This is a genomic window from Aerococcus viridans, from assembly GCF_002083135.2.
GTDB classification, from domain to species: domain Bacteria; phylum Bacillota; class Bacilli; order Lactobacillales; family Aerococcaceae; genus Aerococcus; species Aerococcus viridans_C.
This window is the reverse complement of sequence record NZ_NBTM02000001.1, coordinates 173,015-230,685: the sequence shown is the minus strand read 5'-3', so window position 1 is coordinate 230,685 and position 57,671 is coordinate 173,015. Positions and strand designations below refer to the sequence as shown.

Here is a 57,671-nt window from a genome sequence, read left to right as displayed (position 1 = left end):
CAAGCAGACCTTAACCAACGCTGAACGGTTTATTACACCTGAACTAAAAAAAGTGGAAGCAAAAATTCTTGAAGCGGAAGAACAGTCACAAGTCCTTGAACACCAACTTTTCCAAGCAGTACGTGAAGAAGTGAAGCGTCATCAAGTGACCTTGCAGGCGATTGCGAGTACAGTAGCTACTATTGATGTGCTTCAGTCCTTAGCGGAGATTTCAGAAGCCCACCAATACGTGAAACCACAATTCATGACCGACAAACGTGACTTGTACTTGAAAGAATCAAGACACCCGGTGGTTGAAGGGGTCATTGGCCAAGATCGATTTGTGCCTAATGATATCGTGATGGATCCTGAAACAAGCATTTTGATGATTACAGGGCCAAATATGTCAGGTAAATCAACGTACATGCGGCAATTAGGACTGATTGTCATTCTGGCCCAAATGGGGTCTTTTGTACCAGCTAAGGAAGCCCGTTTACCGATTTTTGATAAGATTTTCACCCGGATTGGGGCGGCAGATGATCTTTTAGCGGGTCAGTCGACTTTCATGGTGGAAATGATGGAAGCCAATCAAGCTTTGCAACACGCCACCGATAATTCCCTATTATTATTTGATGAATTGGGACGCGGAACGTCTACTTATGACGGGATTGCCTTGGCCCAAGCCATCTTGGTCTATATCCATGACCACTTCGATGCGAAAGTCCTTTTTTCAACGCATTACCACGAACTTACAGCCCTAGATGAAAGTTTACCACGCTTAGCCAATATTCATGTTGGGGCTAGTGAAGAGGACGGGGAATTGGTCTTCTTGCATAAGGTATTTAACGGTGCAACGGACAAGTCTTACGGGATTCATGTAGCCAAATTGGCCGGTATGCCGGGTGAATTGTTGCAGAATGCCCAAGTGGTCTTGAAGGAACTTGAAGCCAACAATTTAAATGAAGTCAATAAGGACCAACAGCTGTCGCTATTTGATTTAGTCCATGAAGTGACGCCAGTTCAACCGGTAGACAATAGGCCAGTGGAAGCAGGCAGTCAAGCAGTAATCGACCAATTGAAGGCTGAAGATATTTATAACTTAACACCGATTCAGGCCTTAAACTTCTTAGCAGAATTAAAGAGTCAATTATAAAGGATGATGTAAATGGCGATACAAGAATTACCTATTCAAGTAGCCAACCAGATTGCAGCGGGGGAAGTGGTTGAACGACCAGCCTCAGTTGTCAAGGAACTTGTGGAAAACGCGATAGATGCAGGCGCCAGTGAAATTGCGATTCACATAAAGGAAGCCGGATTACGGTCTATTCAAGTGATTGATAATGGAAGAGGGATTGCAGCGGACCAAGTTGGCCTAGCCTTTAAACGACATGCAACCTCAAAAATATATAGTTCAAGTGACTTGTTTAGAATACGGACACTGGGATTTAGGGGTGAGGCTTTGCCGTCAATCGCCTCAGTTTCAGAAGTGACCATGAATACATCGGACGGGGAATCTTCAAGTGAAATCTATATTAAAGATGGGGAAATCGTTGACCAGAAGACGTCTGCTTTAAGACGGGGGACGTCTGTATTGGTAGAGAACCTCTTCTACAATACGCCAGCCCGTTTGAAATACTTGAAGAGTTTGCAAACAGAATTAGCCCATATTACAGATATCATTAACCGTGAGGCCCTTGGACATCCAGACATTCGCTTTAACTATACCCATGACGGGAAAACCTTATTGTCAACAAATGGTAAGGGCCGGGTCAATGAAGTCTTAGCGGCCATTTACGGATTTAGACAGGCCAAAGATATGGTAGCTATTGAAGGCGAAAACTTAGACTTTCACATTTCAGGATACGTGTCCTTACCAGCTGTCACTAGAGCCAGCAAGTCTTATATGTCCCTGTTTGTTAATGGTCGTTTTATCAAAAACTATAAGTTAAACCAGGCCATTTTAAAGGGTTATGGATCTAAATTAATGGTCGGACGTTACCCAATTGCAGTCATTTATATTGAACTTGACCCGCAATTAATCGATGTGAATGTGCATCCAACCAAGCAAGAGGTCCGTATTTCTAAAGAAGACGACCTCTATGATATGATTAAAACCGGCATTATTGATGCCTTAGCCCCTGTACAACGGATTCCGGATGTATATGCAGACGGTGAAGGAGACGATGGCCAATCAGTCAATAACAGCGATTCATTTGCTTCAATAACTTCTGGGCAAAACAACTACCGTCCTCTAAGCCAGCCAACTACTTATCTTGGCGAACAAGCCAGTTTCGACTTCTCGGCCAGTCAAAGCAATCATGGCAGCAAGGCACAACAAGACGCCAATAGCCCTTTTTCAGGCAATGGTTTCAGTGGAAACTTCAATGAAGATTTCGGTGAAGATGTCAATCAATCTGTCCAAGTGCCGGCTTACTTGCGTGATGAAGCTCAGGTGGTTCAAGCAGAAGACCTTGAAAATGAGGCTGATTATTCAGATGAGGCGCCAGTAGCTTATTTGGATACGGAACAAGAAGTGAACTTGCCAAAACCTCACAACAAACCAGTCTGGCAAACGGTTAAACAAGTTCGGGCGCTTGACCAGGCTATCGTAGACCGGAATATGTCCTTTCCCGAGTTGACTTATGTGGGGCAAATGCAGGGGACTTATTTGGTGGCTGAAAATGAGACGGGCATGTATTTGGTGGACCAACATGCGGCCCAGGAGCGGATTAAGTACGAATACTACCGGGATACCATTGTGGAATTTGGAACGGCAATGCAGAGTTTATTATTACCGATTGTTTTCGATTTCTCAAATTCAGAGGCCCAAAAGATTGACCAAATCCGGCCAAAATTGTTGGAAATGGGGATTGATTTAGAACCCTTTGGTCCAAATGCCTTCCAGTTACAGCAGCACCCAATTTGGATGGGCAAGAAGAATGTCCAAAAAATTGTGGAAGATTTGATTGCCTTAGTTTTAGAAGATCCTAAAGCAACGGTAGGCAATTACCGGGAAGCAACGGCTATTATGATGTCATGTAAACGGTCGATTAAAGCCAACCATTATTTAGACGACATGCAGGCGAAACAGTTGCTGTATGACTTGGCTTATACCAAAAATCCTTATAACTGCCCGCACGGTCGACCAGTCCTGGTCCATTTTTCAAATTATGAAATTGAGCGAATGTTCAAGCGAATTCAAGATCCGCACGAGTCACCTCAATTTTAAGGTGTGTGAAAGTCGTAATCTAGATTTTCGTGTATAGAAGGATATTGTGCTAGAATATAAGTAACGAAAAGCGAGTTGTGACTCTTATGTCACAACCTCAACTGAACGAAAAAAAGGAGATTCATTATGACAAAAGACTACAATAAAGAAGAACGTTTGAAAGAACTATCTGAATTAGAATATGAAGTAACACAAAACGCGGGTACTGAACGCCCATTTACTGGTCAATATGACGACTTCTACGAGCAAGGTATTTACGTGGATATCGTGAGCGGTAAACCATTATTTGTATCTACTGATAAATTTGATGCCGGTTGTGGTTGGCCATCATTTTCAAAACCAATTCTGGAAGATGAAATCGAAGAGTTAGATGACTCTTCATATGGTATGAAACGTATTGAAGTCCGTTCAAAAGACGCAGATACCCACTTAGGTCACGTATTTAACGATGGCCCAGCTGAATTAGGTGGCTTGCGTTACTGCATCAACTCAGCTTCACTTCGTTTCGTATCGCTAGAAGATATGGACAAAGAAGGCTACGGCGACTTGAAAGAATTAGTGAAGTAAGACCATGTACGAATTTATGATAGGTCAGGTTGAAAGTGTCTATCCAGATGCTGTCATACTTGAAACGGGGGGGATTGGCTACTATATTTATATGGCCAATCCTTATCGTTTTACAGACAAAATCGGGCAAGACCAACCAGTGAAAATTTGGTTGTATCAATCTGTTTCAGAGAATGACATCCGTTTATATGGCTTTAAATCACAAGAAGAGAAGATTATCTTCCTGCAGTTGATTTCTGTTTCTGGTATCGGCCCTAAATCCGCCTTATCCATCCTATCATTAGACGATAACGCCGGTTTAGTCGCAGCCATCCAGGCAGAAGACAATGCCTTTTTAATGAAATTTCCAGGTGTTGGCAAAAAGACAGCCGGCCAGATTGTGCTGGATTTGAAAGAAAAACTGCCAAAAGTTTTAGCTGAGTCTCCGTCATCTGCACTATTCAAGCAAGAAGGCTTGGATATTCAAGGGGCAGACCAAGTCAACCTACCATTCATGCATGAACTTGAAGAGGCCATGGCTAGTCTTGGCTACAGCCAAAGAGAAATCAATCGCGTAGTGAAAAACGCTGACTTCACAGGTGTGACCGCTACATCAGAAGCCATTCGCATCGCCTTGAAATTTATCACAAAACGTTAATAAACGTTAATATAGAAAAAGAAAGGAGGCAGTCGCCGTGGATTTTGATCATCATGAAGATGTTGACCAGGAAGATTTAGATGTTGAAATCGTCCACAACGGCCAAATTCATTCACCCCATGCACAAGCAGATGAAACCCAGGAATTATCCTTACGACCTAAGTTTTTGCGGGAATATATTGGCCAAGCTGAATTAAAAGAAGAGTTAGCGATTTATATACAAGCCGCTGAAAATCGTGATGAAGCCCTTGACCATGTCCTCCTTTATGGACCACCAGGTTTAGGGAAAACCACCCTGGCTAATATTATCGCCAATGAAATGGGGGTTAATATTCAAACCACTTCTGGACCAGCCATTGAAAAAACAGGAGACCTACTAGTCTTGTTAAATGAGCTGTCAGCAGGAGATGTTTTGTTTATTGATGAAATTCATCGCTTACCCCGAGTGGTAGAAGAAATGTTGTATTCTGCTATGGAAGATTACCAAGTAGATATTATTGTTGGACAAGATGAAGGGGCGCACCCTGTGCATTTTCCGCTGCCACCTTTTACCCTAATTGGGGCTACTACGAGACCAGGAGCTTTGTCTTCACCGCTACGACATCGGTTTGGGATTGTTCAACATTTACGCTACTATACAGTGGATGAATTAGCGACCATTGTTGAACGGACAGCCCGTTTATTTGAGGTGCCAATTAAAGATCAAGCTGCGAAAGAAATTGGGATGCGGTCACGAGGGACACCTCGTATCGCCAATCGATTATTAAAGAGGGTTCGTGATTTTGCCCAAGTCTATCACGAAGATGGTCTAATTGACGATCCTATCACGGATAAGGCCTTATCTATTTTGAAAGTTGACCAGGCAGGTTTAGACGAAACGGACCGAAAGATTCTCGATGTGATTATTCGCTATTATGGTGGGGGACCGGTTGGTTTGTCGACTATAGCAGCGAATATTTCAGAGGAAACGACAACAATAGAAGATATGTATGAACCCTTCTTAATTCAAAATGGGTTCTTACAAAGAACGCCACGTGGTCGTCTAGCAACACCAAAGGCCTACGACCATTTAGGCATACCCTATGCGGAGGAATTTTAAGTGATATTAACGACAAATGATTTTGATTTTGACTTACCAGAAGAACTGATTGCCCAAGTACCCATTCAAGACCGGCTAGCTAGTAGACTGTTGAAACTTGACGCCCAAACTGGGGATTTCCAGGACGGCTATTTTCCAGATGTAGCTAGTGAACTTGAAGCGGGTGATGTCTTGGTATTGAATAATACCCGAGTATTACCAGCGCGTTTACACGGGATTCGCCCTGATACGGGTGGACATATTGAAGTCTTACTATTAAATAATACGGAAGGCGACAAATGGGAAACCTTGGTTAAACCAGCTCGTCGTATTCGTGTGGGGACTGAGATTGTCTTTGGGGACGGTCAATTAGTGGCGGTTGTTACTAAAGTGCTTGACCATGGCGGCCGAATTGTGGAATTCAAATATAATGGCATCTTTTTAGAAGTCCTTGAGGCTTTAGGTGAAATGCCATTACCGCCATATATCAAAGAGAAACTAGACAATCCTGACCGGTATCAAACCGTCTATGCCAAGGAAAACGGGTCAGCGGCAGCACCAACAGCGGGTCTTCATTTTACAGAGGAATTTATGGGTGACTTAAAAGACCGGGGCGTTGAAATTGCCTATCTAACCTTACATGTTGGGCTTGGGACCTTCCGGCCGGTTTCTGTGGATGATATCGATGCCCACAAAATGCATTCAGAATTCTATCGCTTAGACCAAGAAAATGCGATTAAAATTCGACGTGCCCAAGAAGGTGGACGCAAGGTGATTGCGGTTGGGACGACATCTATCCGCACCCTTGAAACGATTGGAACTAAATTCAAGGGGCAAGTCCAAGCTGATTCTGGTTGGACCGATATTTTTATAGCACCAGGCTATCAATTTAGCGTGGTTGAAGGTTTTATTACTAACTTCCACTTACCTAAATCAACTTTAATTATGTTGGTTTCAGCCTTTGCCGGACGCGACCATGTCCTTGCGGCTTACCAGCATGCAGTTGAAGAAAAATACCGGTTCTTTTCCTTTGGGGATGCCATGTTCTTACGGGGACCCCAATACGCTGATCTAGCGATTACTGCAGAAGATATTGAAGCGGCGAAACAACGAAATAGTCAATTTTTCACTGATGAAGACAAGTAAATAGTGATTTTAAACAAACCATATGAATGAGGAGGTGACCGGATGTTTGTGCCATTACATGTAAATTCAGCCTATTCCCTATTAACCAGTCCCATGTCTGTTGAGGCATACGTACAGGCAGGGGCGACTGCAGGTTATACCCATTTAGGCTTGGCCGATGTTAATGTCATGTCAGGCAGCTTGGCATTCGTCCGTGCCTGTGAGCAAAATGGCATCACCCCTTTAATCGGGCTAACCGTCCAGTTTAATATTGACAATGTCAAAGAAGAATTGATTGTTTACGCAAAAAACTACGAAGGCTATCAGCATCTGATGGCCCTTTCGTCGTCTTTAAAATTACAAGCAGAAGCCAACCGCCGGGCCATTTACCAAGAAATCACCATGCACGCGGATGATTACATTGTGATTTTTTCTGCTATGAGCGGCCCCCATATGCGGTACTTGAAACAAGGCGACGGTCAGGCAGACTACGACCAGTTAGAGAAAGAGTTACTTTGGTGGCGACGCCATTTTTCAGATGACCAATTATTCCTAGGTCTTTCAGCCTTGGAGAATGAACAATTCCACGCAAAAGCCATCATCGAATTGAGTGAGCAATCAGGGATTCCATTAGTCGCTATGCCGCACATTCAATATGCAAATCCGGATGACTTCTTCACCCAACAAGTCCTTGAAGCCATTGACAATAATAAGCCGATGACAGGGATTGATGAGTTGAAGCAAGTGAAAGGGTCCCATGCACTTAGAAGTCCAGACCAATGGGCCAATATGTACCAAGCCTCAGATGATCAAGATTTAGTTTATAAAGAATCCTTGGACCGATTAGAGGCAGCGGTAAAGGGTATTGATATTGTATTTCCTCAAGTTGAAACCTTACTGCCCAAATACCCGCTACCAAGTGAATACACGGATACACCAAAATACCTAAAAGACCTAGCAGAAGCAGGGTTAGTTAAACGGGTGGCGGAGATTACAGATGCCTATACCGACCGCTTGGCTTATGAATTGTCAGTCATCCATGATATGGGCTTTGACGATTATTTCTTAATCGTTTGGGACGTGATGAACTATGCCCACCAACACCATATTCAAACGGGACCAGGACGTGGGTCAGCTGCCGGGGCCTTAGTGGCTTACGTCTTAGAAATTACAGACGTTGACCCGATAGCAAACGATTTACTATTTGAGCGATTCTTGAATCCAGCACGGCAGAATATGCCGGACATTGACCTGGATTTCCCCGATAATAAACGGCAAGAAGTGCTCGACTATGTCTACCGGAAATACGGAGACAACCATGTAGCACAAATTGCAACCTTTGGGACATTTGGTGCTCGGCAAGCCTTGCGAAATGTCGGATCTGTCTTTGGGAAAGCGCAAGTGACCTTGTCAGAATGGGCTAATACGGTAGGCAATAATCCTAATTTACCAGCTGAAACACTAACATCAGTCCATGACCAGTCACAGAAATTGCGGGAATTAATTGAAAACGAAGTCCACGGGCAATTGTGGTTTGATACCGCCCGTAAACTAGAAGGGTTACCACGTCACGTCTCCACCCATGCGGCCGGTGTTGTGATTGCGGACCAACCTTTAACCTTGCATACACCGATTCAAGCCTCATCTACCCACATCCCAAATACCCAATATACAATGGGGGATGTTGAGGCAGTGGGCCTACTGAAGGTCGACTTCCTGAGTCTATCCAACCTGACTATTTTGCATGACGGGTTAGCGGCCGTTGGTAAATTAACCAGTCGACTAGTCAAAGCCTTGGATATTCCATTAGATGATCCAAAGACTTATGAAATCTTCCAACATGCAAATACCAATGGCGTATTCCAATTTGAATCGGACGGTATTAAGAATGTTTTGAAACAAGTAGCGCCTACATCCATTGAAGATGTGGTGGCTGTTAATGCTTTGTACCGACCAGGTCCAGTCCAACAAATTCCACATTTTGTGGCCAGAAAGCATGGACGTGAAGCTATTGCTTACCCACACCCTGATTTAGCACCAATTTTAGCCCCTACATATGGGATTATGGTCTACCAGGAACAGGTAATGCAGGTGACCCAAAAAATCGCAGGATTTAGCCTGGGTGAAGCGGATATCTTGCGTCGTGCCATCGGTAAAAAGAAACACGAAACCATTGAAAATGTCCGCAAACAATTTATCAGCGGGGCTATTGAAAATGGCTACCAGGAAAGTGTCGCTGTGCAAATTTACGACTATATTGAAGCCTTCGCCAACTACGGTTTCAATAAGTCGCATTCCTTTGCTTACTCATACTTGGCCTACCAGTTGGCTTGGATCAAGGCCAATTATCCAGTTGCTTTTTATTATGGCAACCTGAAACATACAAGGATATATGATAAAAAGGGGAAGAACCTGGTACTCGAAGCGAAAAACCACGGGGTTGAAGTGGTCATTCCAGATATCAACAAGTCATTTTATGGCTTGTCAGTTGTGGACGACCACCAATTACAACTCGGCTTAGGGGACATTCGAGGCATTCCTAAGCGTGCAGTAGAAGAAATGATTCAAGCTCGGGAAGCGGAAGGACCATTTAAGGACTTTACCAACTTTATCCACCGACTTGGAAAGCTCGCCCTCAAAGAAGACATCTTAGTCAAATTAGCCCAAGCAGGTGCATTGGATAGCTTTGGCTACAACCGACGTACCTTACAATTGGAAGCTATCCCTAAGATGATTACCCATGAGCAACTCTTTAAAACAGACAATCAACGCCAAACCTCGCTACTTGGGGACGATGACTTGTCAGCCATGTTCGCACCGAAGATTGTTGAAATCGATGAATTTGACCAACACCAATTAATTGAAAATGAAATAGAAACGCTGGGGCAAGCTTTATCGATTAACCTTTTTGAAGAATATGAAGGTTTTTATCAAACAGGGATTATTGATTACATTGAAAACCTCAAAGAAAATAGCAAAGCCTTTTTCCTAGGGGAGGTTATAGCGGTGAAACGAATTACTACTAAGAAAAATCAACCCATGGCCTTTGTGACAATAGAGGACCAAACGGGGCAGATTTCTGTGACGGCCTTCCCGGAAGCTTATATAACTTTCGCCAAACATTTAAACCAGGGCAATGCCTTGTTGGTTTACGGAAAGACGCAAAAGCGCAATGATGAATTGCAAGTCGTCTTGACTAAGGCTTGGATGTTGGATGAAGATACAAAAGTATATTTAAACAATTTGAGTCAAAAACAAGCAGACGGTTCTGGTCAAGCAGATCATGCTGGCGGACAAAAAAGCCAGCTTGCACAAAGCACCCAAGCCCCAGTCTGTTGGATTCGCGTTGAAGATAAGGCCAAGGCTAGTGAGCTGAAAGCTGGACTACTAGAAGTTGTTAGCAAATATCCGGGTCCAACCAGGCTTCACTTTACAATTGTGGCGAGTCAAGAAAACTACTGGTTGTCTGAAAAGTATGCGATTGAAGTGACGGATGAGTCGGTTACAGAATTGATTACTTTCTATGGCGAGGAAAATGTGGTTGTTAAATAGTATAGAATACTTGTATATCTTTGCACAAAATTAGAAAACGTAAGACATTGGTTAGTAAAAATGGTAGAATAACACTGTAAATAAATTAATTGAGGTGAAAAAATGGGAAAACGTATAGGAATTTTAACTAGTGGTGGAGACGCACCTGGTATGAACGCAGCTATCAGAGCAGTTGTCCGTAAGGCAATTCATGACGGAGATGAAGTTTTCGGTATTCGCTATGGTTATCGTGGCTTAGCTGAAGGCGATATTTTCCAAATGGCGGAACGCGATGTAAGTGATTTGACTTCTCGTGGAGGAACCATGCTATATACTGCTCGTTATCCAGAATTTCAGGATGAAGAAGGTCGTAGACCTGCTATTGAACAATTAAAAAAACATGGTATTGACTCTTTAGTAGTAATTGGTGGGGATGGTTCTTACCGTGGTGCTGCATCATTAGCGGCAGAAGGTATTCAAACTGTCGGCATTCCAGGAACAATTGATAATGATATTCCTGGCACCGAATATACAATCGGTTTTGATACGGCATGTAATACTGCCTTGGAAGCAATCGATAAAATTCGTGATACGGCTACTAGTCATCTTCGTACATTCGTAATCGAAGTGATGGGACGTAATGCGGGTGATATTGCTGTATGGACTGGTATCGGTTCAGGTGCTGAGCAGATTATTATTCCGGAAACGGAATTTAATATGGATGAAGTTGTTGCGAATATTGAAGAAGGTCGTCGTCGCGGTAAGAAACACTCTATTATTATTCTTGCTGAAGGTGTAATGGAAGGTCATGAATTTGCCGACAAACTTTATGAATATGACGATTATCATGCACGTGTTACTGTGTTGGGACACGTTCAACGTGGTGGATCGCCTACAGCTCGTGACCGTGTGTTAGCAGCATTATTCGGCTCTAAAGCTGTTGAATTGCTACATGAGGGGGCTAGCGGTGTTTGTGTGGGTATCAGTGGAGAAAATATTATCGCTACTGATATTAATGAAGCATTGAAAACAAAAGGGCACTCACGTTCATCACAAGTAAATCTATACAATATCAACTCAGAAATTTCATTTTAATTTTTTCTAAGAAAGGATGCATTAATCATTATGGAAAAAAACACCAAGATTGTATGTACCATTGGACCCGCATCGGAGTCTGTAGACACTTTAGTTCAACTGATTGAATCAGGTATGAACGTTGCTCGTTTGAACTTCTCTCATGGAGACCACGACGAGCATTTAGCACGTATCAACAACATCCGCGAGGCTTCAGAAAAAACTGGTCGCCGCGTTGCAATCTTATTAGACACTAAAGGTCCTGAAATTCGGACAAACAACATGAAAGACCACAAACCTGTAACATTGGTTAAAGGTTCTGAAGTTCGCGTATCAATGACAGAAGTTGAGGGTGACGAAACAAAATTCTCAATTACATACACTGAATTGATTAATGATGTAGAAAAAGGTTCTCATATCTTAATTGATGATGGTTTAGTAGACTTATTAGTAACTGATATTGACACTGCAAATAACGAAATCGTTACTGAAGTACAAAACACTGGTATCGTCAAAGATAAAAAAGGTGTTAACGTACCAGGCGTTTCTGTTCAATTGCCAGGTATTACTGAAAAAGATGCAAATGATATCCGTTTCGGTCTAGAAAATGATATTGACTATATTGCAGCGTCATTCGTACGTAAACCAAGTGATGTCTTAGAAATCCGTGAAATTCTAGAAGAAACTGGTAACGAATCAGTTCAAATCATCCCTAAAATCGAAAACCAGGAAGGTGTAGATAACTTAGACGATATCTTATCTGTATCTGACGGTTTAATGGTTGCTCGTGGTGACTTAGGGGTAGAAATCCCAGCTGAACAAGTACCAGTTGTACAAAAAGACATGATCCGTAAATGTAACTTAGCTGGTAAACCAGTTATTACAGCTACACAAATGTTAGATTCAATGCAGTCTAACCCACGTCCAACTCGTGCAGAAGCATCTGACGTTGCTAACGCAATCTTTGATGGTACTGACGCAATCATGCTTTCAGGTGAAACTGCTGCCGGTGACTATCCAGTAGAAGCAGTTCAAACAATGAACCGTATTGCATTAGTAAGTGAAGGACGTAAAGAAGCGAAAACTGACATTGGTTCATTAAAACCAAGTACAGAAGGTGACATGGCAGAAGCAATCAGCCAATCTGTTGCTTACACTGCTCGTAGTTTACGCGTTTCAACAATCGTTGCAGCCACTGAATCTGGTCACACAGCGAAAATGATTTCTAAATATCGTCCAAGTGCTAAAATTATCGCTTTAACTTTCTCTGAAAGCCAAGCACGTAAATTAGTTTTAGCATGGGGTGTAGAACCATTTGTTGTTGAAAAACCAGCTTCAACTGACGAAATGATGTCATTAGCAGGTACTGTAGCGAAAGAATCTGGCTACGCTCAGGATGGTGATACAATTATTATCTCTGCTGGTGTACCAGTTGGTGAAAAAGGTACTACTAACTTGATGAAAATCCAAGTTATTGGTGAAAAATTAGTATCAGGTTCAGGTATCGGAGAAAAATCTGTTGTTGGTCATGCAGTAGTTGTAGACAACGCCGCAGATGCAGTAGCTAACGTAAAACCTAACTCTGTATTAGTTGTGAAATCAACTGACAACGACTACAATGAAGCAATTAAAAATGCTGCAGCAGTAGTTGTTGAAAAAGGTGGATTAACAAGCCATGCAGCTGTATTAGGTGTAGAAAATGGTATTCCAGTTGTTGTAGGTGCAGAAAACGCAACTTCTTCAATTGAAAATGGCCAATTAGTAACAGTTGATGCTCGTCGTGGTATCGTTTATAACGGCGCAACTACAACTATCTAATCTTGCTTAACCTGAGTCACTAAAATCTATTATTCGGACATTTAAAAAGTGTTGACTGAGCTTTCTTAGCTTGGTCAGCACTTTTCTTTTTGCAAAAATGATACATTATATTAAATGATTCTATGAAATGTTCATTATTTTCTAATTTTTGTACAAATATAATTGCCCCTGTTGGAAATAAAGGCTAAAATGAATAAGAGAAATTGAAAAATTAGGAGGAAACAGTACATGCTACGTTTCATTACAGCTGGCGAATCACATGGTCCCTTAGAAACTGCGATCATTGAAGGCATTCCAGCAAACTTACCAATCGATATAGATAAAATCAACGAGAATCTTGCTCGCCGTCAAATGGGTTATGGTGCAGGTAATCGTATGAAAATTGAAAAAGACCAAGTGCGTATTACTTCAGGTGTTCGTCATGGATTAACTTTAGGTTCACCAATTACTTTGATTGTTGAAAATAGAGACTTTAAAAAATGGACTGAAATCATGAGTGCAGAAGATGTAGAAGACGGTATAAAAAAGCGTCGTACTGTGCATCATCCACGTCCGGGGCATGCTGACTTAGTTGGTGGGATCAAATACGGTTTTAAAGATTTACGTAACGTTTTAGAGCGTTCATCTGCTCGTGAAACAACAATGCGTGTAGCCGTTGGTTCTATTGCCCAACAAATCTTAGATGGCTTAGATATTGAAATCATCGCTTACGTTAAAGCTTTAGGTGGCGTTGAAGGTAAGGTTGATGCAACAAGTCTTTCTTATGAAGAAATCCGCCAAACAACGGATGAGTCAGAATTAAAAATGATTGACCCTTCAATTGATGAAGAAATCAAAGCGAAAATTGACCAAGCGAAAAAAGATGGCACTACTTTAGGTGGGGTTATCGAAGTGATCGCTAAAAATGTTCCTGCTGGTTTAGGTTCGTACACACAATGGGACAAAAAATTAGACGCTAAATTAGTAGGTGCTATGGTATCAATCAATGCCTTTAAAGCGGCTGAAATCGGTGACGGTGTTGAAGTGGCTAGCCGTTTTGGTAACGAGTTAATGGATGAAATTGCCTACGACGATACACAAGGTTTCTACCGTTTGACCAACCATATGGGTGGTTTTGAAGGTGGTATGACAACTGGTATGCCAATTATTGTCCGTGGTTACAAAAAACCAATCCCAACACAATACCATCCATTACAATCAGTGGATATCTACACCAAAGAACCGTACAAAGCCTCGATTGAACGTTCTGACATTACGGCGGTACCACGTGCAGCCATTATCGGTGAGACAGTAATCGCTACTGAATTAGCTCAAGCAATTTTAGAAAAATTCCCACATGATGACTACAACGAATTAGTCAAAGCAGTAAACAACTACCGCGAATACGCTAAAAACCCTGACATTTGGCAAAATGAAGGAGAGTAAGACATCCATGAAAGAATTAATGATCGATGCCAATGCATTAGAAGGGACAATCACGATTCCTGGGGATAAATCAATTTCTCATCGGGCGATCATGTTCGCTTCTATCGCTAAAGGCACCACAAAAATTGAAGGCTTTCTACATGCGGAAGACTGTATTTCAACTATGAATATATTCCGTGATTTAGGTGTTCAAATTGATGAAGAGGCAGATGGATCTGTCATCGTTCATGGTAAGGGTATTGAAGGCTTAACAGCACCAGATCATGCCTTAGATGCTGGAAACTCCGGTACGACTATGCGTTTACTGGCAGGACTTTTTTCAGGATTCCCATTTAAAATTAAAATGATTGGTGACGAATCCCTATCAAAGCGACCAATGAACCGTATTATGCTACCATTACGTCAAATGGGGGCATCGATTTCCGGCTCAGAAGGTAGCGAGTTTGCGCCTTTGTATATCCAGCCAGTTGACCACTTAAATGCGATTGAATATGATATGCCAGTGGCGTCTGCCCAAGTAAAATCATCGATTTTATTGGCAGGTTTAACTGCCGAAGGTACAACAATTATCCATGAAAAAGAGCGGTCACGTGACCACACTGAAAACATGTTAAAGAACTTTGGCGTTGAACTAAAAGTTGACGATAAAGACATCTATCTAGAAGGTGGCCAAAGCTTAACAGCTACGGATATTACTGTCCCAGCAGATATTTCCTCAGCAGCCTTCTTTATTGTTGCTGCACTATTAGTTAAGGGTTCTAAACTCCACATGCCAAATGTTGGTTTAAATCCAACCCGTGCAGGCATTATTGAAGTTTTGAACAATATGGGTGCCAACATCGAAACATGCTTGCATGAAGGTGGCTTGAGCGGTGACTTAACTGTTTCTGCCAGCGACTTAAAAGCAACAGAATTCGGTGGCGACATTATTCCAGCTTTAATTGATGAAATTCCAATTATCGCTTTAGCCGCAACCCAAGCGGAAGGTAGGACAGTGATTCGTAACGCTGAAGAATTAAAAGTAAAAGAAACTGACCGTATTCAGGTCACAGCCCAAGAGTTAAATAAAATGGGAGCAAACATCGAAGAAACTGAAGATGGCATGATTATTACTGGTCCAACACCATTGCACGCAGCGGATGTGGATAGTTACGGTGACCACCGTATTGGTATGATGCTACAAGTTGCTGCTTTATTGGTAAAAGAGGGAACTGTCAACTTGGCACATCCTGAAGCAGTCAACATTTCTTTCCCAAGCTTCTTCGATGACTTAGTCGCTTTAAGCGCGTAAGTCACCCAATTATTGGAAATGGAAGGTTGATCAAAGGATGCCAATCATATTAACAGGATTTATGGGTGTCGGAAAGTCAACGGTCGGGCGCATTTTGGCCAACAAGTTAGGGGTCCCATTTGTGGACATGGACTGCTATATCGAGGCCCGTAGAGGTCAGACGATTGCAGAAATCTTTGATCAAATTGGAGAATCGGGTTTTAGATTATTGGAGTTTCAAATCTTGACGGAATTACTAGAGGCTGAAGAAAATGACGCTCTAGTGATTTCAACCGGTGGTGGTATTGTGGAAACGGTTGAGTGTCGCCAACTGCTAGCCCAACAAGATAAGGTTTTCTACTTACAAGATAGCTTTGAAACTTCTTGGCAACGGATTAATCGTGGCGGCCCCGGTAACAATGGCCGCCCCTTAGTCAATGCCAATAGTAAAAGTCAAATGGCGGCCAAGTATCAACGACGAATTCCTTTATACGAGGAAGCGTCGAATTACCTACTAGATGTTCGTCAAACCGATGCACATGAAACCGCAGAATTAATTAGAAAAATGAGTTAAACTAGATAATTTAAATCTAGTTGTATAAGGAGGAGGTGTCAGCTTAAGTGTGGGCCTCCTTTTTTTCATGCAAAAAAAGGCGGAATAATGCCAACTTATACATTATTTGCATAATCTTCGTTTACCTTTAGTTCAGAATCGAGTATAATCAGGTGTTTGAAGATTGAAGCTGCGGCCAAGTAATTAATAAATATGATACAATGACATAAACATGCACAAGCACCGTTTTAAGGAGAAAATATATGAGCGCACAATTAGGGACGGTTACTACAGCGTTAGTAACGGATCAAAATGACAAATTTTATTCAGTACAAAAAGAGGGTATTACTTACCAACTTGATAAGAGCGAAGGGGATTACCAATTAGGTGATTCGGTCCAAGGATTCATTTATGAAAATATGAAACACACAAAAATGATGACCACGCAATTACCTGACGTTCGTCAAGGACGTTATGGTTGGTCGACTGTTACTGCAGTTCGTAAAGACTTGGGTGTCTTTGTGGATATAGGTTTAGCAGATAAGGAAATCGTGGTATCTTTAGATGACCTACCAAGTGAAAAACACTTATGGCCGAAAAAAGGCGACCGCCTATTTATCCGTTTAGAAGTGGATAAAAAAGACCGAGTTTGGGGTAAATTAGCTGAAGACCTAGTTTTCCAACAAATTACTAACAAGCTATCACCCCAATCAAAATCTTGGACCAATCAAGAAGTGAAAGGAACTGTCTACCACGCAAAATTAGTGGGGACCTATGTGATTACAGATGATTATTTCCTAGCCTTCATCCATGAAAGTGAACGCTTGGAAGAACCACATTTAGGACAAGAAGTCCAAGGGCGTGTCATCGGTATCGGACAAAATGGGAACTTGAATATGTCCTTGAAACCTTTGGCCCACACGGTAATTTCTGAGGATGCACAAATGATTTTGGCCTTGTTACAACGCCAACCGAATCATTTCTTGCCATACCACGATAAATCGAATCCCGATGATATCCGTGAATACTTTGGCATCTCTAAAGCACAATTCAAACGTGCCTTGGGCAACTTATTGAAGAACCGTCAAATTGAACAAGTCGAAGACGGCATCCGTCTTAAATAATTAGTCGTTAGGGGTTTATCAACTAAGATTTGATTGATTCATTTTTTGGAAAAGGGCATAACGAATCAAGTGGATAGGCCTTTGACTGTACATGTTTCGTTGAGTGAAGAAAGGGTAAGCATGAAGCTAACTGAAGTGATTGAAGATTTTTTAAATACCATGCGCGTAGAAGAAGGATTGGCAGAAAATTCCATCATCTCCTACAAGCAAGAATTAAACCGAATGATGACCTATTTAAATCGTCAAGGCATTGAAAAGGTCCAAGACATTAGTCAGGACACAGTGTTAGACCATTTAAAGTGGATGGACCAAGACCATTTGGCCACGTCAACCAGATCACATTATGTGTCAACCCTGCGTCATTTCTTCCGTTACCTAAAATTGGATGGGGTCATTGAAGACAATCCAATGGAAAAAATTTCTTTACCCAAGAAAAACCAACATTTACCAGCTGTTTTAACCTTAGACGAAGTTGATCGGATTTTAGCGACGCCAGATATCACTAAGCCACTGGGATTGCGGGATAGAACCTTGTTAGAAACCCTGTATTCAACTGGCATGCGGGTATCTGAAATCATCCATATCAAACTAGAAGACATCCATTTAGATATGGGCTTTATCCAAACCATTGGTAAAGGGGATAAAGAAAGACTAGTTCCAATCGGTGAGATGGCAGAAGACTGGATTAACAAGTATCTAACAGAAGGGCGCCCAAAACTAGTAAAAGATGAAGACGAGACCCAAGGCTATTTATTCGTGAATAATCGGGGTAAACCTTTGTCTAGACAGGGTGTTTGGAAGAACTTGAAGAAGATGGTGATCATGGCCCATATCACCAAAGACATCAGCCCTCATACCCTGCGCCATTCCTTTGCTACCCATTTACTTGAAAATGGGGCGGATTTAAGAGTGGTCCAGGAACTCCTTGGCCACTCTGATATTTCAACAACGCAAATATACACTCATATTCATGCCCAACATATGAAGGATATTTATAATCAAAATCATCCGCGGGCATAAAAATACAAGGAATGTTTGCATAACCACATACTTAACTAAAAAGGTAGGATTATCCTGCCTTTTTTTTGCATGTTTTCAGAAAAGGGTTATTTATTACTTGTTTTGAAGCCCTAAATTGCTTCATGTAATTTATAATGTATATATAGGTTCGATAAAGTTCGTTCAATTACCTGTATTTTTTGCCTTAAACGATTCATTTCGGCAGACCAAGTGAAAGAAACAGGGAAACCCTAAGAAAGCAGAAGGAGGAGAAAGTGTATGTTACAAGTAGAACATCTACGAAAAACCTTCGGCAGAGTTGTCGCAGTAGATGATGTGTCCTTTGAAATTCAACCGGGCACCATCCTTGGTATCGTTGGCCAGAATGGATCTGGTAAAACGACAATTTTTCGAATGATTCTAAATTTCCTAACACCGGAAAATGGGGGCCAAGTTAATTGGAATGGCCAACCCTTGCATATGAAGAAAGTGTATGACACGGTGGGGTACTTACCTGAGGATCGTGGTCTTTATGAGAGCATGTCCATCGAAAAACAAATCATGTATTTTGCCCGCTTGCGTGGCATGAAAAAGAAAGAAATCAATGCCAAAATTGATGAATGGCTCGAAAACTTCAATGTTAAAGGTGACCGTAAAGATAAGATTAAAACCTTATCCAAAGGGAACCAACAAAAGGTCCAATTGATTGCCACCTTAATCCACGAACCAAAATTGGTCATTTTAGATGAGCCATTTTCAGGTTTAGACCCAGTAAATGCTGGCTTTTTGATGGAAGGTATCTTACGCCTTCGCGATCAAGGCGCATGTATTATTTTTTCAAGTCATAATATGGCCAACGTCCAAGATGTTTGTGATTCAGTCGTTATGATTCATAACGGGGAGCAGAAACTCTACGGGCCAATTAATGATGTGCGTGATGCCTACGGTAAAACAAGACTGTTCGTCCAAGCTAAGGGCTGGGATCAAGAAGCCCTAGCAGCCTTAAAAGGGGTGGAATCGGTTAGCCAATTGACAACTGGGGAATATAAGTTAATCCTATCAGATGAAAATGTAGGGCCTGAATTATTCAAAACCATCTCAAAAGGCGAATACATCCAATCTTTTAGCCAACAACCGCCAACCTTAGATGAAATCTTTAAAATGGAAGCAGGTGGACGTCATGAGAAATAGTCGTTTGGGTATTATTATCGAAGAAGTCTACAAGAAAAATGTGTTTTCATGGTCATTTGTTATGCTATTACTAAGCCCCATCTTGATGGTCGCTATAGTAGCTATCATTTCAGGCGTCATCGGTATGGCAACAGCATCTGATTCAATCGGTACGGTATCTATCATTGGTGCCACTGACCAAACTGTAAGCGCAATTGAAACGGAAGACAACGGACAGAACAAATTAATTTTTGACCAAGATGTAGACCAAGCACAAGAGGCACTAGTTAACGAGGAAATTGATGGCTATTTAGTCATTGACGAAAGTGATCCGGAAGCCATCCAAGCTGAATTCTACAAAAGTAATACCGGGAAGAATATCTCAACTACTGGCTTCCAAACTGTATTAGAGAGTATCCAATTATCCAACCGGTCGCAAGCATTAGGCCTGACAGAAGAAGAATCCAGTCATCTAATCGATTCAAATGTGGCCATCCAAAGCCAAACTATTGATTTAGAATCCGGTACCAGTGAAAGTGACCAGGACATTCAATCTATGGTAAGAACTGGTGTCGCTTACGTTGTATCCTTTATCGTATTCATGTTTGTCATGAACTATATCTCCATCATTTCGCAAGAAATTGCCGTGGAAAAAGGGTCGCGCATCATGGAAATCATCCTATCTTCCATTTCATCAACCACCCATTTTATGGGTAAAATGTTGGGGATTTTCCTCGTATTGCTGACACAAGTTGCCTTCTACGCAATCTTACTGGGCATCATCTTTATCACAATCAGGAATACGCTAATGCTAGCAGAATTACAAGTCCTATTAGGGGACGAAACAATTCCATCCCTATTATCTAATTCAGCATCTATCATTGGTTGGTCCGGTTTATTAGCCTTCTTGGGGATCATCACCTATTCAGTATTAGGTGCCTTCCTTGGATCACTTGTTTCAAATGTACAAGATGTGAATAAAATGATCACACCGATTATTCTTTTAAGTATTACTGGTTTTTATATTGGGATGTTTGGACTAGGTTTCTCAAACAATATCTTAGTTCGAGTAGCCTCACAAATTCCGTTCTTCACACCATTTGTCATGCCATTCAGAATAGCTGCTGAAACCGTATCGACCACAGAAATAATCTTGTCGGTCATCATTTCACTACTATTCTCAATCCTCTGCTTATGGTTATCCGCCAACTTCTACAAGTCAAATGTCCTGACTTACTCAGACAAAGGCTTATTAGGCACACTGAAACAATCTTATACCTTAAGACAAAGTGAGAAAAAAGGCTAACAACCACTATCTAGTCAGGTCTCTTTAGACCTGGCTATTTTTATCGAAATCGATATGCGAAAGATTAACTAACGTAACAGACCACCACTTGTCATCGATCATTAATCAAACTGAAACGGTGCGTTTTTTGAAAGAACAGGTATACATTATCGTATGCTGACGATTTATAATCAGGAAATTTGTTAAACATACATATATTTTACAGTTTATCCAAAAGGTACATTATATTATCAGCTAGCAAAAACATGCAATAACAAGTATGTAAAGCGTGCTTTTCGTAGTCGGGTTTGTTCGACCAGCTCAAGTCCACTTCAAATTAATTTGCATCACACTGCGTATGATACGGCACTAATTTTCCAGTGTTATTGAGCTAAACGGTCTCTCTCGCAACTTTAAAAATTTTTAATAAAAATTGCCTTGATTGCTGATGTATGCTAATGTACTCTTACACATACTTTGTTATTATGCAAAAGTAAAAGGAGGGCAAAGATGTTAGTGCCTTATACAAGAAGATACGAGAAAATCGTAATGGGCCTATTATCCTACATCCCTGAGTTTAAAGAATTTTCTGAACTTACAGAAGAAATGGATAAAATTAATCATGAAGAACGTAAAATCTATTTATGGAAAGACGCTTATTCTGATAATATCATCGGTTTAGTAGGCTTCGACCAACATGATGATACAGATACTTTAGTCGTGCGTTATCTATCGATCAATCCTTCATTTAGAGAAGAAGGTCGTACATACGATTTATTAACGGCTTTAAAGAAAGAATTTCCAGTGTACACCCTGACTGGGGTAATTTCTCTTTCAACTATTTTGTCAAAATGGACAAAACGTCGTCAAGAAGAGTTTGACAACGAATTGGATAATAAACAAGAAAACACCCCCCAAGCCTAGGAGAAAAGTGTCAGGATGAACGAACATACAAGTGAATTAACATTGGATCTAGCGGCCTTTGAGGGGCCGCTTGATTTACTATTACACTTAATTAAAGATTTAAAGGTAGATATTTTTGATATTCCCATAAATTTGGTTACCGATCAATATTTAGCCTATATTCATACCTACGAAGCCTTATCTCTGGATATTGCTTCAGAATATTTGGTGATGGCGGCTACTTTATTGGAAATCAAAACCCAAATGATGCTACCAAAAACCCCTAAAGAAGCGGTTGAGGAAGAAGATGATCCACGTGACTCATTAGTGGAACAATTACTTGCTTTCCAGCAATACCAGGAAGTTTCCCATATCTTAGCGGATAAACAGGCTGAACGGTCGTTGGAATATACCAAGCAACCATCAGACTTATCGGCTTATCAAGAGAAAATCCCTATGACGGGTCGCCAATTAACGCCGGATGACTTGTATAGAGCCATTCAAAAGATGGCCTTCCGCTTGAAAAATCTACAACCTATCCAAACCACGATTGCAGGCGAATCTTACTCAGTAGGAACTGCAATGGCGGATATTCGACAAGCCTTCGTTGAGGCGGACCGGGATGTATTAATGTTTCAAGAAGCCGTTTTTATTGGAAAAATTCAATCGCGTAGTCAAATTGTGAGTATGTTTTTAGCGATTTTGGAATTAGTGAAGTCAAATGAATTATACTTATACCAGGAAGACTTAAGAGCAGATATTCAATTGATTAGACGGGAGGAAAGTGAATGAATGCAGTCGCTGCAATAGAAAGTTTACTTTTCGTAGCAGGTGAAGATGGGATCGCTGTCGATGAACTAGCCAACTTATTAGAGATACGACAGGAATGGGCTTTATACTACGTGATGGTTTTGAGAAATCGTCTCCAACACGACCCACAATCAGGATTAAGAATTACCGTTATTAACGAACGTGTTCAATTAGTGACCAAGGCAGCATACGGTGAAGTGGTGAAAAATTACGCGGTTTCTCCTTTTGCAACGAAATTGTCTCAAGCTGCATTAGAAACATTGGCGATTATTGCCTACCAACAGCCAGTCACGCGAATGACGATCGATGATATTCGAGGTGTTCAGTCATCTAATATGATCCATAAATTACTAGAGCGAGATTTGATTATGGAAACGGGCCGTCAGGACTCACCAGGTCGGCCGATTATTTATGGGGTAACCTCTTACTTCTACCAATATTTTGGTTTGGAGTCCTTAGAAGACTTGCCGGATATTCATAATCTAGTCTTAGATGGCTCGGTAGATGAAGAGACCCTTTTTAAAATTGATGATAACGGTGAACCTGAACAAAAAGACTTTAACCAAACAGACCTTAGCCAGACAGACCTTAGCCAGACAGACTTTAATGAAACAACAGCAGAATAAACGACTGAATAGGTCACCTATAGGAGTTATTTAAAGATGGAAAGATTACAAAAAGTGATGGCACACGCGGGTGTTGCCTCGAGACGAGAGTCTGAAAAATTGATTGCCGCAGGACGCGTGAAAGTCAACGGTGAGGTGGTGAGAGAGTTGGGCCATAAGGTATCCAACACTGACCGCATTGAAGTAGACCAAGTACCTATTTATAAAGAAGAACCAGTGTACTATGTATTCTACAAGCCAACTGGCGTGATTTCTGCAGTAAAAGATGATAAAGATCGGAAAGTGGTCACTGACTTTTTCCCAGGAATTGAACAACGGATTTATCCAGTAGGACGGTTAGACTACAATACCTCAGGATTATTGTTATTAACTAACGACGGTGAATTTGCCAATACCTTGATGCACCCACGCTATGAAATCAACAAGGTCTATGTGGCTAAAGTTGAAGGTGTCATTACCGGAGAAGAACGTAAGCAATTAGAGCGAGGCGTTGAAATTGACGGTGTGAAAACTGCCCCAGCACAAGCGAAAATTCTTTCTGTTGATAAGGACAAAAAGACCACTATTATCGAGTTGGTTATCCATGAAGGGCGTAACCGCCAAGTCCGTAAAATGTTAGAAGCAGTTGGACATCCAGTAGCCAAGTTGAAACGTGAACGTTATGGCTTTTTAGACCTTAAAGGTTTGAAACCAGGAGACAGCAGAATCTTACTAAAACACGAAATCGAAGAATTATTGGCGAATGCCAAGAAAAAGTAAGTATTCTACTTGAAAAAAGTAAGATACTTGCTATAATAGGTATTGTAATCAAATAAATTTGAAGCAATCTTCAGGGCAGGGTGAAATTCCCGATCGGCGGTAAAGTCCGCGACTCCCATTTGGGACTGATCTAGTGAAATTCTAGAACCGACTGTAAAGTCAGGATGGAAGAAGATGGGCGGACTATGTCTGTTTGCCTATACTCTTTTTACCTTGAAGGTGGAAAGAGTTTTTTTTATTTCCACTTTTGAGTGCCAACCCCATGAAGTAGAAAAGGAGAGAAATTCACATGGGAAAAAATCACACTAAAGAAATCGTATTGGTCGCAATTGTCGGGGCATTATCATTCATATTGATGTTTATTGGTTTTCCAATCATCCCGGCTTTACCTTACTTAAAGGTAGACTTTTCACTTGTACCAATCTTACTCGTTGCATTCATTTCTGGACCTAAAAAAGCAGTTGCTGCCAGCCTAATCGCCAATGGTTTACATTACATGTATACAGGTGGTGAAATGGGGATTCCAATCGGTGACGCAACAGCCTTTATCGCGACTATCGCTTATATCTTGCCAATTTACTACTTATTGAAAGACCAAATGGCGACAGTTTACGCAGGAAATAAGTCAGCGAAAGAAATGAATTTCGGCAAAACGATTGTTGCTTACCTAGCTGCAACTCTTTCTTTAGCATTAGTGATGACTATCTTAAACTACTTCGTGATCACACCGTTCTACATGCAAGTCATGAACTTCGATGTAGGCAACATGCAAACATATATCCTGGCGGGTATCATCCCTTTCAACTTGATCAAAGGGGTATTGGTTTCCCTTCTAGCACATTTCGTCCTAGTTCAAACCCTACCAACCCTAGTCAATCGATTCGGTACGCGCGAATATTCACACCATTAAAAAGTGAAGCCTGGACAATTTTCTGGTATGATAAGACCTAGAGTATCATGTCGGGTGAAGAAATAGTTGAAACTTTGGAGGGATAGGATTGGATACTTTATTAATGGCGATCGCTTTTAGAGTCCAAGCCTTACCCCCGAATTCCGTATATCAAGTGTTGATTGGCAAGCGAACAGCCACAACACTTTTTTTTGCATTTTCAAACAATTTAACTGCCTATTTCGGTCTATATCCAAAACTTGAAAAGGACGTATGGATGTCTTATACCCAAAATGTAGCTGATTATATCTCGGTGGGAGCTATTTTTCGCCAAGACAATCAAAATAATTACATGCATTTGCTTTTTGATGACATCCTTCAAAAACGAAACGGTCTGATTATCCCAAGTCACCACCACAAGCACCATTCAGCCTTCAATTTATTGCTGCAAGTCCTATCCAATATTCAAGCCGAAAACCCGCACTATAGCCCAATCGTCCAGGATTTAGAAGTCCAGCAGCTGATAAAAGATTTTATTTCAATGGCCAAAAGGGCAGACGCGTCCCAAGCTGGCTTACAAGCAATAACCAAAAGCCTTCACCAGCAACTCGCTAAGGAACTATCTGCCTTCCCAGACCAAGCAGCCCTCATTTTCTTAGAACAGTTTGAAGGCGCCAAATTACCGGCACAAACCCTTGAACAAGTAGCAGAAAGCCATCAGATTTCTGAGCGGGCAGTTGTCATTACCCAACAGGCCTTGATGGATCAAATCTATCAAAATTGGGTAAGTGGTCATACTTTAGGTGCAGAAACTCAATGGCTACAAGTCTTTGCCCAAGGGATTTTTAACCAATTCCCGATTTGGAATCAGACCACGCAAGATACTTTAAATTTAATCAACCAAGGTTGGTCACTTCAAAAAATCGCTGATAGAAGACGGTTAAAATTATCTACCATAACGGAACATATCATAGAAATTACCTTGAGTTTTCCTTGGATAATTGAACCAATAGTGGTTGAAGAACTTAATTTGAAAGACATTTCACCCCTAGTAAGCCAAGAACCGGATGAGAATTACGAAGCCTTTAAAGCACGATTCGGCGAGAAAGATTATTGGTTATATCGGTATTGGCATATCGTCTACCAGAAAGGAACCCATGATGACAGATTGGCATAAACGCCTGGAAGAAATGACAGGTTACAAAGCATTTAAACCCGGGCAATTGGCGAGTTTAGAGGCATTAGACCGACAGGAAAACGTAGTGGCCATTTTACCAACTGGTGGAGGGAAATCTTTAATATACCAAATCAACCAATACAATGAACCTGGGGTAACATTGATCATTTCACCCTTGATTTCCCTGATGCAAGACCAAGTCAGTCAATTACAAAGGATGGGGTTAGGGCGGGGCATTGCCTTAAATTCTACCTATGACCGCGGCGAACAAGCCTATATTTTAAGTCACCTATCTGACTATCAATTTCTATTTCTATCACCAGAAATGCTCCTGAAAGATCATGTAATTAGGGCCTTACAACGGATGGACATTCAATTATTAGTTGTCGATGAAGCCCATTGTATTTCTCAATGGGGTTATGACTTCAGACCGCAATATACTGAATTGAAAAAGGTCCGTCAACTCTTAAAGCAACCAAAAACATTAGCCTTATCTGCTACGGCCAACCAATCTACATTAGCAGATATTAAGGCTTACTTATTTGAAGAGGGTGAACCTATTCAACTGGTAAAAGAATCGGTTGACCGACCAAATATTTTCTACCTATTCGATGAAATTGACACTGGTGAGGTGAGGGTAAACAAATTGCAGGATTGGTTAGACCGGTTGCCTAAGCCGGGAATTGTTTATGTCCACCATAAAAGTGAACTCGAAGAACTCAACCAATGGATGAAAGATCATACAGATTTGCGAGTCGCTTCTTACCATGGGGATAGAAGTCTAGAAGATAGGCATATCATCCAAAGCCAGTTTCTTCAAAATGAATTGGATGTTGTTTTTGCAACGTCAGCTTTTGGTATGGGAATCAACCATGGTCATATACGCTTTGTCTTGCATTATCATCTCCCTAAGAATATGGCAGACTTCATTCAAGAAGTGGGGCGGGCAGGACGAGACCAGGAACAATCAGTATCAATTGTCTTATATGACAATCGCGAGGCAGCTAGACTGCAGCAAATGCGTCGGTTATTAGAAGACGAGGCTGACTTGTTGGATGATTTATTGGAGCGGCTGTTTAAACAGGCCTTAACCCAAAGTGAAGTTGACCAATACGCAGATAGCGTAAGTGCCATGTTGTACTTTTACCGCCATCATTTTACGGATTACCAAACAGCAAAAGTACATGCCCAAAAACTTCGTCAAGAACGGTTACGTCAAATCTATCAAATGTTAGATTTAATGGCTAATGACCAGTGTTACCGTACTTTCTTATTAGATCAAGCTGATGAACAGGTAGTGGATAGACCAGACTTATGTTGCAGTAATTGTCAACCTGACTATGCCAGTCGACCGATATGGCAAGATTTAATGGCCCTACCGAATCGAGTGAAAGTTGAAAAAGACGAGCATGATGGTGATTTCAAGGAAATGTGGACCCAACGTTTGCAGCACTTATTATCTTGAAACGGGTCCATAAAGTTTTGTTAAATTGCCTAAAGAAATACTGACATAAAAAGGGGTTCATGGTACAATTCTTAGTGTTAAGAAAGGGGTATATGGATGAAATTCTGGGACAAGTTGACGAAAAAAAATCAAGAAAATACAGAAGTAGAAACTGAACAGGCTTCAGAAAAAGACAGTTCAGCATCTTCTGACCAAACCCCCCCTACAAGTGATGACTTTCAGAATCAAGGGTTTGGCGAATTTGAGAATTTAAAAAATCAAAAGTACACGAGAACGGCCCGCAATAAGAAGAGCAACCCAGATACGATATCGACAACTTCAAAGGTAATTGCCTTCTTGCTATTTGTGATGATTGTTGTACCGTTTCTTTTGATTGCCTATATGAATAATGAAGACAAGGTGCCTGAACCGGAATCAACTGAGCAAGTCATGATTTCTAAAACGCAAAATGTTGAATCAATTTCAAAAGCCAGTGAGTCAGCATCTATTTCAGCTTCCGAATCTGTCTCTGAATCAATTGTTGCCTCAGAAAGCGCAGTAGCTGCCTCAGAATCAGAATCAGCTCGCCTAGCTTCTGAACAAGAATCTTCAAGTATTGCAGCAAGTGTAGCTGAGTCAAATGCAGCAGTAGCAGCGTCAGAAGCCGCAGCGCAAAGTGCCGCTGAATCAGCTTCAATTGCTGAATCACAAGCAGCCATAGCCGAAGAAGAATCAGCTTCTTCTGAAAGTGCGTCTGAATCAACAGGTACTTATACTGTTCAAGCAGGGGATAACCTATATCGGATTGCAGTGAACAACGGTATGACCCTAGATGAATTACTTGAATTAAACGGTTTAACACAAAGTTCTAGCATAGGACCGGGAACCGTATTACGTGTAAATTAATAGAATGAAAGAGTGGTGGACAGATTGTCTAAAGCGATTCAAATCGCAATCGATGGACCAGCATCGTCTGGCAAGAGTACAATTGCCAAGAAAATTGCTAAAAAATTAGCCTATGTGTATTTAGATACAGGTGCCATGTACCGGGCAATTACATTACTAGCCCTAGACGGACACATTCCAGCTGAAGACGCTGACGCTTTGAAAACCTTAGCTGAAGCGAGTGATATTATCTTTGAACCAGGGGAAAATGGCCAGCGCGTCTTAGTTAACGGACAGGACCAGTCAGAGGCCATTCGTACAGACCGTATCTCTAAAGCAGTTTCTGCTTACTCAGCAGTTTCTGAATTACGCCAAGTCCTAGTTGAAAAACAAAGAGCCTACACGCAAAATGGACAAGGCGTTGTAATGGACGGCCGTGATATTGGGACAGTGGTATTGCCGGATGCTGAAGTGAAAATCTTCCTAACGGCATCTGCTGAAGAACGAGGGCGTCGTCGCTTTTTAGAAAATCAAGCCAAAGGTTATTCAGAAATGAATCTTCAAGACTTGATTGAAGATATTAAGCGTCGGGACTTGTATGATTCGACCCGAGAAGATAGTCCATTAGTACCTGCAGACGATGCGGTTATGTTAGATTCATCTGATTTAACCCTAGAAGAAGTAGAAGAGTCTATATTAGCTGAAATCCACCGTGTGATTGTATAATTTATATTGCAAGAAATACCATCAAACACAAAAAGGGGTAAAATTCAAGCGAATTCTACCCCTTTTTATTATCTTTGAGGAATAAAAGTTGAATATAGTTTAAATAAATGATATAATAATAATTGATCATTGGCTTAGTGCGAATGAGGTAGTACATTTAGGAGAGGATTTAGAGTATGTCAAACGAATTTGAACAAAATCAAAATAACGAAGAAATTCCATCAATGGAAGAGATTCTTGCAGAATCAGTAGAAGTAAAAATTGGTGATACAGTAACAGGTGAAGTATTATCAATCGACGATAACCAAGTAATTGTTGGTATCGAAGGCGCAGGTGTTGAAGGGGTTATTCCTTTCAAAGAATTATCTGCTCAACCAATTGACTCAATCGAAGAAGTTGCTAAAGTTGGCGACACTTTAGAGTTAGTTGTTATTAAACAAATCAAAGAAAAAGAAAATGGTTCATTCTTACTTTCTCGCCGTCGTATCGAAGCGAAAAAAGTATGGGCTGAATTAGAAGTTAAAGCTGAAAACGGTGAAATTATCACTGTGCCAGTTAAGAGCGTAGTTAAAGGTGGATTAGTTGTTGATGCGGGTGTACGTGGTTTCATCCCAGCTTCAATGGTTGAAGACTTTTTCGTTGACGATTTCTCTCCATACAAAGGCCAAGAATTAGAAGTTAAAATTGTTGAAATTGAACCTAGCGAAAACCGTTTAATCTTATCTCACAAAGAAATCGCTGCTGAAAAACGCATCGCTGAACGTGCAGAAAAATTAAACTCATTCCAAGAAGGCGATAAAGTAACAGGTACAGTAGCTCGCTTGGCTAACTTCGGTGCATTTATTGATTTAGGTGGTATCGATGGTTTAGTACACATCTCTCAAATCGCTCAAGCACACGTTAACCATCCTTCAGATGTATTAAGCGAAGGACAAGAAGTTGAAGTATTAGTTCTTTCAGTTGATGAAGAACGTGGACGTATTTCATTATCTATTAAAGCTTTACAACCAGGACCATGGGAAAACATTGAAGAAAAAGCGCCTAAAGGTGCTGAATTAGAAGGTACTGTACGTCGTTTAGTTGACTTCGGTGCATTCGTTGAAGTGTTCCCAGGTGTTGAAGGTTTAGTACATATCTCTCAAATTTCTCACGATCACATTGCTACACCAGCTGAGAAATTAACAGAAGGTCAAGCTATCCAAGTTAAAGTTTTAGACGTTGATGCTGAAAACGAACGTTTATCATTATCAATCAAAGCTTTAGAAGAAGCACCAGAAGCTGATGCATCTGCACAATCTGCTGCTCCTCGCGAAGAAAAACGTCAAAACAAACCTCGTAAACAAAACAACAACCGTCGTAACAATGCTTCTCAAGCATCATCTGACGATGAATCAGGTTTCACTTTCGGTGACTTATTAGGTGATCAATTGAAAAACTTCGATTTCGGCGACGATAACGAATAATTTTATTAATAAACCATAAGTTTGGTTTGATGGTAGGTTGGGGAAACTCGCCTACCTTTTTTATTTCAATGTTTGCTATTGAAAGGAGGCAAAACGATGTCTAATTTAACAATTGCCATTGTCGGCCGTCCAAACGTAGGTAAATCTACCATTTTTAACCGCGTTGTTGGAGACCGAATTTCAATTGTCCAAGATGAACCTGGCGTTACCCGTGATAGAATTTATGCACAGGGTGAATGGTTAGGAAAACAATTAAATGTAATCGATACTGGTGGTATCGAATTTAACGACCAAGATTTCATGACACAAATTCGCTTGCAAGCTGAAATTGCCATGGAAGAAGCAGATGTTATCATCATGATGACTAATGTCCGTGAAGGTGTGACAAAGACAGACTCTCAAATCGCCAGCATGTTACGTAAGACAGATAAACCTGTCGTACTGGCTGTAAACAAGGTCGATAACCCTGAACAAAGAGCGGAAATTTATGATTTCTACTCATTAGGTTTAGGTGATCCATACCCAATTTCTGGCTCTCACGGTCTGGGTATCGGGGACATACTAGAAGAAGTATTCCATTTGGCACCAGACGATATTGAAAATGATGATGAGGATGATACTATTTCATTCGCCTTAATCGGCCGACCAAACGTAGGTAAATCTTCTTTGGTCAATGCGATTTTAGGTGAGAACCGTGTAATCGTATCGAATGTAGCGGGGACAACTCGCGACGCAATCGATACATCTTTCGAGGATGACGGACAAGTATATAAAATCATTGATACAGCAGGTATCCGTAAACGTGGTAAAGTATACGAAGCAACTGAGAAGTATTCAGTAATGCGTGCCATGCGTGCAATTGAAAGAGCTCAAGTGTGTCTAGTTGTTTTAAATGCTGAAGAAGGTATCCGTGATCAAGATAAAACGATCGCTGGTTATGCCCATGAAGCAGGACGTGGGATTATTATTGTGGTAAATAAATGGGATACTCTTGAAAAAGACAACCATACCATGAAGAAATTCACTGATGACATTCGTCGTGAGTTCCAGTTTATCGACTATGCACCAATCATTTTCGTATCTGCAGAAACCAAACAACGTTTAGTGCAACTACCAGAAATGATTGCTCACGTTCATGGTAACTTCAACCGTCGTGTTCAATCATCATTATTGAATGAGGTACTGGTTGATGCGATCCGTATTAACCCAGCACCATCTGACAAGGGTAGAAAATTACGTATTTACTACCTAACGCAGGTCAAATCTGCACCGCCAACTTTTGTGGCATTTGTCAATGACGAAGAGCTAATGCACTTCTCATATGAGCGCTTTCTTTCAAATCAAATCAGAAAATCTTTTGATTTTTTAGGTACGCCTATTCAAATCATTACAAGAAACAGAAAATAACAGAAAAAGGTTAAAAATACGCGTATTTTTAACCAAAAACGTTGTTATATAGCGGTTTGTATGGTATTCTATAAAAGGATTATCTGAGAGACAATTCGATTATCCCGTATATTTATCTTAGAATAAATATATCCGAAAGAATTTCGGAGGAGGTGAAATTAGAATGGCAAATAAAGCAGAATTAGTACAAAACGTTGCAAATGCAGTAGGTGATTCTAAAAAAAGTGTAGCACCAGTTGTAGATGCAGTTTTCGAACAAATCGAGGCATTTTTAGCTGACGGTGAAAAAGTTCAATTAATCGGTTTTGGTAGCTTTGAAGTTCGTGACCGCGCAGCGCGTAAAGGTCGCAACCCTCAAACTGGCGATGAAATCGAAATCCCTGCAAGCAAAGTACCAGCTTTCAAACCTGGTAAAGCATTGAAAGATGCAGTTAAATAAGATTTCAAAGAACGTCGTTGATGTCATAGACATCAGCGGCTTTTTTATTTGCAATTTTTTGCCAAATAGACCAAATAGTAACAGAAAAGAAGCAAAAATATGGGCTTCTATGATGGACGGTCTTAGTGGAAGCTATAATGGCTGGTCAGAATAGTTAACTATGGCGCTATCCATAATTAGCTTGGAAAATGCAAGATATGCACGAAAAAGGAGGCTAGACTATTGTCCAACCTCCTAATTTAATTTGCTATTGTCTAAACTATCTTACTTCGATTATAGCCGTTTTTTCATCAACTAAACCGTCAGCGACTACTTCAACATTGTCATATTGATCGGCGTTTGTGACAAGGACCATAACATCTGGATCATAACCTGCTTCTTTAATGACTGCTAAGTCAAAGCTTCCTAAAAGGTCGCCTTTGTTGACTTGATCACCTTGTTTGACTTCACTGGTAAAACCGTGACCGTTTAAATTCACAGTGTCGATACCAATATGGATTAAAACTTCTAGACCTGAGTCACTAACTAAACCATAAGCGTGGCCCGTTTCAGAGGCGATAGTTAAACTACCTGAAATAGGTGCGTATACATTGCCACTTGAATCAGGGACGATGGCTAATCCAGGGCCCATCATGCCTTGTGAGAATACGGGATCGTTAACATTTTCTAGGGCAGTGACCTTACCAGCGAGTGGTGCAACAATCGTCTTATCATTGCTTATTAGGCCAGTGCTTTCACCTGATAAGATGTTTGTTTCTGAGGTAGGTACTGTTTCTTCAGTTTCATGAGCAGCAACTACTTTTGCTTCTTTTTCTTTCTCAGCTTGGGCATCTTTTGCCTCTTTTTTTGAAAGAGATTTACCGTAAATGTATGTGGCTACGAATGCAATCACGATAGATACGACGATGGCAAGCATAAAGGTTGGTATAAAGCGTGGGATGATGGCAACGAAACCAATCACACCTGCAGGTCCTAACGACTGACTACGAACGTTAAAAATACCTAAAATGACTGAGGCAATACCTGAAGCGATTAACCCGATGAAGAATGGGTATTTCAATTTCAAGTTGACCCCGAACATGGCTGGTTCAGTAATCCCTAGCATGGCAGATAGAGATGATGATGTCGCCAAACCTTTAGTTTTTTCATTTTTAGTGATGAAGTATACGGCTAAGGTCGCTGCACCTTGAGCAACATTGGCTACTGATGCGATTGGGAAAATGAAGTTACCACCTGTCGTCGCAACATCTGCAATTAGGGCTGTTTCAATTGCCGGGAATGATTGGTGTAAACCTGTCAATACAATTGCTGAGTAGAATAGACCGAATACACCATAACCAAATGCGCCTAGGTAAGTAATCGCTTCTACAATACCGTTCAGTAATAAATCAGATAGGGTACGTAGGACTGGTCCTACAACTGTAAAGGTAATCATACCTGTTAAGATGATGGTTAACATTGGCGTAAAGGTAAAGTCGATGGCATCTTTCAAATATTTATGGAAGAAAGTTTCCAATTTAGCTAATATCCAAGCAACCCCGATAACAGGCAATACTTGACCTTGGTAACCTGCTTGCGCAATTTCTAAACCAAAAATATTCCATACGGGCATTTCACCTGCTGCCGTCACATTGGCCACGTCGTAACCATTGATTAATTGTGGCATCACCATGATTAGCCCCATAGTAGCCCCAAGATAAGGGTTACCACCAAATCGTTTGGTTGCTGAAAAGGCAATTAAAACAGGCAAAAAGGCGAAGGCAGCAGATGCGAACATGTTGATCATGTCAGCAAAATCAGCCCAGGCTGGATACATGGCCACTAGGGCTTCAGGTCCAAATAAGTTTTCACTTGTTAGGACGTTGTTGACTGCCATAATCAAACCACCGGCAGTTAGGGCTGGAATTAATGGAACGAAAATATCTGATAATACCTTAATGACTGCCATTACTGGGTTTTGTTTACCCTGATTTTTAGCCGTTTCTTTTACTTCCTCTTTGGATGCAGGCTTAATATCGGCGATTTTTGTATATTCCTCATATACCTTATTCACATCACCAGGTCCTACAATAATTTGATATTGACCGTTCGCTTGGAAAGTTCCTTTCAAGTCTGGGTCATTATCTAATGCTGATTGGTCAATCTTTTCTTCATCTTTCACCACTAAACGCAACCGTGTCGCACAGTGGGCTGCAGTCACAACATTGTCTTCCCCCAAGGCTTGGTGGATACGTTTGGCAACTTCTTTATGATTCATGATATTTACCTCTTTTCTTCATATGTGCTTTTGGATTTAAGCGTTTTCATTTACTTGCTTAAAATTTTAACAGGCGAAGGGTAATATGTCAAACGTTTGACAGAAAATATTTCATTTACATATAAATCCTTTGAAAAATAAGGATATCTAACATGGAAACGCTTGCTATTTTGCTAAGATATGCTTAAAATGATAGCATCATAAACACAAAAATGAGGATGCAAGTAATTCATCATTTATTAGGAGGATTCACATGTCTTTTAAATTACACAGCTTTGACCAAGCAGACCGATACCGAAACTACGCCGACTGGCCAGAGGACTATGTCACAGCACTCAATGAATTAGCGGACCAATCACCATGGCGCAATCACTTTCATATCGAACCGAAAACAGGCTTAATCAACGACCCTAATGGCTTTTCATATATAAATGGTGAGTGGCAAGTCTTCTACCAATACTACCCATTTGGCCCAGTCCACGGCTTGAAATCATGGTACCGATTAACCTCAAAAGACTTGATCCACTGGGAGGAAAAGGGGTTGGCACTGCTTCCTGACAACGCCTTAGATGCTCACGGTGCCTATTCAGGTTCAGCAACTGCTGATGGTGACAAGTTACGGTTATTTTATACAGGAAATGTGCGCGATGAAAATTGGGTTCGTCATCCAAAACAAAATACGGTTACCTTGGACCCTGAAACAGGCGCACTGGGTCAAAAAGAACTGATCATTGATGAAATTGACCAGGCGACTGACCACTTCCGTGACCCCATGTACTTTACAGCACATGGTAAATCATGGTTAGTGATAGGCGGTCAAAGAAAAGCTGACGAGCGGGGGACCTTGTATTTATACCAAGCAGCCCCGTCCAATCTGAATCAGTGGACTTACCACAGTGAATTAGCAATACCTCAAGCTGATTCTGCTTACATGTTTGAATGTCCAAATATCAACCAAGTGGACGGAAAAGTCTTTGTCACTTTCTGTCCCCAAGGAATCGACCAAGACCAGTTAACCTATCAAAATATCTATCCTAATGCTTACCTAGTTGCGGACGCTTTTACTGCAGAAGGGAAGTTGGAAAACCCTGGTCAATTACACAATTTAGACTACGGTTTTGATGTGTATGCCAGTCAATTGATTAATGCACCTGACGGGCGAGTGCTAGGCGTTTCCTGGTTAGGTCTACCGGAAATTGACTATCCAACGGACCAATATGGTTACCAAGGTGCCTTAAGCTTAGTCAAAGAATTTCGCATTCAAGATGGTCATTTATACCAATACCCAGTTGAAGAGACCTTGGCCTTAAGACAAGCGCCACAAGCCCTTTTTGACCATATTGAAATGGACCAAAACAACTACGAATATGCCTTTGAAGTAGCAGCGAATAAACAAGCGACCATTCAATTATATGCAGACGCAGACAAAAAACACTTTGTCACCTTATCCATTGATACAATTGATGGTAAAATAAAACTTGATAGAAGTGAGATGGGGACAATTTTTGCTGAAGACTTTGGCACAAGTCGAACGCTTGACCTAGCTGGCCAAGAAAAAGTGACAGTGAATGTCTTTGCGGATACATCTGTATTAGAGATTTTCGTGAACGATGGCGCTTATGTCATGTCTTCAAGAATTTTTACGCCATCTAACCAACACACACATATTTTTGCAGAAGGAACTGACAACAACCTAGTCTACTTCCTGCATAAATAATGAATAAGGGGGAAGAACCTTGCGGGCAAAGTTACAAGATGTAGCAGCTTTAGCTGGTGTTTCAGTAACAACAGTGAGTCGCGTCATTAATCAAAAGGGCTATTTATCACAACAAACCATTAATAAAGTTCATGCAGCCATGAAAGAATTGAATTACTATCCAAATTCATTGGCGCGCAGTTTACAAGGCAAGTCGACCAAGTTGGTGGGCTTGATTTTTCCGAATATCGACACCATTTTTTACGCAGAATTGGCCAACCACCTGGAGCAAATCCTATTTGCTAAGGGGTATAAAACCATTATTTGTAATAGTGAACGGGATGCGGATAAGGAAGCTGAATACTTGAATATGCTCCAATCCAACCAAGTGGAAGGGATTATTGCGGGTGCCCATAATTTAAATTATGCAGATTACGAGCGGGTGACTGCGCCTGTAATTTCTTTCGACCGGTATATCGGGGAAAATATTCCTATAGTGTCCTCTGACAACTATCTGGGCGGGAAGCTGGCGACAGAAACCTTACTTAAGGGGCAACCGACTAAGCCTTGGATGATTACTGGGGCCAATGATCCAAATTCGCCGACTTATTTGCGTTACCAGGCTTTTATGGATGTGACCAAGGCCCATGGCTTAGAAGGTCAAATCACGAAGATTCCAAAGGACTTTTCGCAAATTAGAAAGCAATTGAAAATCAAAGCTTTGTTACTAGAAGAGGCACCGGATGCCATTTTTTGTTCGGATGATTTGACGGCCATGTTGGTCATGAATACCGCCCGTGAATTGGGGATGACAATTCCGGAAGATTTAAAGTTAGTGGGCTATGACGGTACAGACTTTATCCAAACCTATGTCCCGCAATTAACGACCATTGCCCAACCCATTAAAGATTTGGCAGACTTGTTAGTAGATGTCCTCTTGCAACAAATTGACCACTCTCTTGAGGTCAAGAAGGATGCGGATAATCGGTATGTCCTGCCTATTAAATTAATTCCCGGTCAGACTGTCTAGCTATTGTCCATTGTAAGGCCGAGGTAGCCAGTCAAGATTTATTGGCCAAGCTGTCTGCGATTGCAGGAGTTGAGGCGGTTGTGATCACCAAAGCTGGACAAGTCTTGTTGACGGAAGGATTAAACACTTTTATACCCCGTGACCCAAGTGGCAAGTACCAATAGTGAATAGCATAGTCTTTAAGAAGAAGTCTGTTCAATAAGGCTTCTTTTTTTGTGCCCGCTTGTTAGCGTGGGGTCCGGTAACTCTTTTTCAAAACGGAAGGAATTATAGTCCTGGTGGAAGATTTTATCTAGTGAATTGTGCTAAAATAGGCTAGGTATAGGGGGTTGGATCTTTTGGACCAATTAATGAATGAATTTATTACGTATATACAGCAAAATGAGATTGAAAAGGCCAATGTGGTTTTTGAAAAAATCTTAGGACAGCTTGAAAAAGAAGATGCCCAAGTCATGGCGCAAACAGGATACAGCCTGGCACAATTAGGCTTTGTGGATTATGCCAATGAGATTTATAGATTGGGAGAAAACAGATTTCCTGAGGAAGATTCTTGGATTTTATTGAAGGGTGAGTTAGCCTTAGATAATGGACAAGTTGAAGAATCGATTGATGAATTATTGAAAGTTACGCCGGAATCACCATTATATGTGGATGCTTTATTACTGCAGGCGGATGCTTATCAAATGTACAACTTGCCGGAAGTGGCCTTGGTCAAATTGAGTGAAGCGCGGGAATTAGCGCCAAACCAACCGGTAATTTTATATGGCATTGCGGAATTGCGGTTCCAACAAGGTGAATTTCAACAGGCTTTACCATTATATGAGCGGTTATTGCAGTCTGAAGAGACACCGGAATCTTTATTTGAAACCATTGAAGCCCACTTTGCTTATGCGAAAGCAGCAACGGGTGACTTTGAAGAAGCTATTGAGTTGATTGAAGCGACGCCTGAAAATGACCGAACAGATGAACAACAAGAACAGCTAGCTTTCTACTATGTAGAAACGGAAAACTTTGAAAAAGCCAATACGATTTTAGAATCCTTGTATGAAGATGACAAGTTGTCAGATGGTTTACTGGCAGTCTTCGCCCAAGTGAAGAACGCCTTCCATGACCACGACGGGGCCTTAGAAATGATCGATAAGGCGATTTTGGTCAACCCATATGAAGCTCGTTTGTATTTCCAAAAGGCTGAATTTGCCCAACAAATTGGAAACCGGGAGACGGCTCGTGAAGCCTTAGAGTTGGCTTTAGATATCGATCCTGACTACGGCCAGGCTTTAGTATTGCTACTGCAATTATTGATTGATGACGAGGACTACGGAACAGCCCGAGCCTTGATTCAAGATATGGATGAAAAAGGCATCGAGTTCGACCGTTATGTTTGGATGAAGGCTAAAGTCTTCCAAGAGTTAGAAGAATTTGACTTTGCAAACCAAGCCTACACCGATGCTTACCCACAGTTGAAAGAAGATACGTCCTTCTTACATGACTATTTCGACTTTTTACGAGAAGCAGGAGACTGGCGCCGAATTGAAGCAATCTTTAAAGAACAAAGTGACTTAGCCCAAAGACCAGAATTCCAAGATGTTTATGAAAGTTTACAAGATTGGTTGGCTGAAAACGAAGGTTTTTAATCAAAATACGAGGATACATACGAGTGAGATTACATGAACCATAGTGAATGAGAATTTTAGGAGGCAGGATTATGCGCGTATTAGTAACAGGATTTTTAGGTAGAATGGGTTCCACAGCCGCCAACATGGTCATTAACCATGAAGGATTTGAATTGGTGGCTTTAGCCAATAATGATTTAAACAAGCAAGCAGACCGAGTAGCTGGGTGGTCAGATAAGGCGCCAATTTTTGAATGCATTCAAGATGCGATTAGCCAAGTTGATATTGATGTAGCCATCGACTTTACGATTCCAGCTGCAGCCTATCAAAATACCAAATACTATATTGAACATGATATCCACCCAGTAGTTGGTACAACTGGTTTTACCGATGCAGAAATTGAAGAATTAACGGCTTTATCTGAAGCAAAAAAATTGGGTGGTTTAATTGCACCGAATTTCGCCATTGGGTCAGTATTGATGCAAGTCTTCTCAGCTAAGGCGGCTAAATATTTACCAGACGTTGAAATTACTGAAATTCACCACAATCAAAAATTGGATGCCCCAAGTGGTACGGCCGAAAAAACAGCTAAATTAATTTATGAAGCACGCGGCGAGCATGTTTCTGGACACCCAGATGAAACAGAATCAATGCCAGGCGCACGTGGCGCTGACTTCCACGGCATCCGCATCCATTCATTACGTTTACCAGGCTACAACTCACATCAAATCGTACAATTCGGTGGCGTTGGGGAAGCCTTAACTATCCGTCAAGATTCATTCGACCGTAACTCATACATGCCCGGCGTAGCATTGGCAGTCGAAAAAGTGGGTCAATTAGACGGTTTAATCTATGGTTTGGAGCACTTGTTAGATGACTAATAGCCAAGAATTTACCAAAGCAGCACCTATTATTCATACCCTCAATGAGGCTGGCTACGAGGCCTACTTTGTGGGTGGAGCTGTGCGGGACTTGCTATTAGACTTGCCCATCCATGATGTAGATATCGCCACCTCCGCCTATCCAGCTGAAGTTCAAGCCCTGTTCCCACGTCATTTTGATGTGGGCTTAGATCATGGGACGATTATGGTCTGGTTTGAAGGTGAAACCTATGAAATCACTACCTTTAGAACCGAATCGACCTATCAAGATTACCGTCGCCCGGACAAGGTAACCTTTGTTCAAAACTTAGAAGAAGACCTATTACGACGTGACTTTACCATTAATGCCTTGGCTATGAATCCTGACCACAAGATAGTGGATTATTTCCATGGGCAAAAGGATTTAGCTGACCAAGTTATCCGGGCTGTTGGTAATCCACATGACCGGTTTAATGAAGATGGTCTCCGCATGATGCGAGGCGTTCGCTTTGCTAGTCAACTTGACTTTCATATTGAGCCAGAAACCCTAGCAGCAATCGCTGAAAACGCTGGGATTTTAGTTCATATTGCAGTTGAACGAATTGCGGTTGAAATGAATAAACTGTGGATTGGTGTCAATTGGCACAAAGGATTAGACTATTTTCTTGAAACAGATTTAATTCAGTATGTACCCTATTTAGCGGAGTACAAGGCTGTTTTCACAGATTTACTAGGTCATACAAGTGACCAAGTCCAAATCCCAAATGAAAACTTTGCCTGGGCCTTACTCTTCTGGCGGGCCTATGAACTAAATGGCAAGGAAGATTTGGCAGCCATTCAACAGCAAGTCCGCCAATTCACCAAGGCTTGGAAAATGTCTAACCAAGCCCAAAAGGATATCCTTGCTTACTTAGATATCTTGGTCTACCGGGCCCAAACAGCTGAATGGACCCTAGCTGATTTATACGGCCGTGACCGAGATCAACTTGTCTTAGTGGAAGATTTTATCGAAGCACAGCAAGCAGCTGGTCAAAAAAGCTTTAAAGCTGTTTTCAACCAGTCAAAAGTCCAAGCTGTTCAGGACTTATTTGACCAACTACCGATCCAATCATTACGTGATTTAGCTATCAATGGTCAAGATATTATTCAAGAAATCAATCCAAGAAATAAACGGACTATCGGGCAAATGCTACAGTTTTTGGAGCAAGCTGTTGTGGCCCAAGATGTGGTGAATGACAGAGCGGCCTTATTGGCTTATCTAGATACCCATCATGATCAAATAAACGAAATTTAATTGTAGGAAGGTGTTAAAAGTGACAACCACTTATGCGGTTCTGGACTTAGAAACAACAGGATCTACATATGATAACGGTGACCGCATTATTCAAATTGGGGTAGCCTTTGTTCAGAACGGGCAGGTTGTGGATCAATTTGCTACGGATATCTTTCCTAACCAAGAAATTCCACGTGAAATTACCAAATTGACCGGGATTACCAATGAACAAGTCAAGCTGGCGCCAAAGTTTGAAGCAGTTGCAGAAATCCTTTGGCAAAAGTTATCCAATACGGTCATTGTTGCCCATAATATTGGCTTTGATTACAAATTTTTAGACAAGAGCTTTCAATCCCAGGGCTACCCAGCTATGACCCATGACCGGGTAGACACTGTGGAAATGGTGCGGACCCTTTTCCCAACGGCAGATTCCTATAAACTAAGCGAATTCTGTCTAGCCCACGGCATCCAACTTGAAAATGCCCATACGGCCATTGATGATGCAGTGGCGACCGCCCATATTTTGATTATGTGTCAGGAAAAAGTAGCGACCATGCCAGCCGAGTTATTCGCCCAGCTTCAGCCATTTTTACATTTTTTTATCGGGCAAACCGGCGACTACATGGCCTTATGGTTTAAAGACCATAAGGGGCCCAAACGTCCTTACGAATACATCGCGCCATTTGTCTTGAATCCAAAATTAGCCAATTTTCATATTTTTCCTGCTGGCTTTGGGGCAAAAGAAGCTATCTATTTACAAGCTGGTGATTTAAAGGTGATTGAAGCCAATAACGGTGTAAGCTTAGCGCCCCTTCAAAAGACGATGGTCAAAGATGTAGCACCATTTTTCCATGAGCAAGCGACCACCTCTACAGAAACGAATAAAAGACCTAAATACGCCTTTCTAACGGCCAATGCAGGAGTTGGAAAATCCTTGGCCTACGTGGTATCTGCCTTGTCAGCTGATGATACGGCTAGTCAACAAACTGGGGCTAAGCCTGGGGTAAATAATGGGCAAACTCAAGTAGTCGTTTCAACCTCAACAGTGATCTTACAGCACCAGTTCTTGGATAAAACCGTCCAATTAGCAGCCAACCTATTAGGGAAACCCTTGAAAACAGTGATTTTAAAAGGGCAAAACCACTTTATCCAGTTGACGAAATTGCAGAAATATACCCAACAGTTAAAGCAACATCCAGAAGCGGCCTTGAAACGAGATGTCATAATTTCAGTGGCACTTTTTGTCTGGTTGCATGAAACTGAAACAGGTGACTTGCATGAACTGAATCCTGGCTTAAATAATGAGGTCTACTGGCAAAATGTCAACCGCCAATCAAAAGGCAGCCGAAATGATGAAATTCAACGGTGGGCGGATTATGCTTTCTATGAACGACATGTGACGGAAGCCAAATCTGCCGATATCGTGATTTTAAACCACGCTTACTTTGTCTACCATTACCAAGATTTAATTGACCAAGCTATTTTGACAGAAGAAGCTAAAGTCATTATTGATGAATGCCATCAATTACCAGTTACCGTCCACCAACAACAGATTAAGACCCTCCGATCGAAAGAGGTGGAGGAAACTTTAACGGCGATGGAACGAACGGTGCACCGGTTGATGGATAAGGTAGTCACCAACAATGTGAAAATTCAGGCAGTCGACAAACTCTACCATGTGGAGAAAAATTTACAGGAAGCCTGGGGCAATTTAGACCGGTTTATCGATCAAATTTCGGATAAATTCCAAACCAAGTCTTACTACCAACGGCATACGGCGCAAAAATCCTATTATATTGCCCATGACTATTATCTAGTAGCCAATTGGCGTGAATCGGCCCAAAAGGCAGTTACAGCCATGTCTAAGATGGTGTCACCATTGAAGGTCATTGCGAAACAGCTATATCAAATGGAAATCTTGAACAAGCGGGCCTACCAGCAAATACTTGGACAGCTAAACCAGTACGATCACGCAATTCAAATTTGGCTAGAAACAACTAATTCCAGTAAAAATTATTACGCGGACTTACAAGTCAACTTCGGCAAACACAATGTCCAAGTGACCATTGCACGCAAATTGTACACGAGTCAGTCTCATTTAGCGGCTATTTTCCAAGCAATTCCAAGCCAAATGTTATTGGTATCGGCGTCACTTGAAATCGTCCGGTCTAAAAATATGATCCAGTCATTATTTGGTATAGAGGACTTTGCATGGTATTCTTTCATGGAAGATTCCTACACCCAGCAATTAGTCCAAGGGCGGGACCATCAAGTTCGTGGCTATTACCTGAAAGACTTTCTCTCTATCGACAAATACAATGAGGACCAGGCTGCTATGGTGATTGCTGATTTGGTGGAAACCCTATGGACCAATCGAAAAGCCATGCGGAAAATCCAAGTCTTTTTCCAGTCTCGGTCTTTGATGCGGGCAGCGCAATTTGAAATGAAGCAGCGGATGACACGGTCTGACTATGGCAACCTGATTGTCCAAAATAATCAACGCAATCTAGACCGGTTAGCCCGTCAGTATGAAGAGAGTTCACGGGCCATCTTATTCGCAGTGGCTAGCTTCCAAGAAGGGGTCCATCTCAATGCCAAAACGGACGCCTTTGTTCTAACCAGACTGCCGTTCTCAGCGCCAGATACGCCGGATGAATTGGCCAAGCAAGATTATCTAAAATCACTTGGCGATAACTATTTTGATGATGTGGCCTTACCAGATATGTTAATGAATCTAACGCAAATCTTTGGCCGGATGGCCGCGTCGGGTAGCCAAGATGCTATCTTTATCTCACTGGATAAGCGGTTAGAAAAGGCAGCCTATGCTGACCAAATTGCTGATGTGATGCCGGATGCTCTAAACATGCAGACGGTAAAACTTCAGGAATTGAAGCGGATAGATTAAAAATATGTTAGAATAGACCTACAAAAGGGGCAAGAGATCATGAAACGCAAATTATTTTCCATTTTGATCGCCGTAATGGTGATTTATTTGGTAGGATCCACCTATATTTACGCGAATTCGCAACAAATGGTGGCTAGTGCAGAAGCAGAAACGACGAAAGTCGCAAAGGATGCTGGCCTGACCAATATCACTGATTTTTATGTATTTAACAAAGATGAAACGTATTATGCCGTTATGGGTGAAAATAGTGAAGGGCGCCAAGTTTATTTTGCCTATCAACCCGATACTGATTACCAGAAAATGGGTTTTGTAGATGAGATGGTGAACGAAGATAACGCCTTTTCACTGACAAGATACGAAATGCCTGATGTCAATGTAAGAACAGCCAACCTCGGTATCGAAAACGATACATTCGTGTGGGAAGTTTCATTCACAGATGCAGACGGCCGTCTTGGCTACCATTACATCAATGCAACAACTGGTGAATGGTACGAAACCATCAACGATTTTTAGGAGGAATGAGGCTATGGAATTAGCAAATAGAATTAAACAAATGCAGGGGTCACAAACATCAGCTGCTGCTGCTAAGGCTCGTGCGCTACAAGCACAAGGAATTGACGTCATCTCACTAGCAGTAGGGGAACCAGATTTTAACACCCCAAACTATATCCTAGAACAAGTAAAAGAGGATATGTTTGCTGGACGGGGTCACCATTACACTGATTCAACAGGGATCACGGCCTTAAAGCAAGCCATCATTGACTATCATGCTGAATACGATAAGGTCAACTACACGTTAGACCAAGTCTTTATTGCCGATGGTGCGAAGATGATCTTGTACTACACTTTCCAATCCCTATTAAACGAGGGGGACGAAGTCTTAATTCCAGCACCTTACTGGGTGAGCTACGTGGACCAAGTGAAGATGGCAGACGGGGTACCAGTGGTTTTTGAAACATCAGCAAGTGATAACTTTAGAATCACTCCTGAATTGTTAGACCAACATGTGTCTGACAAAACAAAATTACTTGTCTTAAATACGCCATCTAACCCAACAGGGGCGATTATGAGTGAAGAAGACGCACGCGCAGTAGCCCAATACTGTTTAGATCACAACATCTTAGTAGTTGCCGATGAAATTTACTACCGGCTAGTCTACAACGGTCATCAATCACAATCGATCGCAGCTATTTCACCGGAAGTTAAAGAAAATACCATCGTGATCAATGGTTTCTCAAAAGCCTATGCAATGACAGGTTGGCGTTTAGGCTATGCCTTAGCGGACAACAAATATGTTGGCGCTTTTGCTAAATTGGCTAGTCAAATCAACTCAAACCCAGCAGGTATCAGTCAATTTGCAGCCTTAGCCGCCTTAACTGGTCCCCGTGAAGAGGCCGTTGAAGCCATGCGTAAAGAATTTGAAAACCGTCTAAATGCAGCCTACGAAGAAGTATTAACGATTCCAGGCTTTAGGTTAGATTTCAAACCGCAAGGGGCATTTTACCTATTCCCAGATGCAACTGAAACTGCTAGATTATGTGGTTATGAATCAGTAACTGACTTAGCCAATGCCTTCATCGATGAAGCACATGTTGTTGGGGTGCCCGGTGTGGCCTTTGGTAAGGCAGACCATATTCGTTTTTCATATGCAACCAACGAAGAAACATTTGCAAAAGCAATGAAACGTATACGTGAATTTGTCCAAGGGAAAATGGCTAAATAATAGACGCAATTTTTATCTGATAAAATACAAATTAAAAAAAGTTAGGTTACTTTATAGACCTAACTTTTTTGTATTATAATAGACCTGATAGCAACCTAGCGGACCGGTTATTTTTCAAGAAATGAATAACACGACGGTAGATGAAATAGATAAGCAAATAAAACGATAAAAGAAGGGTGCCGCATGCAAAGAGAATACTATACAGTCCTACGCAACCGCATTTTAGAATCATACCACCGGTTGAACATCTCAAATGAAGAAATGATGCTTTTAATCCACTTTTTAACTTTTCAACAAGCAGGTGAAGACTTCCCAGCTATTTCCCTGATTGGTCGGCGGATGAATGTAAAAGACCAACAACTTTATGACATGATCCAGTCTTTAATTGAACGAGGATTTCTAAGTATCCCCTCTTATAAGAATGATCAAGGTAAATCGGTTGAGTATTATTCCTTGGATCCTCTCTACCAAAAAATCACGCAATTGGGTGAAGTAGACGAAAGTGAACGATTTAAAGAGGCCAAAGCCACCAAAGAGGGGGAAGTGTTCGACATGATTCAAGTTGAATTTGGTCGTCAATTATCGCCAATTGAATACCAAAAGATTAGTGATTGGTTCAAGAAAGACGGTTATGACCCAGACGTTGTCAAGGAAGCCTTGAAGGAATCCGTCTTAAACAATGTCTATTCCTTGAATTATATGGACCGGATCTTATTAAACTGGTCTAAACGTAAACAGACTCAAGCGAATGATTCAGTAGGTTTCAGCAAGCAAAAAGCGCAAACCCAAGACCTCCCACCGGTTCCAGTCACCAAATGGCTAAATAAATAATTTTTCAGAAAAATCATTAAATATGGAAGAGGAGGGCTTAGCCGTGACCAAATTACCTTTAAAAACCAAAGCAGAAACAATCGCTATCCTAGATGAGCTAGATAAACTATACCCCAACCCAAAAACCATGTTGGACTATCAAACCCCATTCCAATTAGTGATAGCGGTTTTGATGTCCGCGCAAACGACTGATGTGGCGGTCAATAAAGTGACACCCCACTTATTTACTAAGTATCCGGACCCAGACCATATGGCTGAAGCGGACTTAGCAGATTTAGAATCCTATATTAAAACGATTGGTCTTTACCATAACAAGGCCAAGAATATGAAGAAGACAGCCATCATACTTCGCGACGAATTCAATGGACAAGTACCCAAAACCCGGGAAGAATTGATACAATTACCGGGTGTTGGTCGGAAAACAGCCAACGTCGTCTTAAGTGAAGCCTTTGGGATCCCGACAATCGCGGTCGATACCCACGTTGAACGGGTGACCAAGCGGATGGGCATTGTCGACCCGGATGCCAGCGTTAGACAAACGGAAGAAACCTTGATGGCGAAAATCCCTAAAGAAAGATGGCGGGATGCCCACCACCAATTCATTTATTTTGGCCGAGAATACTGCACTGCCCGTAACCCTAAATGTGCATCTGACCCGAGGATTACTTTCTGTGAATGTCGAAAGATCAAATAAATATCGGATTTTTGAAGGCCCAAAGAGCCTGTTAGTTACAGAACGTCACTTGATTAATATTTTGAAGTTGGGTATATTTATGAACAAGGAAATGAAAGAGAAGGTGAAAACATGCCTGCAGAACATGACGGGACGCAATCAGCTGAAAGTTTACATGCCTTACGTGTCCACTTAAAAGGGAGTCAATACATCCTTGAAGTGCTTAAAAAAGATATGCGTAAGAAAGGTTTAAGTGAAAACGAATTTACAGTCCTAGAGTTACTATATAATCGCGGTCAACAACCCATTCAACAAATTGGTAAACGGATCCTGATTCCATCATCAAGCTTAACTTATGTGATTGATCGCTTAGAGGATAAGGGCTTGGTTGAACGTACGCATAATCCTGAAGACCGTCGAGTGATCTATGCTAAAATCACAAAACTAGGCCGCGAGAAAATGGCAGAAGTTTTCCCTGGACATAGTCAATTAATCGCTGATATGTTCCAAGAATTTAGCGCTGAAGATGTAGAAACGTTTATTCATTTAACCAAAAAACTAGGCTTTACAGCCCAAAAAATGTTAGAAAAATAAGAGGTGTGAAAAAAGCGTTAAGACTCAACGAGCTGGAACAAAAGCGTTTGACTTTTCGAACCCTAAATTAGAATTAATAGGATTTAATATGGAGAAGTTTATCTATGTGATAGCTTCTCCTTTTTTCTCGTCATCGATTATTGGCAAGCTTGCCCAAGATTTTCACATGTTGAAAAGTGTATGAATATGATATGATTATACAGAATGATTGGGGTGTTGATATGAAGGAAACAATTCATTTTTATCATACAAATGACTGGCATTCTCACCTGGAGAACTGGCCAAAATTTTTACGTTATTATCAAACACAAGCGGATAAACATCAAAGTGAAGGCGAAGCACATTTTCTTTTTGATATAGGTGATGCAGTTGACCGCCAACATCCTTTAACAGAAGCTAGTCAGGGGCAAAATATGATGACCTTGATGAATGAACTTGGAGTAGATGTTGCAACAATTGGCAACAACGAAGGGATAGGAAGTCAGCATGATATCCTAGACAACCTGTATGAACAGGCTGATTTCCCGGTTGTTTTAGGCAATATTTTAGATAAAGAAAGTGGCCAACCACCCAAATATACACAAGACTACACCATGATTCAAACCAATCAGGGCAGCCGGTTTGCGGTATTTGGTATGACGGCCCCATTTGAAATTTCTTATGGCGTAGTAGGCTGGGACCCGATTGAACCGCGCCTGAGCATCGCACGTGTATTAAAGGACATCAAAGCCAATGAATCTTTTGATGGTATTCTGTTACTGAGTCATCTTGGTTTACCAACAGACCGCAAAATCGCTGAGCTATTTCCAGAAATTTTGGCTATTTTTGGTGCCCACACCCACCACGTTTTACCAGAAGGCGAATGGGTCGGCCACACACTATTAACTGGTGGCGGTAAATACGGGCAATTTATGGGCCATCTAACCCTTGAAATCAATAAAGGTGAAGGGCATTTATATACCCCTGGCAAAATGGCAACAGATGGGCAACAAGCCAACCCGATTATCGATTATGCACGCTATTTCAAATTAGACGAAGAATTGATCGCTTCTGACCGCATTTCTGCTTACGATGAAGACTACAACCAGGTAAACAGGTGGTTAGAAGAGGGCGAAAGCCAATTGAAAAGCCAAATCGTTGGCCAATTACCCATCGCTTTAACAGCGGATGAGCATCATTTTTCACCCTTACAATACGACACCTTATTGGCGATGAAAGCAGCCAGTGGTGCAGATATCGCTATGGTTAATTCGGGCTTATTCCTACAAGAATTGCCTGCTGGGCCAGTATCCAAATATGATTTGCACAAGGCACTACCACATCCTATTCGCTTGATGGTGGTCGAGTGTACAGTTTCAGAGTATTTGGATCAAATATACCCGCAAATTAAAAGTCTCAGACCAGATTTACAAGCTATGCCGATTAAAGGGTCTGGATTTAGAGGGCGGATTTTTGGGCAATTAATGGTCTTAGACAAAGAAAACTTAGACCAGCTTGCACCAGATCAACCTTTGAAAATCATTACAATTGACCACCTATTGTATTTGCCATTTTTCACGGAACTAATCAATAAAAAACATTATTTATGGGGACAACCCTTTATACGAGAACTCATTGCGGACAAGATCCAGCAAGCCAGTAGTCGCGATGAATAGCTATTGGCATTATAGACGCACAAGGCGTAAGGAGGTATGACATGTTAAGTCGTAAGAAACAAGAAGAATTAAAAGAACAACGGGCGAGTTTAAATTACCCCATTGCGCAAATAAAACGTACGAGTCAAGAGACCTTAGAAATTAACGGGCAATCATTTGTGCTTGTAGATAATTACCGGGATGCGTTAGATATTGAAGCGTTGGCTGACCGGTATATGGATATTTTAGATGTTTATGACTTTGTCGTGGGGGACTGGTCCTATGAACAATTACGATTGAAAGGCTTCTTTGCTGATGATGCGAAAATTGGCTCATTAGAGCAAAAAATCAAGCATTTACCTGATTACTTACTAGAATACGGGAGTTTCGGGGCCGCTTATTTTGTGCTATTGCATGAACGAACTGGAGAAGAAATCCAAAAACGAAATGAAGCTTTTTGGACGCAACAAAAACAACAAAACCAAGAATCGTCAAGAAGTAGACAAAATAAAAGCCAATCACAAAGGTCAGCGAGTCGGAAAGCTTACCAAGGGAAGAAAGCAGACAACCGCCATAAATCGTCTGGGCCGAACCAAAATAAGGGGAAACACAAACAGCGACGGTCAAACAAGGAGCATGAAAGTGCTAAAGGGCCATCTTTCTCGATCTCACAAAATAAAGAGTCGAATAAAAATACCCAAAATCAAAAACCTGTGAAGCGAAAAGTCGTCACTAAACGCCAACACTCTTTTAGTATCAAGGAAAAGGGGGATAAAGCTTAGATGGATCTACAAGATAAAGTTTTCTTAATTGATTTAGATGGTACTATGTACCGCGGTGGTCAACCGATAGCGGGTGCGAAGGACTTTATTGAGCGCTTGATTGAAGAGGATATCCCCTTTATGTTTGTGACCAACAACGCCATGCGTAAACATCAGGCAGCAGCTGATAATTTAAATAAAATTACGGGTTTAAATGTCGAGGGCAAACATTTCTACACCTCAGTGGATACCTTGCGCTTTATCCTTGCAGAAGATTTAACATCAGGCAAGCTGACAAAAGAAACGGGCAAAGCCTATGTTATCGGAATGGATTACTTAAAAGATGAAGTAGCGGGCGCAGGCTTTGAATTAACTCAAAACGTCGACCAGGACCCATGTGATGTGGTGGTCGTTGGTCTTGACCAAGAAGTAACCTACCCACAATTCATTGAAGCGTCGATTGCAGTTCAAAGAGGGGCAGCTTTCTATCTCACCAACCCAGATGTACAATTCCCTTCAAACCGAGGATTTGTGCCAGGTGCTGGTGCCATCGGTCAAGTAATCACTGCAGCCACACGGGTTCATCCAACGGTTTGCGGAAAACCCAATGCACTAATTATTGAAGGTGCCTTAGCCAAGATGGGCCATAGCAAAGACCAAGCCGTATTTTTAGGTGACAACTTAATGACAGACATATCAGCAGCAGAAAATGCTGGTATTGATTCGATATTTATTGAAACAGGGGTACATACAAGAGATGATCTAGAAGAATTCGGCGTGACGCCAACATTGGTGGTGGAAAATTATGAAGCACTCTTATCGACCTGGTAGTCGACTTTTAAATGAAACACGCTTATGGATAGGGATTCTTGCCCTATTGATATTTTTTATTACATTGGCTATCACAGTTACTATCGCCAACGTCCCTTTATTCATGGGGTCCCTATGGTTTTCAAAATCCTTCGAAGCCGTCGCTTTATCCTATTGGACAGTTGTTGACAACTACTTACAACTGCTAGCCTATCTGAATTTTCCTTGGATAGATACCTTAGTCATGTCAGACTTTCCAACCTCAGCCTCGGCAGCCTTTCATTTTTTGGAAGTGAAGCACTTATTTTATTTAAATTATGGTGTAATGGCGATTTCTGCCCTAATTGGCTTCTATGCTTTACATGAATTGAAAGTTACCCATAATTTATGGCGCCTATACTGGCCCTTCAAAAAACTGAGATGGCTTCCAATCATTGTGATCATCCTACTCATTTTTAATTTCAACACTATATTTATCGCTTTTCATGAAATAGCCTTTAATAACGACGCCTGGTTATTTAACCCAGCCACAGATCCTATTATTCTCGTGCTCCATGAATCCTTCTTCTTATTAAGCTTTGTATCCGTCTTTTTGATCGTGCAACTCGCTATTGAATGGGTTTATCGTATCGGGAAAAAGGCGTTCAACCGTCAAATCTTAGGTATATAAAAACCAACCAAAAAGTGGCAGTAACAAGCACTTTTTGGTTGGTTTTTTGTTTACTTTATTGATTTATTTTAAAACTGCAAGTCATAAAAACATCAGTCAGTAAACATAGACGTCGAATGTAGTGGGGCAACCCGGCGGTCGGGGAATAAGTAATGTGCCGCTTGATTAATGACATGTGGCGCTTCGCCAAAACCAGTTGCAATCAATTTGGCTTTATGCGGGTAATTGGCTATATCACCAACTGCATAGATACCGGGAATATTGGTTTGCATGTTATGGTCTACTTGGATAGATTCATTCTCAATCTTTAGACCCCAATTTCTAATTTCATCGATTGAGGATACAAAACCATAGGTCATAAAGATATGTTCAACAGGTAGTATACGACTTTCTTGACTACGTGCCTTGGTAACTTCTAAGCCAGTCAAGATACCGTCCTTACCAAGAAGTATTTCTGGCACATAGGGGGTAACGAATTCAATATTGGCTGTTTGTTCAGCTAAGGTAACGGAATATTCATGGGCACGAAAACGGTCGCGACGATGAACCAAGTAGACTTTTTTAGCATAGTCAGCTAAAGCCAAACTGGCATCAAAGGCTGAGTCACCACCACCAAGGACCGCAACCTCTTTACCTGTGTATTTAGCAAAGTCTGATACATGGTATGAAATATGCTGGTCTTCATAGTCTGGAAGGCCAGCGATCGCTATTTTTCGAGGTTTAAAGGAACCATTGCCGGCAGCAATAATGACTGCACCCGCTGTATAGGTCGACTCGCTTGCTTGAATCGTAAAGTCTGGGTCATTTTTTTGAATATTTAGGACTTTCTCGTTTAGATGAATATCTGTAGTAGCAGAAAATCGATCCAATTGTGCTTGTAAGACTTGGCTTAATTCGTGACCGGTTATTTTTGGGTATGCTGGAATGTCGAATATGTTTTTTTCAGGATATAAGGCTTGTGGTTGGCCACCGATTTCAGGTAATGAGTCAACTAAGCGGACACTTAGATTGCGCATACCTGCGTAAAAGGCGGTAAACAAACCTACTGGACCGGCCCCGACAATGAGGAGGTCCGTTCTATTATTTGTCATTTTGATCACTTTCTAATTGGGTTTTATTTTGTTGGCTGATTATAATGGGAGATTTAATAGGCTGTAGATAAAGCGAACACCCAGCGTAACAAGTACACCAGTGGTCATACCACCAATAACCTCTGAAGGTTTATGACCTAAATAATCATTAATGACCATGCGGTCCTCATCAAGTGTGTTTAATTTAACTAATAGGTCTGTATCGTCAGTTTCTCTAGCCTTTTCTTTTAGAATCTTCATAAGGTTATAGATTAAAACCCCTTGCTCCCCATCTTGGCGACGAACACCCATGGCATCAAACATGACGATCATACCAAAACAAACGGCAATCGCAACGATTGGTGAGAAGAAACCATACTGAAGAATCAAAGCAGTGATCAGCGAAGTAACGGCAGCAGAGTGGGAGCTAGGCATACCACCTGTAGCATGAATGATCGATAAGTTAGCATTTGGTTTCTTAAAGAAAACAGCAATAGGATATTTAACCAACTGTGCAATCATGATTGCTGCAAAGGTAACGACTAAAGGAAAATTAGTTGTTGTATTCATGTTTTCCTCCTTGAATTTATTTAATTTAATAATAGCATGGAAAAGATTCATTCGGAAAATGTTTCGCTGTAAAAAGAGAAAATAAGAAAAACTTTATCAACTAGGCGGAATAAAATTATTCAGTCATTAAATGGAGAATTTTCGCTCAGTATTTGTTACAATAAGTTTAGAAATAAATAGGAGGCAGAAAATGACTTATCCACAATTAGATGTTAAAGATACGCAATTGAAAGCGACGATTGAAACAAATAAAGGTGCTTTCCAAGTTGCACTATTTCCAGAATTAGCACCAAAAACAGTAGAAAATTTTGTAACCTTAGGTAAACAAGGTTACTACGACGGTGTTATATTCCACCGTGTAATTCCTAACTTTATGATCCAAGGGGGCGACCCATCTGGAACTGGTATGGGTGGGACATCAATTTATGGTGAAAAATTTGAAGATGAATTCAATCTTGAATTGTTCAACATTAACGGTGCCTTATCAATGGCGAATGCAGGACCTAATACGAATGGTTCACAATTCTTCGTTGTAACAGCTAAAGAAGTGCCTGCACAAATGTTAGGACAACTTAAAGCTGGAGGTTGGCCAGAAGAGATTATCGAAGCGTATAGCGAAAACGGTGGAACACCATGGTTAGATCAAAAACATACTGTATTTGGTCAAGTGGTTTCTGGTATGGACGTTGTCTATAATATTGAAGGCCAACCTCGTAATGCATCAGACAAACCTTTAGAAGAAGTTGTCATTACTAGTGTTACTTTTGAGAACGAATAAGCTACACACTAGAAAGGATACAACTTCATGACAACTAAAGAATTTCCATACCACATTGGTGATGTAGTTGAAGGTGAAGTGACAGGTTTACAACCATATGGTGTCTTTGTTCAATTAGACGAAGACCATCAAGGATTAATCCACATATCCGAAATCAATCATGGCTATGTGAGCAACGTGGATGATAAATTTACCATCGGGCAAAAACTGACGGTAAAGATTATCGATATCGATGAGTTTACAAGCAAAATGAGTTTGTCAATTCGAGCATTAAAGAAACTTGCAACCTCTAATAAACCTGCTAAGAATGCTTGGCCTAAAAAACGTCATGCACCAAAGATTGGTTTTGTCTCTATAGAAGAACAACTGCCAGGGTGGGTTGAGGAAGCACTACAAAAGATGGCTACAAAATAATTTTTTATAAATGAGGAGTATTAAAATGGGACATATCAAATTTGATTATAGTAATACTGACCAATTTATTGCAGAACACGAATTAACACAAATGCAACCGTTAGTTACGGCAGCAGATACAATCTTACGTGAAGGTACTGGTGCTGGTAGCGACTATATCGGTTGGGTTGATTTACCAAAAACATATGATAAAGAAGAGTATGCACGCATTAAAAAAGCTGCAGCTAAGATTCAATCTGATTCAGATGTATTAGTTGTATTAGGTATCGGTGGTTCTTACTTAGGTGCTAAATCAGCAATCGACTTTTTATCTCATTCATTTTCAAACTTACAATCTAAAGAAGAGCGTAAGACACCACAAGTTTTCTTTGCAGGTAACAGCTTAAGTTCAACTTACATTGCAGAATTAATCGAAACAATTGGAGATAGAGACTTCTCTGTAAATGTTATTTCTAAATCAGGTACGACTACTGAAACGGCTGTAGCATTCCGTATCTTCAAAAAATTGCTAGAAGAAAAATATGGTGAAGCAGCTAAAGAGCGTATTTACGCAACAACTGATAAAGCAAATGGTGCATTAAAATCTGAAGCTGATGCTGAAGGATACGAGTCATTCGTTATTCCGGATGCAGTTGGTGGTCGTTTCACTGTATTAACACCAGTTGGTTTATTACCAATTGCTGTTTCAGGTGCAGATATCGATGCCTTAATGCAAGGTGCAGCTGACGCAATGGAAGCATACAGCGATGCTGATCTAAGTAAAAATGAAGCTTACCAATATGCTGCATTACGTAATGTCTTATACCGTAAAGGTAAAGTAACTGAGTTATTAATCAACTATGAACCAAAATTACAATACTTCTCAGAATGGTGGAAACAACTATTCGGAGAATCAGAAGGTAAAGACGGTAAAGGGATTTACCCATCAAGCGCCAACTTCACAACTGACTTACACTCTCTAGGTCAATATATCCAAGAAGGGCAACGTAACTTATTCGAAACAGTTGTTAAAGTAGACAAACCAAGTAAATCAATTGCAATTCCTGCATTTGATGAAGACTTAGATGGCTTAGGCTACTTAGAAGGTAAGGATGTAGACTTTGTAAATACTAAAGCTTTCCAAGGTACTGTATTAGCCCATACTGATGGTGACGTACCTAACTTCGTATTAACAATTCCAGAAATGGATGCTTACTCTTTAGGTTATATGATTTACTTCTTTGAAATTGCAGTAGCGATTTCTGGTTACTTAAATGGCGTAAACCCATTCAACCAACCAGGGGTAGAAGCATACAAGAAAAATATGTTTGCCTTGCTAGGTAAACCAGGTTTTGAAGACCTAGCAGCAGAATTAAATAAACGCTTAAAATAAGATCATTTAAAGGTTAGATAAAGTGTCGGACAGAATTGTCCGGCATTTTTTGTATTTTTGACAAAAAAACTATTGACGAAAAACAGCTTTGTTGATATTATAAATCTTGTCGATTCGGAGCAAAACCAATCGGAAAAAACAGTAAAAAAGTAATTGACAAGTTCTGATAGAACATGGTATTATTACGAAGTTGTTTGTTTCAACATCAAAAAAACAAAATTCAAAAAAATGCTGTTGACAATCATCTGACTGGAATGGTAAGATAATTAAGCTTTATAGTTTACGAGTCGCACGAAAACGATTTGAGAATAAATCAAAAAAAGTGTTGACAAGGAAACATAAAATAAGGTAAAATAATCAAGTCGCTTCAAGTGATTAAGTGATCAAAAAAAGTTTTTAAATTTTTGTTGACAAAGCTTGAATGAAGATGATATGATATATGAGTTGCTAATAAAGCAACGAGATAGACCTTTGAAAACTGAACAAAGAAGACAAACCAAAAATTGTGTATGGAATCATTTGATTCCAACAATCAAAAGTAGTGAGAACTACTATAAATAAGTCAGCAAACTTTAATGAGCAATCAAGCTCGTGAAAATCTTTCATGAGAGTTTGATCCTGGCTCAGGACGAACGCTGGCGGCATGCCTAATACATGCAAGTCGAGCGAACAGATGAAGTGCTTGCACTTCTGACGTTAGCGGCGAACGGGTGAGTAACACGTAAGGAATCTACCTATAAGCGGGGGATAACATTCGGAAACGGGTGCTAATACCGCATAATATCTTCTTCCGCATGGAAGAAGATTGAAAGACGGCTCTGCTGTCACTTATAGATGACCTTGCGGTGCATTAGTTAGTTGGTGGGGTAACGGCCTACCAAGACGATGATGCATAGCCGACCTGAGAGGGTGATCGGCCACATTGGGACTGAGACACGGCCCAAACTCCTACGGGAGGCAGCAGTAGGGAATCTTCCGCAATGGGCGAAAGCCTGACGGAGCAATGCCGCGTGAGTGAAGAAGGCCTTCGGGTCGTAAAACTCTGTTATAAGAGAAGAACAAATTGTAGAGTAACTGCTACAGTCTTGACGGTATCTTATCAGAAAGCCACGGCTAACTACGTGCCAGCAGCCGCGGTAATACGTAGGTGGCAAGCGTTGTCCGGATTTATTGGGCGTAAAGGGAGCGCAGGTGGTTTCTTAAGTCTGATGTGAAAGCCCACGGCTTAACCGTGGAGGGTCATTGGAAACTGGGAAACTTGAGTACAGAAGAGGAATGTGGAACTCCATGTGTAGCGGTGGAATGCGTAGATATATGGAAGAACACCAGTGGCGAAGGCGACATTCTGGTCTGTTACTGACACTGAGGCTCGAAAGCGTGGGGAGCAAACAGGATTAGATACCCTGGTAGTCCACGCCGTAAACGATGAGTGCTAGGTGTTGGAGGGTTTCCGCCCTTCAGTGCCGCAGTTAACGCATTAAGCACTCCGCCTGGGGAGTACGACCGCAAGGTTGAAACTCAAAGGAATTGACGGGGACCCGCACAAGCGGTGGAGCATGTGGTTTAATTCGAAGCAACGCGAAGAACCTTACCAAGTCTTGACATCCTTTGACCACCCTAGAGATAGGGCTTTCCCTTCGGGGACAAAGTGACAGGTGGTGCATGGTTGTCGTCAGCTCGTGTCGTGAGATGTTGGGTTAAGTCCCGCAACGAGCGCAACCCCTATTATTAGTTGCCAGCATTTA

At 41.1% G+C, this 57,671-nt stretch carries 49 protein-coding genes, 1 rRNA gene and 1 riboswitch (2 of these 51 running past the window's edge); of the genes, 47 read left to right on the top strand and 3 right to left on the bottom strand.

Annotation, left to right across the window (positions count from 1 at the left end):
- The 28 genes from mutS to A6J77_RS01045 all read left to right on the top strand — a co-directional run.
- Window positions 1-1,132: the 3' portion of a DNA mismatch repair protein MutS gene (gene mutS, locus A6J77_RS01180; protein WP_083067703.1), read on the top strand. Its footprint begins 1,478 nt before the window's first position; only the last 1,132 of its 2,610 coding nucleotides appear in the window; the start codon falls outside the window, past its left edge; its stop codon occupies window positions 1,130-1,132.
- Window positions 1,133-1,144: 12 nt separating this feature from the next.
- Window positions 1,145-3,208 carry a DNA mismatch repair endonuclease MutL gene (gene mutL / locus A6J77_RS01175; protein ID WP_083067702.1) on the top strand — a complete coding sequence of 688 codons (2,064 nt, stop codon included), beginning with the start codon at window positions 1,145-1,147 and terminating at the stop codon, window positions 3,206-3,208.
- 126 nt (window positions 3,209-3,334) lie between these two features.
- Entirely contained in the window at window positions 3,335-3,775 is a 441-nt protein-coding gene (msrB, locus tag A6J77_RS01170) for a peptide-methionine (R)-S-oxide reductase MsrB (protein WP_026465353.1), read from the top strand.
- Window positions 3,776-3,779: 4 nt separating this feature from the next.
- Window positions 3,780-4,412 carry a Holliday junction branch migration protein RuvA gene (gene ruvA, locus A6J77_RS01165; RefSeq protein ID WP_083067701.1) on the top strand — a complete coding sequence of 211 codons (633 nt, stop codon included), beginning with the start codon at window positions 3,780-3,782 and terminating at the stop codon, window positions 4,410-4,412.
- Window positions 4,413-4,500: 88 nt separating this feature from the next.
- Window positions 4,501-5,511, top strand: coding sequence for a Holliday junction branch migration DNA helicase RuvB (gene ruvB / locus A6J77_RS01160; RefSeq protein ID WP_083070212.1), 1,011 nt, complete (start codon window positions 4,501-4,503; stop codon window positions 5,509-5,511).
- Window positions 5,512-5,514: 3 nt separating this feature from the next.
- Complete coding sequence (gene queA, locus A6J77_RS01155) at window positions 5,515-6,636, top strand: tRNA preQ1(34) S-adenosylmethionine ribosyltransferase-isomerase QueA (RefSeq protein ID WP_227645176.1); 1,122 nt, start codon at window positions 5,515-5,517, stop codon at window positions 6,634-6,636.
- Between the two features lie 42 nt (window positions 6,637-6,678).
- On the top strand, window positions 6,679-10,167 hold the full coding sequence (locus A6J77_RS01150; RefSeq protein ID WP_083067699.1) for a DNA polymerase III subunit alpha: 3,489 nt from the start codon (window positions 6,679-6,681) through the stop codon (window positions 10,165-10,167).
- 102 nt (window positions 10,168-10,269) lie between these two features.
- Window positions 10,270-11,241 carry a 6-phosphofructokinase gene (gene pfkA / locus A6J77_RS01145; protein WP_083067698.1) on the top strand — a complete coding sequence of 324 codons (972 nt, stop codon included), beginning with the start codon at window positions 10,270-10,272 and terminating at the stop codon, window positions 11,239-11,241.
- Window positions 11,242-11,271: 30 nt separating this feature from the next.
- Window positions 11,272-13,038 carry a pyruvate kinase gene (gene pyk, locus A6J77_RS01140; RefSeq protein ID WP_083067697.1) on the top strand — a complete coding sequence of 589 codons (1,767 nt, stop codon included), beginning with the start codon at window positions 11,272-11,274 and terminating at the stop codon, window positions 13,036-13,038.
- A 228-nt stretch (window positions 13,039-13,266) separates the two neighbouring features.
- Entirely contained in the window at window positions 13,267-14,463 is a 1,197-nt protein-coding gene (gene aroC / locus A6J77_RS01135; protein ID WP_083067696.1) for a chorismate synthase, read from the top strand.
- Window positions 14,464-14,470: 7 nt separating this feature from the next.
- Window positions 14,471-15,754, top strand: coding sequence for a 3-phosphoshikimate 1-carboxyvinyltransferase (gene aroA / locus A6J77_RS01130; protein ID WP_083067695.1), 1,284 nt, complete (start codon window positions 14,471-14,473; stop codon window positions 15,752-15,754).
- A 37-nt stretch (window positions 15,755-15,791) separates the two neighbouring features.
- Window positions 15,792-16,307, top strand: coding sequence for a shikimate kinase (locus A6J77_RS01125; RefSeq protein WP_083067694.1), 516 nt, complete (start codon window positions 15,792-15,794; stop codon window positions 16,305-16,307).
- Window positions 16,308-16,549: 242 nt separating this feature from the next.
- Entirely contained in the window at window positions 16,550-17,410 is an 861-nt protein-coding gene (locus tag A6J77_RS01120) for a S1 RNA-binding domain-containing protein (RefSeq protein WP_083067693.1), read from the top strand.
- 120 nt (window positions 17,411-17,530) lie between these two features.
- Complete coding sequence (gene xerD, locus A6J77_RS01115; protein ID WP_083067692.1) at window positions 17,531-18,430, top strand: site-specific tyrosine recombinase XerD; 900 nt, start codon at window positions 17,531-17,533, stop codon at window positions 18,428-18,430.
- Between the two features lie 258 nt (window positions 18,431-18,688).
- The gene (locus A6J77_RS01110; RefSeq protein WP_083067691.1) at window positions 18,689-19,600 is read left to right on the top strand and encodes an ABC transporter ATP-binding protein; all 912 of its coding nucleotides are present in this window, start codon (window positions 18,689-18,691) and stop codon (window positions 19,598-19,600) included.
- A complete protein-coding gene (locus tag A6J77_RS01105; RefSeq protein WP_193756621.1) occupies window positions 19,590-20,885 on the top strand; it encodes an ABC transporter permease in 1,296 nt (431 codons plus the stop codon). The genes A6J77_RS01110 and A6J77_RS01105 overlap by 11 nt, the downstream gene beginning before the upstream one ends.
- A gap of 489 nt (window positions 20,886-21,374) precedes the next feature.
- Complete coding sequence (locus tag A6J77_RS01100; protein ID WP_083067689.1) at window positions 21,375-21,788, top strand: reductase; 414 nt, start codon at window positions 21,375-21,377, stop codon at window positions 21,786-21,788.
- A 15-nt stretch (window positions 21,789-21,803) separates the two neighbouring features.
- The gene (locus A6J77_RS01095) at window positions 21,804-22,559 is read left to right on the top strand and encodes a segregation/condensation protein A (RefSeq protein WP_083067688.1); all 756 of its coding nucleotides are present in this window, start codon (window positions 21,804-21,806) and stop codon (window positions 22,557-22,559) included.
- Window positions 22,556-23,203, top strand: a complete 648-nt coding sequence (gene scpB / locus A6J77_RS01090; RefSeq protein WP_083067687.1) for an SMC-Scp complex subunit ScpB — start codon at window positions 22,556-22,558, stop codon at window positions 23,201-23,203. The genes A6J77_RS01095 and scpB overlap by 4 nt, the downstream gene beginning before the upstream one ends.
- A 36-nt stretch (window positions 23,204-23,239) precedes the next feature.
- Entirely contained in the window at window positions 23,240-23,962 is a 723-nt protein-coding gene (locus A6J77_RS01085; RefSeq protein WP_083067686.1) for a pseudouridine synthase, read from the top strand.
- Between the two features lie 62 nt (window positions 23,963-24,024).
- A riboswitch (FMN riboswitch) is annotated at window positions 24,025-24,142 on the top strand.
- A gap of 109 nt (window positions 24,143-24,251) precedes the next feature.
- Window positions 24,252-24,872, top strand: coding sequence for an ECF transporter S component (locus A6J77_RS01080; protein ID WP_083067685.1), 621 nt, complete (start codon window positions 24,252-24,254; stop codon window positions 24,870-24,872).
- Window positions 24,873-24,960: 88 nt separating this feature from the next.
- Window positions 24,961-26,028, top strand: coding sequence for a helix-turn-helix domain-containing protein (locus A6J77_RS01075; protein ID WP_083067684.1), 1,068 nt, complete (start codon window positions 24,961-24,963; stop codon window positions 26,026-26,028).
- The gene (locus tag A6J77_RS01070; protein WP_227645089.1) at window positions 26,012-27,493 is read left to right on the top strand and encodes a RecQ family ATP-dependent DNA helicase; all 1,482 of its coding nucleotides are present in this window, start codon (window positions 26,012-26,014) and stop codon (window positions 27,491-27,493) included. The genes A6J77_RS01075 and A6J77_RS01070 overlap by 17 nt, the downstream gene beginning before the upstream one ends.
- A gap of 96 nt (window positions 27,494-27,589) precedes the next feature.
- Window positions 27,590-28,378 carry a LysM peptidoglycan-binding domain-containing protein gene (locus A6J77_RS01065; protein WP_083067682.1) on the top strand — a complete coding sequence of 263 codons (789 nt, stop codon included), beginning with the start codon at window positions 27,590-27,592 and terminating at the stop codon, window positions 28,376-28,378.
- A 24-nt stretch (window positions 28,379-28,402) separates the two neighbouring features.
- Window positions 28,403-29,083 (top strand): (d)CMP kinase, encoded by a 681-nt coding sequence (gene cmk / locus A6J77_RS01060; RefSeq protein ID WP_083067681.1) that lies wholly within the window; start codon window positions 28,403-28,405, stop codon window positions 29,081-29,083.
- Window positions 29,084-29,259: 176 nt separating this feature from the next.
- Window positions 29,260-30,546, top strand: a complete 1,287-nt coding sequence (rpsA, locus tag A6J77_RS01055) for a 30S ribosomal protein S1 (RefSeq protein WP_083067680.1) — start codon at window positions 29,260-29,262, stop codon at window positions 30,544-30,546.
- Window positions 30,547-30,642: 96 nt separating this feature from the next.
- Window positions 30,643-31,953 carry a ribosome biogenesis GTPase Der gene (der, locus tag A6J77_RS01050; protein WP_083067679.1) on the top strand — a complete coding sequence of 437 codons (1,311 nt, stop codon included), beginning with the start codon at window positions 30,643-30,645 and terminating at the stop codon, window positions 31,951-31,953.
- Between the two features lie 163 nt (window positions 31,954-32,116).
- Entirely contained in the window at window positions 32,117-32,392 is a 276-nt protein-coding gene (locus tag A6J77_RS01045) for an HU family DNA-binding protein (RefSeq protein ID WP_016897591.1), read from the top strand.
- Between the two features lie 259 nt (window positions 32,393-32,651).
- On the opposite strand, the gene A6J77_RS01040 is transcribed toward A6J77_RS01045, so the two are convergent.
- Entirely contained in the window at window positions 32,652-34,649 is a 1,998-nt protein-coding gene (locus A6J77_RS01040) for a sucrose-specific PTS transporter subunit IIBC (RefSeq protein WP_083067678.1), read from the bottom strand.
- 253 nt (window positions 34,650-34,902) lie between these two features.
- Between A6J77_RS01040 and A6J77_RS01035 the strand changes: the two genes are divergently transcribed.
- From A6J77_RS01035 to A6J77_RS00965, 15 genes are all read left to right on the top strand, one after another.
- Window positions 34,903-36,366 (top strand): sucrose-6-phosphate hydrolase, encoded by a 1,464-nt coding sequence (locus tag A6J77_RS01035; protein ID WP_083067677.1) that lies wholly within the window; start codon window positions 34,903-34,905, stop codon window positions 36,364-36,366.
- A 19-nt stretch (window positions 36,367-36,385) separates the two neighbouring features.
- Window positions 36,386-37,375 carry a LacI family DNA-binding transcriptional regulator gene (locus tag A6J77_RS01030; protein ID WP_083067676.1) on the top strand — a complete coding sequence of 330 codons (990 nt, stop codon included), beginning with the start codon at window positions 36,386-36,388 and terminating at the stop codon, window positions 37,373-37,375.
- 338 nt (window positions 37,376-37,713) lie between these two features.
- On the top strand, window positions 37,714-39,009 hold the full coding sequence (locus tag A6J77_RS01025; RefSeq protein WP_083067675.1) for a tetratricopeptide repeat protein: 1,296 nt from the start codon (window positions 37,714-37,716) through the stop codon (window positions 39,007-39,009).
- Between the two features lie 68 nt (window positions 39,010-39,077).
- Entirely contained in the window at window positions 39,078-39,869 is a 792-nt protein-coding gene (dapB, locus tag A6J77_RS01020) for a 4-hydroxy-tetrahydrodipicolinate reductase (protein WP_193756662.1), read from the top strand.
- Complete coding sequence (locus tag A6J77_RS01015; RefSeq protein ID WP_083067673.1) at window positions 39,862-41,142, top strand: CCA tRNA nucleotidyltransferase; 1,281 nt, start codon at window positions 39,862-39,864, stop codon at window positions 41,140-41,142. The genes dapB and A6J77_RS01015 overlap by 8 nt, the downstream gene beginning before the upstream one ends.
- Before the next feature lie 19 nt (window positions 41,143-41,161).
- Window positions 41,162-44,026 (top strand): exonuclease domain-containing protein, encoded by a 2,865-nt coding sequence (locus tag A6J77_RS01010; protein WP_227645088.1) that lies wholly within the window; start codon window positions 41,162-41,164, stop codon window positions 44,024-44,026.
- A gap of 39 nt (window positions 44,027-44,065) precedes the next feature.
- Entirely contained in the window at window positions 44,066-44,539 is a 474-nt protein-coding gene (locus A6J77_RS01005) for a DUF5590 domain-containing protein (RefSeq protein WP_083067671.1), read from the top strand.
- A 13-nt stretch (window positions 44,540-44,552) separates the two neighbouring features.
- The gene (locus A6J77_RS01000) at window positions 44,553-45,749 is read left to right on the top strand and encodes a pyridoxal phosphate-dependent aminotransferase (protein ID WP_083067670.1); all 1,197 of its coding nucleotides are present in this window, start codon (window positions 44,553-44,555) and stop codon (window positions 45,747-45,749) included.
- A gap of 183 nt (window positions 45,750-45,932) precedes the next feature.
- Window positions 45,933-46,580, top strand: coding sequence for a DnaD domain protein (locus tag A6J77_RS00995; protein WP_083067669.1), 648 nt, complete (start codon window positions 45,933-45,935; stop codon window positions 46,578-46,580).
- 43 nt (window positions 46,581-46,623) lie between these two features.
- Window positions 46,624-47,274 carry an endonuclease III gene (nth, locus tag A6J77_RS00990; protein ID WP_321572531.1) on the top strand — a complete coding sequence of 217 codons (651 nt, stop codon included), beginning with the start codon at window positions 46,624-46,626 and terminating at the stop codon, window positions 47,272-47,274.
- Between the two features lie 111 nt (window positions 47,275-47,385).
- Entirely contained in the window at window positions 47,386-47,847 is a 462-nt protein-coding gene (locus A6J77_RS00985; RefSeq protein WP_083067667.1) for a MarR family winged helix-turn-helix transcriptional regulator, read from the top strand.
- Between the two features lie 221 nt (window positions 47,848-48,068).
- The gene (locus tag A6J77_RS00980) at window positions 48,069-49,502 is read left to right on the top strand and encodes a bifunctional metallophosphatase/5'-nucleotidase (protein ID WP_083067666.1); all 1,434 of its coding nucleotides are present in this window, start codon (window positions 48,069-48,071) and stop codon (window positions 49,500-49,502) included.
- Between the two features lie 41 nt (window positions 49,503-49,543).
- A complete protein-coding gene (locus A6J77_RS00975) occupies window positions 49,544-50,263 on the top strand; it encodes a YutD family protein (RefSeq protein WP_083067665.1) in 720 nt (239 codons plus the stop codon).
- On the top strand, window positions 50,264-51,073 hold the full coding sequence (locus A6J77_RS00970) for an HAD-IIA family hydrolase (RefSeq protein ID WP_083067664.1): 810 nt from the start codon (window positions 50,264-50,266) through the stop codon (window positions 51,071-51,073). It begins immediately after the preceding gene.
- Window positions 51,048-51,722 (top strand): TIGR01906 family membrane protein, encoded by a 675-nt coding sequence (locus A6J77_RS00965; RefSeq protein ID WP_083067663.1) that lies wholly within the window; start codon window positions 51,048-51,050, stop codon window positions 51,720-51,722. Before A6J77_RS00970 ends, A6J77_RS00965 begins: the two co-directional genes overlap by 26 nt.
- 92 nt (window positions 51,723-51,814) lie before the next feature.
- Here the strand turns inward: A6J77_RS00965 and A6J77_RS00960 are convergent, their stop codons facing one another.
- Together A6J77_RS00960 and A6J77_RS00955 are read right to left on the bottom strand one after the other, a co-directional pair.
- On the bottom strand, window positions 51,815-52,813 hold the full coding sequence (locus A6J77_RS00960; protein WP_102950004.1) for an NAD(P)/FAD-dependent oxidoreductase: 999 nt from the start codon (window positions 52,811-52,813) through the stop codon (window positions 51,815-51,817).
- A 39-nt stretch (window positions 52,814-52,852) separates the two neighbouring features.
- A complete protein-coding gene (locus tag A6J77_RS00955; protein WP_083067662.1) occupies window positions 52,853-53,362 on the bottom strand; it encodes a divergent PAP2 family protein in 510 nt (169 codons plus the stop codon).
- A gap of 190 nt (window positions 53,363-53,552) precedes the next feature.
- Here A6J77_RS00955 and A6J77_RS00950 point away from each other — a divergent pair, with 190 nt between their 5' ends.
- The 4 genes from A6J77_RS00950 to A6J77_RS00935 form a co-directional block, all read left to right on the top strand.
- Window positions 53,553-54,140 carry a peptidylprolyl isomerase gene (locus A6J77_RS00950; RefSeq protein ID WP_083067661.1) on the top strand — a complete coding sequence of 196 codons (588 nt, stop codon included), beginning with the start codon at window positions 53,553-53,555 and terminating at the stop codon, window positions 54,138-54,140.
- Window positions 54,141-54,167: 27 nt separating this feature from the next.
- On the top strand, window positions 54,168-54,554 hold the full coding sequence (locus A6J77_RS00945) for a CvfD/Ygs/GSP13 family RNA-binding post-transcriptional regulator (protein WP_083067660.1): 387 nt from the start codon (window positions 54,168-54,170) through the stop codon (window positions 54,552-54,554).
- Between the two features lie 25 nt (window positions 54,555-54,579).
- Entirely contained in the window at window positions 54,580-55,926 is a 1,347-nt protein-coding gene (locus A6J77_RS00940) for a glucose-6-phosphate isomerase (RefSeq protein WP_083067659.1), read from the top strand.
- A 600-nt stretch (window positions 55,927-56,526) separates the two neighbouring features.
- Window positions 56,527-57,671: ribosomal RNA gene (locus tag A6J77_RS00935) — 16S ribosomal RNA — on the top strand; it runs 405 nt beyond the window's last position.

Excerpts from the sequence above, each read along its gene's own strand:
- mutL (WP_083067702.1), top strand. The coding sequence starts at position 1,145 with ATGGCGATACAAGAATTACCTATTCAAGTAGCCAACCAGATTGCAGCG.
- msrB (WP_026465353.1), top strand. The coding sequence starts at position 3,335 with ATGACAAAAGACTACAATAAAGAAGAACGTTTGAAAGAACTATCTGAA.
- ruvA (WP_083067701.1), top strand. The coding sequence starts at position 3,780 with ATGTACGAATTTATGATAGGTCAGGTTGAAAGTGTCTATCCAGATGCT.
- A6J77_RS01150 (WP_083067699.1), top strand. The coding sequence starts at position 6,679 with ATGTTTGTGCCATTACATGTAAATTCAGCCTATTCCCTATTAACCAGT.
- pfkA (WP_083067698.1), top strand. The coding sequence starts at position 10,270 with ATGGGAAAACGTATAGGAATTTTAACTAGTGGTGGAGACGCACCTGGT.
- pyk (WP_083067697.1), top strand. The coding sequence starts at position 11,272 with ATGGAAAAAAACACCAAGATTGTATGTACCATTGGACCCGCATCGGAG.
- aroC (WP_083067696.1), top strand. The coding sequence starts at position 13,267 with ATGCTACGTTTCATTACAGCTGGCGAATCACATGGTCCCTTAGAAACT.
- aroA (WP_083067695.1), top strand. The coding sequence starts at position 14,471 with ATGAAAGAATTAATGATCGATGCCAATGCATTAGAAGGGACAATCACG.
- A6J77_RS01125 (WP_083067694.1), top strand. The coding sequence starts at position 15,792 with ATGCCAATCATATTAACAGGATTTATGGGTGTCGGAAAGTCAACGGTC.
- A6J77_RS01120 (WP_083067693.1), top strand. The coding sequence starts at position 16,550 with ATGAGCGCACAATTAGGGACGGTTACTACAGCGTTAGTAACGGATCAA.
- xerD (WP_083067692.1), top strand. The coding sequence starts at position 17,531 with ATGAAGCTAACTGAAGTGATTGAAGATTTTTTAAATACCATGCGCGTA.
- A6J77_RS01110 (WP_083067691.1), top strand. The coding sequence starts at position 18,689 with ATGTTACAAGTAGAACATCTACGAAAAACCTTCGGCAGAGTTGTCGCA.
- A6J77_RS01105 (WP_193756621.1), top strand. The coding sequence starts at position 19,590 with ATGAGAAATAGTCGTTTGGGTATTATTATCGAAGAAGTCTACAAGAAA.
- A6J77_RS01100 (WP_083067689.1), top strand. The coding sequence starts at position 21,375 with ATGTTAGTGCCTTATACAAGAAGATACGAGAAAATCGTAATGGGCCTA.
- A6J77_RS01095 (WP_083067688.1), top strand. The coding sequence starts at position 21,804 with ATGAACGAACATACAAGTGAATTAACATTGGATCTAGCGGCCTTTGAG.
- scpB (WP_083067687.1), top strand. The coding sequence starts at position 22,556 with ATGAATGCAGTCGCTGCAATAGAAAGTTTACTTTTCGTAGCAGGTGAA.
- A6J77_RS01085 (WP_083067686.1), top strand. The coding sequence starts at position 23,240 with ATGGAAAGATTACAAAAAGTGATGGCACACGCGGGTGTTGCCTCGAGA.
- A6J77_RS01080 (WP_083067685.1), top strand. The coding sequence starts at position 24,252 with ATGGGAAAAAATCACACTAAAGAAATCGTATTGGTCGCAATTGTCGGG.
- A6J77_RS01070 (WP_227645089.1), top strand. The coding sequence starts at position 26,012 with ATGACAGATTGGCATAAACGCCTGGAAGAAATGACAGGTTACAAAGCA.
- A6J77_RS01065 (WP_083067682.1), top strand. The coding sequence starts at position 27,590 with ATGAAATTCTGGGACAAGTTGACGAAAAAAAATCAAGAAAATACAGAA.
- rpsA (WP_083067680.1), top strand. The coding sequence starts at position 29,260 with ATGTCAAACGAATTTGAACAAAATCAAAATAACGAAGAAATTCCATCA.
- der (WP_083067679.1), top strand. The coding sequence starts at position 30,643 with ATGTCTAATTTAACAATTGCCATTGTCGGCCGTCCAAACGTAGGTAAA.
- A6J77_RS01045 (WP_016897591.1), top strand. The coding sequence starts at position 32,117 with ATGGCAAATAAAGCAGAATTAGTACAAAACGTTGCAAATGCAGTAGGT.
- A6J77_RS01040 (WP_083067678.1), bottom strand. The coding sequence starts at position 34,649 with ATGAATCATAAAGAAGTTGCCAAACGTATCCACCAAGCCTTGGGGGAA.
- A6J77_RS01035 (WP_083067677.1), top strand. The coding sequence starts at position 34,903 with ATGTCTTTTAAATTACACAGCTTTGACCAAGCAGACCGATACCGAAAC.
- A6J77_RS01015 (WP_083067673.1), top strand. The coding sequence starts at position 39,862 with ATGACTAATAGCCAAGAATTTACCAAAGCAGCACCTATTATTCATACC.
- A6J77_RS01005 (WP_083067671.1), top strand. The coding sequence starts at position 44,066 with ATGAAACGCAAATTATTTTCCATTTTGATCGCCGTAATGGTGATTTAT.
- A6J77_RS01000 (WP_083067670.1), top strand. The coding sequence starts at position 44,553 with ATGGAATTAGCAAATAGAATTAAACAAATGCAGGGGTCACAAACATCA.
- A6J77_RS00995 (WP_083067669.1), top strand. The coding sequence starts at position 45,933 with ATGCAAAGAGAATACTATACAGTCCTACGCAACCGCATTTTAGAATCA.
- A6J77_RS00985 (WP_083067667.1), top strand. The coding sequence starts at position 47,386 with ATGCCTGCAGAACATGACGGGACGCAATCAGCTGAAAGTTTACATGCC.
- A6J77_RS00980 (WP_083067666.1), top strand. The coding sequence starts at position 48,069 with ATGAAGGAAACAATTCATTTTTATCATACAAATGACTGGCATTCTCAC.
- A6J77_RS00975 (WP_083067665.1), top strand. The coding sequence starts at position 49,544 with ATGTTAAGTCGTAAGAAACAAGAAGAATTAAAAGAACAACGGGCGAGT.
- A6J77_RS00970 (WP_083067664.1), top strand. The coding sequence starts at position 50,264 with ATGGATCTACAAGATAAAGTTTTCTTAATTGATTTAGATGGTACTATG.
- A6J77_RS00965 (WP_083067663.1), top strand. The coding sequence starts at position 51,048 with ATGAAGCACTCTTATCGACCTGGTAGTCGACTTTTAAATGAAACACGC.
- A6J77_RS00960 (WP_102950004.1), bottom strand. The coding sequence starts at position 52,813 with ATGACAAATAATAGAACGGACCTCCTCATTGTCGGGGCCGGTCCAGTA.
- A6J77_RS00955 (WP_083067662.1), bottom strand. The coding sequence starts at position 53,362 with ATGAATACAACAACTAATTTTCCTTTAGTCGTTACCTTTGCAGCAATC.
- A6J77_RS00950 (WP_083067661.1), top strand. The coding sequence starts at position 53,553 with ATGACTTATCCACAATTAGATGTTAAAGATACGCAATTGAAAGCGACG.
- A6J77_RS00945 (WP_083067660.1), top strand. The coding sequence starts at position 54,168 with ATGACAACTAAAGAATTTCCATACCACATTGGTGATGTAGTTGAAGGT.
- A6J77_RS00940 (WP_083067659.1), top strand. The coding sequence starts at position 54,580 with ATGGGACATATCAAATTTGATTATAGTAATACTGACCAATTTATTGCA.